The organism is Blautia hansenii (assembly GCF_013304445.1).
Taxonomy (GTDB): Bacteria; Bacillota; Clostridia; order Lachnospirales; family Lachnospiraceae; genus Blautia.
Genome location: NZ_JAAITA010000004.1, coordinates 57,066 through 114,736, shown reverse-complemented (window position 1 = coordinate 114,736; position 57,671 = coordinate 57,066). Strand labels below are relative to the sequence as shown.

The window sequence follows — 57,671 nt, the reverse complement described above, 5'->3', positions numbered from 1 at the left end:
CTTGGCGACCATGACGAACACGTTTCTTTTGAAGAAACCGTAGAAACTCTGGAAAAACTTCATCCGGGAAGAGGAAGAGAGTACGCAGAGAAAATCCGTGATTACACCATTGCTCTTTATAAAAAATGTGCAGAATACGCACTGACAAAAAATATCATTATTGCAGATACAAAATTTGAATTTGGTCTGGACGAAAACGGAGAAGTGGTACTGGGGGATGAAATGCTCACACCGGACAGCTCCAGATTCTGGCCGTTAGAAGGCTACAAACCGGGACAGGGACAGCCATCTTTTGACAAACAGTATGTGCGGGACTGGCTGAAAGCAAATCCTGAAAGCGATTTCCTTCTTCCGGAGGAAGTAGTGAAAAAGACCGTAGACAAATATGTGGAAGCATATGAACTGCTTTCCGGAGAAAAATTCTAAAAAGTTGTATTGCTATTTCTTGCAGGATAAGATAGCTTTTTCAAGGTACAGCCGCTGTTTTGAGTTTGAGATTCAAAACAGCGGCGCCTTGAAAAAGATTATTTTGTTTCTTCTAAGATTTCACGAAATGCTTCTATCAATTCATGATTCTTTTCAGGACTCATGACACAGAATCGGATAAAAGAATTATCTAAAAACGGAAATGTAGAGCAATCCCGAATCATCAATCCCCTTCGGATACAGAAATCAAAAATCATTTCAGAAGTAATATCCTCTTTTAAAATTTTCATAAGCAGAAAATTCGAGCAGGAAGGGTATACCTTTACGCTGTCCCAGGTAGAAAGCAGAGAATAAAGGTGTTCTCTTTCCGCAGTAATCAGGCTTTTGGTTTTCTCGATATATTCCTTGTCGGAAAACATAATGCAGCCTGCGATTTCTGCAAGACTGTTAATGGTCCAGGGATTTTTACGGGTGTTGATGTATTTCAGCAGGTCAGGGTTTCCGGTAACCGCATAACCCAGCCGCAGTCCGGGAGCTGCGAAAAATTTGGAGATTCCCCTTAAAACAATCAGATTGTTGTAATTATTGGTAAGGGGAATTGCGGAAATTTTACTTTTGGGGTCTGTAAACTCCTCATACGTTTCATCTACCATGACGGAAATGCCGTACTGCAGGGCTTTATCCAGGATTTTCCGCATATCTTTTCTGGCAATGGCCGTGGAAGTGGGATTGTTGGGATTGCACAGTACCAGCAAATCCAGACTGTCATTCAGATGTTGGCAGAAATCTGCCACATCCATTTGAAAATCATCCTCTTCTTTCAGCGGATAATAAAGGGTGTGGCCTCCCTCCAGAGCGATTTCCCGTTCATATTCCGAATAGGTAGGTCCCAGAATCAGGGCTTTTTGAGGATGTGTGGTCTGGATAAAGAGAGAAATCAATTCTGTAGAGCCGTTTCCCACAATGATATTTTCAAACTGTGCCCCCGTGTACTGGCAGATACTTTTTCTGAGTCCTGTGTAGTCTCTGTCAGGATAGGAAGTAATAGCGTTTACATGTTTCGCCAGGGTCTCTTTCAGTAAGGGAGAAATCCCAAGAGGGTTGACATTGGCGGAAAAGCTGGTAATGTCTTCTTTCTTTATATGATAGATTTCCTCAATTTTTTCCAGGTCGCTGCCGTGAAAATGATCCTTGTGTTTCAGCATAAAAAACCTCCTTTTGGTAAAAAAATGTTCCAAAACAGGCTGTGTATTGAAGTTGCACAGCAGAAGTTTGTAGTGTATAATTCATAGTAGCAGAATATTGTCAATTATTCAATAATCAGATTTTTATAAATAAAACAGGGCAAAGGTGATATTTTGAAGACACGAATGGAACAACTGATAAACGGAAGATTTGAATATGAAGTACCCGGTCTGGATTTGTCTGCAAGTCATATTTCTTTCAGTACCATGCCGGAAGAAAAGGTAAGAGGAGAACTGCAGTTTGCAGCAAAAGACGGAAGAAAAATCAAGGGAATGGCTTATTCCACACATCGCAGATTTCTTCTGGGTAAGGAAAAGTTTTCAGGAGAAAAGATGATTCTTCCTTATGGTGTGGATACCAAGGGATTGGACAGTACAGATTGCATAGAGGGAGAAATTGTTTTAAGTACCAGTATCGGAACGTACCGGGTGCCTTTTTCTGTTGGAATAAAAAAGTTGGAAGTGCGCACATCTCAGGGAACGGTAGGGACTCTGGAGGAATTTGTCAGTCTGGCAAAGGAAGACTTCAGAGAGGCATACCAGCTTTTTATAGATACTTCCTTTAAAAGGCTGTTAAAAGGCAGAGAAGAACTGCTGCCGTATTATGCCTCCATGGTAAAAACGCCTGTGCCGTATCAGAATCTGGAAGAATTTCTTATAGGCGCGGGGCTGAAGGAACCTGTGCATTTAAGCCTGGAAAAAGAAAATCTGGAACTTTATGAGGTACAGACTTCTTTAAAAGATACGTTGAGAATCCGAAGAAGCGGATGGGGTTTTCTTCGCGCTGAAATTCAGACCGAGGGAGATTTTCTGGAAGTAGAGAAAAAGGTTATCCAAGACGGGCATTTTATCGGCAGTGTCTATGATTTGGAATATATCATACGGAAGGAATGTCTCGGAAAGGGGAAAAATTTCGGAAGAATTCAGATAAAAACGGTGTATGAGACCATTACCTACCAGATTATGGCATCGAAAAACGGCCATATTCAGGTCAATGTCACAGCTTATGAAAAGAAAAAAAGGCTGGAAGCAGCCAGAGATTTCCTGCTTTTGGAGCTTGGAAGAAAGAATACGGAAGCCTGGTGCGCCGAAATGAAAGCACTCTTGGATGAACTGAAGGAAAACGGCTATTATTCCACAGAATGCCAGCTTTTTGAAGCTTATGTACAGGTGCGCGCAGACAGGAAGGAGGAAGCCAGAAGGCTTTTGGATTCCCTGGAAAACAACCAGAAGATTCAGCAGGAGGAAATTCTGGAGGGGGCGTTTTTGTATTTGAATGAGATTTCCGAGAGAAGTACACAGTCCAAAGAAGCTGCGGCTGTGCGGCTCCATCAGCTTTATCAGAGAAGAGTGGACAGTCTGCTGCTTCTTTCTATGATTTTTGAATTGGATGAAGAAAATCTGCGCACCCAGTCCAGGAAAATGTTTCTCTTAGAAGAACAGTACAGAATCGGCTGCAGGAGTCCATTTCTCTATCTGACAGCGTGCAGACTGGCGGCAGCAGATGGTTCCGCATTTCGGAAAATGAATGCTTTTACCATACAGGTGTATCTTTTTGCCAAAAAATACGGGATTCTCACGGAAGAAATGGCTTTTCGTGCCATTGACCTTGCAGGACAGATGAAAGGATTTTCCCAAAAGGTTTACGAAGTCCTGCAGTATGTGTATGAGAAATACCCTTCCGTTCATGCTGTCAGGGGAATTTGTCAGCTGATTATGAAGGGGGAACCCAGAAAGCCGGAGTATTTCCGCTGGTATGAACTGGCGGTGCAGGCAGAACTGAAAATCACAGGGCTGTATGAGTATTACATTGAAACCATGAGCAGAAACTATCAGAAGGTACTGCCAAAAGTCATTCGCCTGTATTTCGGATACAACAATACGTTAAGTGATACGAAGAAGGCGTTTGTCTACAGCAACGTTATTCGGAATAAAGAGATAGATAGAGAAACTTATCAGAGTTATCAGAAAAACATGGAGACCTTTGCAAAAGAAAAAATCAAAGAGGGAAGAATCAATGAAGATTTTGCAGTGGTGTATCAGGAATTCTGTGTGGATTCTCAGGACGAAAATGTCAGGACGGCTCTGGCAAAAGTACTCTTTACTTATCGGCTTTACTGCGATGACCCCAAAATCCGAAAGGTGATTGTGCGCCATGCTTCTATGAAAGAGGAACAGGTGTATCTTTGCACAGATAAGACGACCTATATTTCACTGTATACCAAGGATGCCGCTGTTTTGTTTGAGGACAGCAGTCAGCGTAGATATGTGAATACGGTGGATTACAATGTACACAATCTCCTGGATTTGGAGGAGCTGGCCGGGAAGCTGCGAAAGGACGGAAAGAAATATCCGGGCATGCTGCTGCACACTTGTGGGGAGCTGAAACACGAATCTCCGGTGACTGAAGCCAATGTGGCTTCTTTTGAAGCAGTTTTGAAACAGGAGATTTTCTGTGAGGATTACCGGCAGAATATACGCAAAAAGCTGCTGCTGTATTATGAATCCCAGATGGATAACCGCAATTTGAGAGAGTCGCTGCAGGAAATGGACTTCCGTGCATTTGCCAGGGTAAATAAACGGCTGCTGATTACGATTCTGGTGAAACAGGAGATGTTTGTAGGGGCTTATGACCTGATTTGTGAATACGGATATGAACGGATAGAAATGCCGGTTCTTTTAAGACTGTGCAGCCAGATGATTTTGAAGCTGGAATTTGAATATGAAGAGGAACTTCTCTTGCTGGCAGGGTACATTGTGCACGCCGGTATTTATGATGAAGTGCTCCTGCAGTATCTGGTACAGCATTTTGAAGGCCCTGTGGAGGAAATGGTACAGCTTTGGAACCGTGCTATGGGCTTTGCATTGGACTGCTATCAGCTGGAGGAAAAGATTCTGGTATGCAGCATGTTTTCCAGAGTGTGTCATGAAAAAGGTCTTGCAGTGCTGGAAAATTATATCAGTCAGAGCGGAAAGGAGCAGGTGATTCTCTCTTATCTGACCTTTGAGTGTTATGAATATTTCCTGGGAGAAAAGGAAAAAGACCAATTTCTTTTTGAGGCTTTGGAAAAAGTCATGGAGAGGAAATGGGAATGTGATATCATCTGCAGAATTTCTCTTTTAAAGCATTACGGAGAAACCGGAGTCTGGGATGAAAAGCGAAAGAATATAGCAGAAGAAATCCTGGAGGAATGTGAAAAAGAGCGTCTGCAGTTCGCATTTTTCCGGATGCTGCCCAGAGAACTGCTCTGCACCTGCCAGATGGAGGATAAAATGTTTGTAGAATGTCGGGCAGGCCGTCGTGCAAGAGTAACACTGCATTCCTATATTGAACGGGGAGAAACCTCAGAAGAAAAAAGCGAACCGTTAAAGGAGCGGTATCAGGGGATTTATAACAGAGAATTTGTTTTATTCTACGGAGAAAAACTGCATTATTATTTTGTGATTGAAAAAGACGGGAAGGTGGAAACAACCGGGGAAGAAATTCTGACGGTAGAAGAAAGCAGTATGCAGGGCAGCAGCAAATATCAGATGCTGAACACTATGCTGCAGCTAAGAGAAAAGGGAAAAAAAGAGGAACTGCAGCGTATGGCAGAAGCCTATATGGAACGGGAGCAGCAGGTAAAAGACCTGTTTGCTTTATTGGATTAGGAGGCAGAGAGATGAATGAGACAAGAAATATTATAGTAGGTCTGGAAATCGGAAAAAACCAGTCCCAGATTTGCTATTATGACCGCAGGGAAAAAGAGCCGATTTCTGTTTCCGTAAAAGCAGGCAGCAACCAATATCTTTTTCCTACCCGACTTTCCAAGAAACCGGGAGAAGAAGTGTGGCATTACGGCATGGAGGCAGATTATTTTTCCCGCCAGGAAGGGGAAATTTCCATTACCGGACTTCTGGGGATTTTTGGAAGCGCGGAGGAAGTCATCGTGGACGGAGAAAAAAGAAAGCCTTCTGAACTGTTGGAAAACTATTTAAAGGGCTGTATTTCTCTTCTGGGAACCGCGGAACCCGCAAGACAGATAAAGGCTCTGATGATTACCGTACCCCGGCTTTCCGCAGCTCTGGTGAAAAATTTATATCAGGCAGGAGAAAATCTGGGATTTACCAGAAACCAGATTTACCTGCAGGATTATGACGAAAGTTTTTACTATTATGTGATGAATCACCGCAAGGATAACTGGAATCGGAAAATCGGCTGGTTTTTGTTTGAAGAAAATCAGGTGTCTTTTGCCAGACTGGTTATGGATAATCAGAAACGTCCTATTACAGCGTTTATAGAGCATGGAATTACCGCGGAGCTGCCGCAGGATGCCATAGAAAAAGATGATAATTTTTATCGTCTAATCGAGCGTTCCTGCGGAACAGATACGTATTCCAGTATCTATATTGTGGGGGACGGGTTTGACCAGGAATGGGCAGTGCGTTCGACGCCCCTGCTGTGCAGAAACCAGAGACATGTGTATTATGGAAACAATTTGTATGTGAAAGGTGCCTGCTATGGAGCCAGAGAAAAATGTGAAGACGGAACTTTGAAGGGATATCTCTACCTGAGTCCCTCTCTGGTAAAGCACAATGTATCCATGGAGATGCTGGTGAATGGTTCACCCAAGACGTATGCGCTTATCGAAGCAGGGAAAAACTGGTATGAGATTCACACGGAACTGGAATTGATATTGGACGGAAAAGAGGATTTGGAATTTCTGGTAACCTCTATGGAGGGAACCGGAAAAACCAGGTGCAGTATGAAACTGGAAGGTCTGCCAAAGCGTCCCAATAAAACCACCAGACTGGGTATCCGTATTGTCTATGAATCTCAGGAACTCTGCGTCATTACGGCGGAAGACCTGGGATTTGGAGATTTGTTCCCCTCCGAGGGCAAAGTCTGGACAGAAAAAGTATCATGGTAAAGGAGAAAAGGGAATGAGCGGATATATTTTATGTCAGTTAAAAAGAGCAAAGATGCCTTATTATATTGAGAACATCAGCACAAATATCTATTCCATTGAAGAACTCTGTTATTATTTTTACCATAATATTTATCTTCTGGACGAGACGATTTTAAATGAACATCTCTGTGACTGGCTGAGAAAAGAACTGGGGCTGGAAAAGCTGTACAGGCGGCTTTATAAAATCCTGGAGGATAATCTGGGAACAGCAGAGTTTATTCTGGCCGTGTTTAAAGAAATTAATTATCTGACACACAGTGAATTTAAGGAATTGAATGAGCGGATGAGCCTTCTGAATCAACAGCCGGAGGTGTTGAGAGAAAAGAAAAAGGGAGATTATCTGGTGGAAAACCGGATGTATGTCAATGCGGTGAGGATTTATGAAAATGCATTGCAAAAAGAAGATAAGGAAGGGTTAGGAGAACAGTTTAACGGCGGTATTTACCACAATATGGGCTGCGCGTATTTAAATCTGTTTCAGTTTCAGGAAGCAGCAGACTGTTTTTGGAAAGCCTATGAACTGCTTCATACAAAACAGGTATACAGGCACTACCTTACTGCATCTTATATGAGAAACCCCCAGGAATTTCCTCAAATATGCAGAAAAATGGAAGTAGAGGCAGAGGAACAGGAAGAAATTATCCGGAATCTGGAACAGAGTGCAAAGAAAGCCAGGAAGGTGTCCGGAGAAGATACAGATGGGCTTTTAGAACAATTTATTCGTGACTATCACAGGAGTACGGGATTTTAAACTTGTTTTTTCAGAAGTGTTGCGATATAATCCATGTGTATTAACTGCGTGATATATGAAAGAGAACAGAGAGGTAAATGAATATGAGTACAGACAGATATGTAAGTCCATTATCCGAGCGTTATGCAAGCAGAGAAATGCAGTATATTTTTTCTCCTGATATGAAATTCCGTACCTGGAGAAAGCTGTGGATTGCTCTGGCAGAGACCGAAAAAGAACTGGGACTGCCCATTACACAGGAACAGATTGACGAATTGAAAGCTCATGCAGAGGATATTAACTATGAAGTGGCAAAAGAAAGAGAAAAACAGGTTCGCCACGATGTGATGTCCCATGTATACGCATATGGTGTACAGTGTCCAAAAGCGAAAGGTATCATCCACCTGGGCGCTACCAGCTGCTATGTAGGAGACAATACAGATATTATTGTGATGACAGAAGCGCTGAAGCTGGTGCGCAGGAAATTAGTCAATGTGATTGCGGAACTGGCAAAATTCGCAGATGCGCATAAAGCGCTGCCAACTCTGGCATTTACCCATTTCCAGCCGGCACAGCCCACTACGGTAGGGAAAAGAGCGACCCTTTGGATGCAGGAATTCCTTCTGGACTTGGAAGATTTGGAATTTGTACTCAGCACCATGAAGCTGTTAGGTTCAAAAGGAACGACAGGAACACAGGCAAGTTTTCTGGAGCTTTTTGACGGAGACCAGGAAACCATTGATAAAATTGACCCGATGATTGCAGAAAAAATGGGATTCAAAGAATGTTATCCGGTTTCGGGACAGACTTACTCCAGAAAAGTAGATACAAGAGTTTTAAATGTCCTGGCAGGAATTGCAGCCAGCGCACATAAATTCTCTAATGACATTCGTCTTCTGCAGCATTTGAAAGAAGTAGAAGAGCCTTTTGAAAAGAGCCAGATTGGTTCTTCTGCCATGGCTTATAAGAGAAACCCGATGAGAAGTGAAAGAATTGCCTCTTTGTCACGCTTCGTTATGGTGGATGCTTTAAATCCCGCTATTACTTCCGCAACACAGTGGTTTGAGAGAACTCTGGACGATTCTGCAAACAAACGTCTCTCTGTTCCGGAAGGCTTTCTGGCTATTGACGGTATTCTGGATTTGTGCTTAAACGTCGTAGACGGACTGGTAGTATATCCAAAAGTTATCGAAAAACGTCTGAGAAGCGAACTGCCGTTTATGGCTACAGAAAATATTATGATGGACGCTGTAAAAGCAGGCGGCGACCGTCAGGAACTTCATGAAAGAATCCGTGAACTTTCCATGGAAGCAGGAAGAAACGTGAAGGTGGAAGGAAAGGATAACAATCTTCTGGAACTGATTGCAGCGGATCCTGCATTCAATATGAGCCTGGAAGATCTTCAGAAGACTATGGATCCTGCAAAATATACAGGAAGAGCAGCCGTACAGGTAGACAACTTCCTGAACAAGGTAGTAAATCCCGTACTGGAAGCAAATAAGGAACTTCTTGGAATGACAGCAGAGATTAACGTATAAAGAAACGTATAACGAAGAACACAAGAGAAGAGGTTGCTGCATGAAAATCAGAGCAAAAGGAGTGCGGCAGCCTCTTTTTCTGTTATAGAAAGGAGCATATCATTTTATGAATCAAAAGAAGAACGGAAATGCCCTGGCGCTTTTGCCTATCGGGGTATTTCTGGTGATTTTTATCGGAGCAGGGGTTTTGTCCCGGGATTTTTATACCATGCCGGCCATTGTAGGTTTTCTCATAGCCTTAATGGTAGCGTTTATGCAGAATCGCCGTGTGCGTTTTGCGGACAAAATGACCATTATCTCCAAAGGCATCGGAGAGGAGAATATTGTAACCATGTGCTTGATTTTCCTGGCCGCAGGCGCTTTTTCCGGCACCATTAAGGCTGCAGGAGGAGTGGAGAGCACGGTAAATCTGGGACTGTCCATTATGCCGGCATCCATTGCTGTCATGGGTCTGTTTATTATCGGCTGTTTTATTTCGATTTCCATGGGAACTTCTGTGGGAACCATTACAGCCATGGCTCCCATTGGAGTGGGAATTGCAGAAAAGACGGGAATTTCTCTGCCTGTCTGCATGGGCGCTATTGTGTGCGGCGCCATGTTCGGAGACAATCTTTCCATGATTTCCGATACCACCATTGCGGCTGTGAGAACCCAGGGATGTGAAATGAAGGATAAATTTAAGGAAAATTTTCTGATTGTCCTTCCGGCTGCTGTCATTACTGCAGTGATTTTCTTTTTCCTGGCAGGAGGAAATGCGGGAAATATGGACAAAGATTTGGAATACCAGTTTATTAAAGTGGTTCCGTATCTGGTCGTTCTGATAGGTGCTTTGATTGGAATTAATGTTTTTGTGGTACTGATTGTAGGAACTGTGCTGGCAGCCATTGTAGGAGTAGGAACCGGTGCTTTTGCTCTGGGAGAAATGTTCCAGAAGATGGGCGAAGGCGTTACCAGTATGTATGACATTACCGTAATTTCCATCATTGTAGCAGCCATTGTGGCCCTGGTGAAGGAATATGGCGGTATCGAGTTTATTCTGAATCTGATTAAGAAAAATATCAAAGGGGCAAGAGGCGGAGAATTTGGAATTTCCCTGTTGGTTTTTCTGGTAGACTGCTGTACTGCAAATAATACGGTGGCGATTGTTATGGCAGGACCGATTGCCAAGGAAATCAGTGAGGAATTTGATGTATCACCGAGAAGAAGCGCCTCTCTTTTGGATATTTTTGCCTCTGTGGGACAGGGAATGATTCCTTACGGAGCGCAGCTTCTTACAGCAGCCAGTCTGGCAGGTCTGTCACCGGTGCAGATTATGCCATATCTGTTTTATCCGATTCTTATGGGAATCAGTGCGGTTCTGTTTATTCTTTTCAGAAGAAGATGATTTTTTCAAATTTTACTTTATTTCTGAAAAAAAATGGTGTATGATACTGTAGTAATTGAAATGAGTTCAATCTTACAGGAGGAATAAAAGATGGTAAAAGCAGTAGTAGGGGCAAACTGGGGAGACGAAGGCAAAGGCAAAATTACAGATATGCTGGCGCAGGACGCAGATATTGTTGTGCGGTTTCAGGGTGGTGCCAACGCAGGGCATACCATTGTAAATAACTACGGTAAATTTGCACTTCACACACTTCCTTCCGGTGTTTTTAATGACCATACTACAAGTATTATCGGAAACGGTGTGGCTCTTAATATTCCGGTACTGTTTAAAGAGATACAGTCTATTGTGGAAAAAGGTGTTCCCACTCCGGACATTAAGGTTTCTGACCGTGCACAGATGGTAATGTCTTATCATATTAAATTTGACGAATACGAAGAAGAACGTCTGGCAGGCAAATCCTTTGGTTCTACAAAATCAGGAATTGCCCCGTTCTATTCAGATAAATTTGCAAAAATCGGATTCCAGGTCAGCGAGCTGTTTGAAGACGAAGCGGCACTGAGAGAAAAAGTGCAAAATATCTGTGATAAGAAAAATGTTTTATTAGAGCATTTGTATCACAAACCGCTGTTGACTGCAGATGACATTATGGAAGAATTAATGCAGTATAAAGAGATGATTGCACCTTATGTATGTGACGTTTCGCTGCTCTTGTGGAATGCCTTAAAAGAAGGAAAGGAAATCCTTCTGGAAGGTCAGTTAGGTTCCTTAAAAGATCCTGACCATGGTATTTATCCAATGGTTACCTCTTCTTCTACACTGGCTGCTTACGGTGCAGTAGGAGCAGGAGTTCCGCCATATGAAATCAAAAAAATTATTACGGTTTGCAAAGCATACTCCAGCGCAGTAGGTGCAGGTGCATTTGTATCCGAAATTTTCGGTGAAGATGCAGATGAGTTGAGACGCAGAGGCGGCGACGGCGGAGAGTACGGTGCGACTACAGGACGTCCGAGACGTATGGGATGGTTTGACTGTGTGGCTTCCAAATATGGCTGCCGTATCCAGGGAACTACGGATGTAGCCTTTACCGTGCTGGACGTATTGGGATATTTAGATGAAATTCCGGTATGTGTAGGTTATGAAATTGACGGTGAAGTGACAACAGAATTTCCAACAACACATCTTCTGGAAAAGGCAAAACCGGTACTGGAAGTGCTGCCCGGATGGAAATGTGATATCCGCGGCATTAAGAAGTATGAAGATTTGCCGGAGAATTGCCGCAAATATGTGGAATTTGTGGAAGAAAAACTGGGATTCCCGATTACTATGGTTTCCAATGGACCGGGAAGAGAAGATATTATTTACAGATAAGAATAGAGAAAACGGGCTTCTGTATCAGAGGGAAAAAGATACGGGAGCTCTTTTCTTTTGCGGCAAAAGGTTGCCTGTTTCAGCTGAATATGATATATTGTAGGAACAAATGTTTTGATTTACATATGGAGGAGAACAAACCATGAGTATTTACGATACATTAAATCACGAACAGCAGACTGCTGTTTTTCATACAGAAGGACCGGTTCTGATTCTGGCTGGCGCCGGTTCGGGAAAGACCAGGGTGCTGACCCACAGAATCGCATATTTAATAGAAGAAAAGGGTGTGAATCCCTGGAATATTATGGCCATTACCTTTACCAACAAGGCAGCAGGAGAAATGCGGGAACGTGTGGATAAGATTGTGGGATTTGGCTCTGAAAGCATCTGGGTTTCCACGTTTCACTCCAGTTGTGTGAGAATGCTGCGCCGGTTTATTGACCGTCTGGGATACGACACCAATTTTACGATTTATGATACCGATGACCAGAAAACGCTGATGAAAGATATTTGCAAGCGCCTGGATATTGATACCAAGGTGTACAAGGAAAGAGCAATTCTGGCTGCGATTTCTTCGGCCAAGGACGAGCTCATCAGCCCGGAGGAGTACGAAATCAACGTGATGTCCGATTTTTCCAAGCGGAAGATTGCCCTGGCTTACAAGGAATACCAGAAAGAACTGAAAAAGAACAATGCTCTGGATTTTGATGATTTGATTGTGAAAACAGTGGAGCTTTTCCGCGCCTGCCCGGATGTACTGGAATATTTCCAGGACCGGTTTCAGTATATTATGGTGGATGAGTATCAGGATACCAATACCGCCCAGTTTAAGTTTGTCAGCCTTCTGGCAGATAAATACCGTAATCTCTGCGTGGTGGGAGATGACGACCAGTCTATTTACAAGTTCCGCGGCGCCAACATCGGAAATATTTTGGGATTTGAGAAAGTTTTCCCGGATGCAAAGGTGGTTCGCCTGGAACAGAATTATCGTTCTACCCAGAACATTTTGAATGCAGCGAATCAGGTGATTCAGAATAATATGGAAAGAAAGAGAAAATCTCTCTGGACGGAAAATGCAGAAGGAGAAAAACTGCATTTCCGCCAGTTTATGAACGCTCATGAAGAGGCAGAATACATTGTGGGGGATATCAGCAAAAAAGTGCGTGAGCATGACGGGGAGTACCGGGATTTTGCCATTCTCTACAGAACCAATGCCCAGTCCCGTCTGTTTGAAGAAAAATTCCTTATGGCCAATATTCCTTATAAATTGGTAGGAGGCGTGAACTTCTATGCCAGAAAGGAAATCAAGGACTTGCTGGCCTATTTAAAGACGGTGGATAATGCAAGAGATGATTTGGCGGTACGGAGAATTATTAATGTGCCAAAAAGGGGAATTGGCGCGACCACCCTTGGCCGTGTGCAGGATTATGCCGCAGAGAGGGGCATGAGTTTCTATGATGCTCTGCGGGAAGCAGACCAGATTCCGTCTCTTGGAAGAGCTGCGTCTAAAGTAGAGCCATTTGTCACGTTTATTCAGACACTGAGAAGCAAGCTGGAGTACCTCTCTCCCTCAGAACTTTTGAAAGATATTATTGAAAATACTGGTTATGTGGAAGAACTGCGGGCAGAGGGAACGGAAGAAGCAGAGGCCAGAATTGAAAACATTGACGAGTTGATTACCAAAGTCGTTACATATGAAGAGGAAAACGAAGAGCCTACGCTTTCCGGTTTTCTGGAAGAAGTTGCTCTGGTAGCGGATATTGATTCCGTGGACGGCGATGACAATCAGGTGCTTCTGATGACCCTTCACAGCGCCAAAGGTCTGGAATTTCCTTATGTGTATCTGGCTGGTATGGAGGATGGAATTTTTCCAAGCTATATGACCATTACCGCAGATGATCCTACGGAAATCGAGGAAGAACGACGCCTGTGTTATGTGGGAATTACCAGAGCCATGAAGGATTTGACACTGACCTGCGCCCAACAGCGTATGATTCGTGGAGAAACCCAGTATAATAAGGTATCTCGCTTTATTAAGGAAATCCCCAGAGACCTGGTGGAACTTGGCAGAAATTTTGAGGAGAAAAAATTGAAAGAAATTCCTCTTCCCACCAGTTACCGGCAGATGAAGGAGGCCTTTAAACAGCCGGCTTTTGTGCCGAAACAGTTTGAAGTAAAGAAGGCTTCCGGTCTGGATTACGGCGTAGGTGACACGGTGAAGCACATGAAGTTCGGCGTGGGTGTGGTAACGGCCATTACAGAAGGCGGCCGGGATTACGAAGTTACGGTGAACTTTGACAAAGCGGGAATCAAAAAGATGTTTGCTTCTTTTGCAAAATTAAAAAAAGTGCAGTGATTGTGAAAATATCTTGAAAATTTCAAGAAGGGATAGTAAAATTCAAAGTACGGTGGTATAATATCTACAGAAATAAAGTTCAGAATAATATAATTTCAGAAATGCGTTACAGACAATTTCAGCAGAGAGGAAGGTGCAGACTATGAATCGTATTGAGGATTTAATTACCGCATTGCAGAAAAAAGAGGAAGAAAAAAATAAAAATACCGTATTGTGGGTACTGGCGATTATCGGTGCAGTTGCAGCCGTTGCCGGAATCGCATATGCTGTTTACCGTTTCTTTACTCCGGATTATCTGGAAGATTTTGAAGAGGATTTCGACGATGACTTCGACGACTACTTTGAAGACGAGGACGACGAGGAAAAGTAAAGACTTAAAGGGAATAGGAACTTCGGGGAACCGGAGTTTCTTTTTCTGTAAAGCAGAATAAGAGTGAAAAGGAGAGCAGTGTGAAGAAAGGCGAAATATACGAGGGAATTATCGAGAAAGTGGATTTTCCAAATAAAGGAAGGGTGCAGATAGGGGACAGAACCGTAATTGTCAAAAATGGTATGCCGGGACAGAAGATACGATTTCAGATTAATAAAAAGAAAGGCACCCGCCTGGAGGGAAGGCTCCTGGAAGTACTGGAAAAATCACCTCTGGAAACCAGAGAACCGGTATGCAGTATTTTTCCGGCCTGCGGCGGCTGTATGTATCAGACCATGTCTTATGAGCATCAGCTGCAGATGAAGGCTGAGCAGATAAAAAAACTCATAGATACGGCGGTGATACAGAGCGGACAGGTTGACGAGCACGGAAATGCGGACTATACATTTGAGGGAATCAAGGGAAGTCCCCAGGAATTTGCTTACCGCAATAAAATGGAGTTTTCTTTCGGCGATGAATATAAGGACGGACCGCTTTCTCTGGGACTTCATAAAAAAGGAAGTACTTATGATGTATTAAATGCCTGTGACTGTAAGCTGGTGCATGAGGATATGACAAAAATTCTCACCTGTGTGCTGGAATACTGCAGGGAACAGGGATATGCATATTATCACAAAATGCAGCATACGGGATTCCTGCGGCATTTGCTTTTGAGAAGAGGGAATACCACAGGAGAGATTCTGGTGAATCTGGTGACAACCAGTCAGGAGCAGACAGACTTTGGAGAGCTGAAAGAAAGGCTTTTGAATCTGAAATTGGAAGGCGAAATCGTGGGATTTCTGCATATTGTCAATGATGCTCTCTCCGATGTGGTGAAAAGTGATGAAACCAGGATTCTTTACGGAAAAGATTATTTTTATGAGGAAATTCTGGGACTGAAGTTTAAGATTACGCCGTTTTCTTTTTTCCAGCCCAATTCTTATGGGGCAGAGGTGCTCTATGAGACGGCCAGGGAATACATTGGAAATACAAAGGATATGACGGTGTTTGACCTTTACAGCGGCACGGGAACCATTTCCCAGATTCTGGCTTCTGTGGCAAAGGAAGTCATCGGAGTGGAAATTGTGGAAGAGGCCGTTGTAGCAGCAAAAGAAAATGCAAAGCGAAACGGGATTGAAAACTGCCGGTTTCTTGCAGGGGATGTGCTGAAGGTGCTGGATGAGATAGAAGAGAGACCGGATTTTATTGTACTGGATCCGCCAAGGGACGGGATTCATCCAAAGGCGCTGCCTAAAATTATTGATTATGGGGTGGATAAACTGGTTTATATTTCCTGTAAGCCCACCAGTCTGGCAAGGGACTTGGAGATGTTTCTGGGACGGGGCTACCGGGTGGAGAAGGTGTGCTGTGTGGATCAGTTTTGTCAGACCGTACATGTGGAGACTATTGTGTTGATACAAAAGAAAAACTCGTAGAAATCCTTTATTTTAGGCACTTTGCGAAACATTTCGTGTTCTCTCCAGAGGGTAAAAATAGCCGTAATAAACACCTCAAAAATTATTTTGACGTTTCGGTGGTTGTTGATATCGGGTGTGGGAACACAAACGGAAATTAAAGGGTTTTTAGGTGTCACTTATCTATGTAGTGTACACCCTGTTACTAAAGTGCAGGCGACAGACATTTAGAAATCGAACAGGATAAGCGTATCATTAGAGATAGTGGTACGCTTATTTTTTACCCGATTTTGCATATTTGAGCCGATTGCCGCTTTTTTATATAATGAAAGAAAAAAGGACGGTGGAGATTATAAGGGAGAAACTTAATCATTTGTATGTAGATAGTAAAGAAAAGACAATCCTGCTACTTAGCCTTGTTGAACTGAAAAATCAGCTCATACAGCAAGGCAGATACACCGACCCTGTTGACGAACTTATCTTTAAAATCAGTAACGCCCCAATTAAAAAATTAAAGGTTGTGATAAGCTGTGGGGAGGTTATATGATATGGAGTTTGAGAAGATATTAACATTGGCGTTGGAAAATCTGAAAGAGAACTCTGTATATCAGCTTTTACAGTCAGATATGGATTTTCAGAAAGAAAGTCAAGATGAAAGCTCTGCTGAAGAAAGCTATATCCAACTTGATTTGACAGAAAAGCAACGGCAGGTATGTGACCAACTTTTAGATTGCAGGGATAGCCAGAACATAGATTATTCTAATTGTTCGTATGTAGCGGGATTATATGATGCGTTCCGTATCATGGCAGTCCTGTTCCCTCAAAAATGGAATATGGAACAGATACGGCAAACCTTGTATGAAAATTCTAAAACTAAATAAAGTAACTTTCTACATAGCCGATTGGTGTAACAGCCAGTCGGCTTTTTTGCGTATCACAACGAGCCAAGCGGAAATGCTTGCATTTCCATTTGGCGACTGTCACGGTCAGCGAGATGTTAATCGAGCTGCGTTCTCTGGTACTGTTTTTACATAGCCACCTTGACAAAGTGGCTAAATCTATGCGAAAGGAGGACGCACCTATGTCAAATTGCAAAGTGATTGCTCTGACAAACCAGAAAGGCGGTGTCGGAAAGACGACCACAGCGGTCAATCTAGGTGTTGGTCTGGCGAAGCAAGGCTCTAAGGTATTGTTGATCGATGCCGATGCACAGGCAAATCTCACAATGGCTCTGGGCTATAACCGACCAGATGATATACCCATTACTATCTCTACTGTGATGCAGAACATCATAGACGATAAATCCTTTGATGCTTCTGGCGGGATTATCCACCACAGCGAGGGCGTTGACCTGCTCCCGTCCAATATTGAGCTGTCGGGTCTTGAGGTAAGGCTAATCAATGCCATGAGCCGTGAAAGTGTTTTGAAAGCCTATGTGAATGAGGTCAAAAAGAATTACGATTATGTGCTTATTGACTGTATGCCATCCCTCGGTATGATTACGATTAACGCATTGGCGGCGGCTGACAGCGTGGTTATCCCAACACAGCCCCACTATCTTTCTGCAAAAGGTCTGGAGCTTTTGCTTCGCTCCGTATCAAAGGTCAGGCGGCAGATCAATCCCAAGCTGCGAATTGACGGTATCTTAATGACGATGGTAATGCCCCGCACGAACATCTCTAAGGAGATTACCGCAACGGTAAAGAGTGCATACGGACAGAAAATCAGGGTCTTTGACGCCGAGATACCCCATTCCATCCGTGCGGTGGAAGCTACCGCAGAGGGCAAGAGCATTTTTGCCTATGATAAAAGCGGAAAGGTAGCCGCAGCCTATGACCAGTTCGCAAAGGAGGTGGCAGAGATTGGCGAAAGGCAGAGAAAGCAAAATCGAGCTGACCGCATACGATGACCTGTTTGAAACGGATGAGAGCCGTGCAGAAGCAGCGTTAAGCAAAATAAGGGACATTCCCATTTCAGAGATTGACGAGTTCCCAGACCACCCGTTCAAGGTTTTCATGGACGAAGATATGGAACAACTTGTTGACAGTATCAGAAGAAACGGCGTAATGACCCCTGCGACAGTACGGCTCAAAGAGGACGGGCGGTATGAGCTTATCAGCGGTCACAGACGAAAAAAGGCTTGCGAGCTTGCAGGGCTTGAAACGCTGAAATGCGAGGTTAAGGAGCTGACCCGTGACGAAGCGATTATTGTCATGGTGGAGAGCAACCTGCAACGCTCCGTTATTCTGCCAAGTGAGAAAGCCTTTGCGTATAAGATGCGGCTTGAAGCGATGAAGCGGCAAGCAGGCAGACCCGTCAAAGGTAATTATTCCCCAATGGGAAATAATTTAGAGTTTGCGACTTCAAGTGATGAACTTGCCGAGAAAGTAGGAGAAAGTAAAAATCAAATTTTTCGCTATATCCGTCTAACCGAGCTTGTACCCGAAATTTTGCAGATGGTTGATGACAGGCAGATTGCTTTCCGTCCTGCGGTGGAGATTTCTTATCTCTCCGAGGGACAGCAGTACACCCTGCTTGAAGCCATGAGCTATAACGATGCCACCCCGTCACTTGCACAGGCTATCAAAATGAAGAAGTTTATGCAGGAGGGAAAGCTGACGGACGAGGTTATCAGCTCTATCATGGAGGAGGAAAAGCCCAACCAGAGGGAAAAGCCTGTGTTCCGTGATGAAAGGATAACCAAGCTCATACCAAAGTCAATCCCCAGAGGGCAGGAAACGGATTTTGTTGTAAAGGCGTTGGAGTTTTATAACCGCCATTTACAGCGGAACAAGGCTCACGAAAGGTAAGCCACACACCGAGGGAGAAGTCTGCCCTTTGAAGGATAGCCGTTTTTTTCGGCTCCCCCTCTCCACACCTCTCCCCCTTGATACTGCCAGTAACTATCCGAGAAAAGAAAGTATTTAAGCTGTCCGTAAGGGGCAGCTTTTTTCGGGCAGTAAGGCAATCCAATCACAAATCTAACAGGAGGTAACGATGAAAATTCGTAAATTATTCAAGAAAGCTGCCGCCTTTGCTTTGGCGGCGGTCACGGCATTGTCCGTGATACCTGCGACGACAGCGTTTGCAGCAGGTGATATTGGTACGATTTCCTTTAACTTTGCTTATGACAGCAATGGAAATGCCATCCGATATAATTCAAGCGATACCTTTAACGGCTACACCGCAGGCGGTACAGGACATTATCACTATCGTATGTTTATCGATGGGGAAACAGGGTTCTGTATCCAGCCAGGTGTACCTTTAAAAACAGGAAATACTTTGAAAAAGGCATCTTCCGACACATGGAACGCTCTTTCTGCCAACCAGAAAAAGGCGGTTGGGCTTGCCCTGCTCTATGGGTATCAGGGCAACAAGAGCAACCTGACAGGCAGCGATGATGAGAAGTGGCTTGCCACACAGACCCTTGTATGGGAGTTTGTCACGGGCTGCCGTGAAGCCACAGGTTCATATAAGAAGGTTAGCAATAAGATTTATGATGTAAACTTTGGCTCGAATTATCCTAACAGCGGAGCAAAGGCAGCGTATGACCAGATTGTTTCCATGCTGACAGCCCACAATACCATTCCGAGTTTTATGTCGGGCGGTAAAAAGGACATCACAAAGGAGCTTGCCTATAAAGACGGAAAATACAGCATCACGCTGACAGACAGCAATGGTGTTTTATCGGATTATACCTTTACAAGCTCCGACAGCAGCGTGACGGTATCAAAGTCTGGCAATAAGCTGACCATCACATCCGAAAAAGCAGTCAGCGGCTCCGTCCGTATCACGGCAACAAGGAACAACGTGCCGACAGTCAGCAGCAGCGCAAAGCTGATCGCATACGGCGACCCGAACCTGCAGGACTTGATTACGGGTGTGGAAAACGCTGATACTGTGGCAGCGTATATCAATATCGAAACGCCGACAGGCACGATTGCCCTCAAAAAGACATCCGAGGACGGCGTCGTTGAGGGTATCCAGTTCACGATCAAAGGCGACAACTTCAATAAGACCGTGAAAACTGACGCCAATGGTAACATCTCTGTAGAGGGCTTATTCCCCGGCACTTATACCGTAACGGAGCAGTCCATTGACCGCTATGAGCCGCAGCAGACCCAGACCGTGACGATTATCGGGGGAAAAACCTCTACTGTTACGTTCAGCAATACCTTGAAGCGTGGAAGCCTTGAGGTTGTGAAAACTTCCGAGGACAATCTGGTGGAGGGCGTGAAGTTCCACCTTTACGGCACTTCCCTAAGCGGTTTGGCGGTGGATGAATACGCTGTAACCGATGCAAATGGCGTGGCGAAGTTTGAGAATGTCCTGATTAGCGGCAATGCCCCGTATGTGCTTGAGGAGGTGGATACGGCAGTCCGTTATGTGGTTCCCGACTCCCAGACTGCCCCGATTGAATGGAACAAGGTCACAAGCCGCAGCTTTACCAATATCTTAAAGAAATTCAATGTGACTGTGACTAAGAGCGATGTGGAAACGGGCGGCACACCGCAGGGCGACGCTTCCCTTGCAGGTGCGGTTTACGGCATCTACAAAGGCGAGGAGCTGATCGACACTTATACGACAGATGAAAACGGTCAGTTCACGACCAAGTATTATGTATGCGGCGATGACTGGAGCATCCGTGAAATCAGCCCGTCCGAGGGCTATCTTCTGGATACCGAAAGCCACCATGTTGGCGCAGAGTCGCAGCTTTACACCATAGAGTATAATTCCGCAAAAAATGATGTGAATGAGCAGGTCATCAAGGGCAATATCGCCATTATCAAGCATACCGACAACGGCGATACCCAGATTGAAACGCCCGAAGATGGTGCGGTGTTTGAGGTATTCTTAAAATCCGCAGGCAGCTATGAAAACGCAAAGGAAACCGAGCGTGATATTCTGACCTGCGATGAGAACGGCTTTGCCCAGACAAAGGATATGCCGTATGGCATTTATACTGTCCGCCAGACCTCTGGATGGGAGGGGCGTGAGCTGATGAAGGAATTTGATGTGTTCATCAATTCTGACGGTCAGACCTACCGCTATCTCATCAACAATGCCAACTTTGAGAGCTATATCAAGATTGTTAAGAAAGATGCGGAAACAGGCAATACCATTCCGTATGCAGGGGCGGGCTTCCAGATTTATGACCCAGACGGAAACCTTGTGACCATGACTTTCACTTATCCCGAAGTGACGGCGATTGATACGTTCTATACTACCGCAGAGGGCGAGCTTATCACACCGCAGACCCTTGAATACGGCAAGGGATATTCTCTTGTGGAGGTACAGGCTCCGTATGGCTATGTGTTAAATTCCGAGCCTGTTTATTTTGATGTGGTGCAGGAAAACTCCGAGGAGGAAAGCGGTATCACGGTCATTGAAGTGGTACGCTCCAACATGGCGCAGAAAGGCACGATTACCGTGTCCAAGTCTGGCGAGGTATTCTCTACCGTAGCAGGCGACAAGGGATTATATCAGCCGATTTTTGCGGTCAGCGGTCTTGAGGGTGCGGTCTATGAGATTACCGCAGCCGAGGACATCTATACTCTGGATGGTACGCTCCGCGCTTCTAAGGGCGAGGTTGTGGATACCGTTACCACAGGCGCAGATGGAACAGCGACCTCTAAGGAGCTGTATCTGGGTAAATACGAAGTGAAAGAAATCACAGCCCCGTATGGCATGGTCTTAAATGACGAAGTTCATTCCGTAGAGCTTGTGTATGCAGGACAGGAAATCGAAGTGACGGAAACAGCCACAGGTTTTTACAATGAACGTCAGCGGGTGGAAATCGACCTTGTAAAGAGCCTTGAAACGGACGAAGCCTATGGCGTTGGCATGAATGGCGAAATCTATGATGTGACCTTTGGCTTGTATGCCGCAGAAGAACTCACCGCCGCTGACGGCACAACTATCCCTGCGGACGGTCTGATTGAGGTCATCTTCCTTGACGGGGACGGTCACGGTAAGGCAATCAGCGACCTGCCGATTGGAAATTACTATGTGCAGGAAATCAACACCAATGCTGCTTATATTGGCAGCGACACGAAATATCCTGTGAACTTTGAATATGCGGGACAGGATACCGCCCGTGTAAACATCACAGCCAATGATGGCGAAGCCATTGAAAATGACCTTATTTACGGCTCTGTCAGCGGTATGAAGTATGATGAGGACGGGAACGCCCTCGGCGGTGCGCTCATCGGTATCTTTCAGACTGGCACAACGGAATTTACAGAGGAAAATGCCATTGCGACTGCCACATCAGCAGATGACGGCAGTTTTTCTTTTGCCAAAGTCCCGTATGGCACATGGATCATCCGTGAAATCGAAAGCCCGAAAGGTTATGTACTCTCCGAGGAAGAAATCAATGTGACCATCGGTGCGGTGGATGAAATCGTGGAAATCGAGCTTGTCAATGACTTCATCACAGGCAATATCGGATTGACAAAGGTGGATGAGGATTATCCTGATAATAAGCTCACAGGTGCAGTATTTGAAGTTTATGCGGATACCAATGGAAACGGCGAGTTTGACAAGGATGATGAGCTGCTCGGAGAGATGGGCGAAATTGAAAAGGGCGTTTACCAGATGAGCGACCTCAGATACGGTAAATACTTTGTCCGTGAAAAGACCGCCCCGACAGGCTTTGTGCTTGATGAAAATGTCTATCCCGTATCCATTGAGGAAAACGGCAAGACCTATATGGTGGAGAATGAAGCGAGCGTGGGCTTTATGAACGCCGCACAGAAAGGGTCACTCAAAATCGTCAAGACTTCTTCTGACGGTAAAGTGGAGGGCTTCTCTTTCCGTGTCATTGGGGATAACGGGTACGACCAGACCTTTACTACCGATAAGAACGGCGAAATTCTCATCGGGGGTCTGCGTATTGGCGAATATACCGTATCCGAGATAAACGACAAGGTTTCCTCTGGTTATATCCTGCCTGCCGACCAGAGCGTAACGGTAAGGGTGGATGAAACAGTCACAGTCACGATGCACAATGAGCTGCGTGACACCCCGAAAACAGGCGATGACTTCAATCCCGCCCTCTGGGGAGGAATTGCGGCAGCGTGTGTCATTGGTGCAGGCGTTCTCGGTTTTGTCGGCTTTAAGAGCAGAAAGAAAAAGGAGGATTAAGGAATGGATGCTAAGACCATTATTGCGGTTGTGCTTGTCGTATTCATTGTAGGTGCGGCAGTCTGGCTGAATATCCGCAATCGGAAGAATAAATAACCCATGAGGAGCAGGAACGGGGGCGGCTGAAAAAAGCCGCCCTCTTTCCATTTATGGAGGTATGCAATGAGAAATTTAAAGACCATTGAAAACAAGGTAAAGACCATTCTGAAGAAGAATGAAGATGCCAGAAACGATGACATGGTACTGTATCTTGCCCTTTGCAATCTCTGCCTGAAGGATGCGGGGGCGATACCCCTTGCGGAGATCATGACACAGCACAGATCCCTCGGTCTGCCGAGCTTTGAGAGCGTCAGCAGGACACGGAGGAAGCTGCAGGCGAAGCATCCAGAACTGGCGGGAAGCCGACCCGTGCAGAAGTTACGGACGACTGGCGAAAAGGCATATCGGAAGTATGCCAAAGAATGAGAGGTGCTTATGGAACAGGAAAAACGTATCAATCAGGGCTATGAAATCATAGAGAGCTGTACCATCGGGAGTAAAGAGCTTGTCATCGGTCATAACCCCAAAGCCCCCAACCCTTATGTGTGTTGGTACTGTAAGGGCGGCGATAATTATTACTGGGGCTGCTACTGTAATGAGCTTTCGGCGGCGAGGGAAAGTCTGAGTGAACGGTACAATGAGGAGCGTCGTATGCCCTATAACAATCCCCCTGCCCCGAAGCAGAAAAACGGTGATGACCGTGAGCGATAATAAAAAGAAATACGATTGTACGACCTGCCCTTATCCCCGATATAAGGACAGGTCAGTTATTTTCTGCGACGTCTGCATCCGAAAGATTTTGGACGGGCAGAACGAGAAAAAGCAGGGAAAGGAGCAACCGAATGAGTGAAGAAAAAAGGATATTCTGTGATTACACCATTGAACAGGACATTTTCATCGGCAATAAGGAAGTGCTTTTAGGCGTGGATGAAAAGAGGACGCAGGAACACCGCTTTATGGTATGCTATTGCTCCTATGATAACCCGTTAGGCGTTCCGTGGCCGACGGAAGCCGTCGGCACGGACAGCTATCTGGAAGCCATGCAGGTATTCCTTGACAGGGTGCAGGCACAGGTGGAGCTTGTACGGGGCGAACAGGAAAAATATAAGTTTGATATGACCCCGTTTACCATAGAGGATTGTATCCCCGACGCCAGAAACCAGAGCATTGTTGGCAAGGTTGTCGTAATCAATGCCGAGCCGCAGCGGTATGAATACCAGCACTCCGCCTATCAGCTTGTTTTAGCGGAAAGTGGAAACGGAGCGACAGGCGGCAGAGGGCAGGCGGTATTCGGCACCTGCCTTGCCACAGGAGAACGAGCCAGATGGGAAAGGTACGATGTGCTTGGGGAAATCCGCCCAGAGCGTATGCCTGATTGGGCAAAGACAGCTCTTGAAAAAATCAAGGCACAGGAAAAAGAGAAAAAGCAAAGAAATCGGGAGGGACGCTGATGGAGATACGACCTTTAACGCCCGAAGAACAGAAATACACCTATGCCCAGAGTATGCAGCTTGAGGGGCAGACAGGGTGTATCGGGCATCTACGTGGTGATTTTGCCGACTCTGGATATGGTTTTTACACCACATGGTTTGACCACAGGGCGCAATGGAAAACGGACGAATTTAAGGCGGAGCTTGACACGGTTATCAATGAATTGCGGGAGGACAAAGGGCTTCTGCACAACCGCTATGATATGCGGGCTTTTGCAAGGCGTTATCCCGTAAGTGCTTTTCAGGGGAACTATTGCACAGAGTACGGTTTCCGAGCCGATACGGAGAAACACGCTTTCCTGTTCCGATGCAATCCCACAAGGGACGATTACAACTTTTACTGTTACTGCTATGTGAAGGAATGGCTTGACAGGCATATCGGCAGAACTGAGCAGGGCATCCGCTTTATCGACTCTGGATATAAAGAGTTGTTCCGTATCCCAGACGGCGGCAAAATCATTATCACTTCCGCTTGGGGAGAGAAAACGGAGCTTGCCTGCCGTTATATTGATGAAACCCATACCGAAGTGGGAAACAATCTTTTCCATATCTGTGAATTTGCCGAGCGTATGGAGAGAAACGGTGCGACCTATGAGCCGAAGCCGCCAGAACAGCCGCAGTCACAGAAAACCCCAAAGCATAAGAATTATGAACGATAAGGAGGATTTTTGATATGGCAGTCAACCAGAAAGCGGTCAAGGTCATCAATAAGATTTTGGACACAGGATTTACCGATGAAAAAGCCATCGCTGCTATGACGATGGATGATATTCTCTCCATACAGGGAATTACGGTAGTGGAAATCGGCATCATCAACGACCTGCAAAAGAGCATTAAGGCGAACAAGGTCATTTCTTTTCTGGCGGAGGTACAGCGTGGGCAGGGAGAATAAGATTTGCTTTACGGACAGTCAGGGCGACGCCCTGTTTACCATTCCAGACGGCGGTATGATAAAGCTCGCTTATGGCAATGGCGATGAAAACTATGCTATCTGCCGCTATCTGGACGAAACCCATGCAAAGATTGACGGTGTGGATTATTCCATTCTGGAGTTTGCACAGAGAATGGAGCGAAACGGTATCAGTTATGCTGCCGCATAAAACAGGAAATAAGATTATGAACGATAAGGAGGTGTAAGCCCATTGGCTGCAAAGTATCAGCTAATCACAGAGCTGTATCGGAGGACAGGCGTGGCGGTAGCGAAAAATCCGCAGGCGTGGCAGGGCTTTCTGGCTTCTGCCTGCCGAAATTACAAATGCCGCTTTGATGAGCAGCTTTTGATCTATGCCCAACGCCCCGATGCGGTTGCCGTTGCAGAGCTTAACACATGGAACAGGCTGTTCAAGCGTTGGGTCAACAAGGACAGCAAAGGCATTGCGGTATTTGACCCGAAAGGGCGCAGGAATACCCTCAAATATTATTTTGATGTGTCCGACACCCATGAGGGATATTATGGCAGCCGAGCCGTTCCGATATGGCAGATGGATAGGCGGTACGAGCAGCCTGTCATGGAAAGGCTGTCGGACAGGTTTGGCGGAACGGAAAGCGGCGACCTTGCCGCTGTTTTGATGGAAACGGCAAAGAACGCTGTGGAGGACAATCTGACCGATTACCTCTCTCAGCTTAAAGGCTGTACGAAAGACAGCTTTTTAGAAGGACTGGACGACCTTAATATAGAAGTCATCTACAGGCGGCTGACAGCAAACAGCGTTGCTTTTATGCTGATCAGCCGTTGTGGTCTGGATACGGGCGATTTATTTGAGCCAGAGGATTTTAGGGATATTGTAAATTTCAATACGCCCGAAACGCTGAACGCCATCGGCATTGCCACAAGCGATATTTCCGAAATGGCTCTGCGTGAAATCTCTGCGGCTGTCCGAAATGTGCAAATCGAAGCAAGACGGCAGAACCGCACATTTGCAAGGAATATCACAAGCCAGTATGATAAAGGCAGAAAACAACCCGAAAGGAGTGAAAACCATGAGCGAAATCACCTACACCAAACAGGGGGATTATCTTATTCCCGACCTGACATTACCGACAGAGCCAGAGCTTCCGCTTGGCAGATACGCTTTGATGCACAGGGATTATCTGGAGAAGCACAAGAGAGTGACCTACCTCAACCTGCTGACATCGGGCAGACTGAACGGGTATCTGTACCAGACCGAACAGACAGCACTTTCAAGGTTGGAACTTCTGACGAAGCAGCTCTCAAAGGAGCAGGGCGTGACGGAGGAGCTGAAAGAAAAAGCACCGATGCAGTGGGTAGGTCTGATGAACAACATCCGCAGTCAGGCGGAGGAAGTCATCTTGAGCGAACTGATTTACAACTGACACCCCAAGAGCCAGAGCCTGCCGAGGAGGAGCAGGTCAGCGTTGCCAATGAGGAAGAAGTTACAGCCAATCTCCCTACCGTAGATGAACAGATTGAAAGGATAGCAGAAGCAGAGGACGAAAAATCCTCTGCTTTTTCCGTTTCACAGGAGGATATTGACTCTGTTCTTGTGAGGGGCAGTGGCTTTCAAGATGGGAAATACCGTATTTACCGCCAGTTCCAAAAACGTGAGGACAGCAAAAGTAATATAGCGTTCCTCAAAAAAGAATATGGAACAGGTAACGGCACGTTCTATTTTTCAGACGGTAATGCAGGGCATTGGTGGCATGATGCAAAAGGAATTTCCATAGATAAGCATGGCATTTCTCTGGAGCATGACCTTGTACTCAAATGGTCACAGGTGGAAAAACGCCTGCGTGAGCTTATCAAAGATGACCGCTATCTCAATCCGAAAGAAAAAGACCATTATGCCGATTATCTGGAGAGCGTATCTGCCCCGCAGTATGAAATCGACACCCAGAGGAAACTTTCACGCCAGAGGTTTATCGAAGCACACAGGGAGCTGCCGCCTGCCGACAAAAGGGATACCCTCTCTTTGCGGCTCTCTGATTTTATCCGTGATTTGGACGGTTATGAGAAAGGTCTGCTCTCTGACGTAGACCGTACTGACCTTGCCGATGTGACCGCAGGACAGATGGAGCAGCAGCTTTCCGACCCTGTCGCCGTACAGCAGCTCCTTGATTTCTTTGCTTTGGTGCAGGGCAAGACGAGCAGTGTTTACAGCCGCAGCAATGCCTACCGCTTTTCGCAGGAGTTAAAAGAGCTTCATCCCATGTGTTACCTCTACCGTGAGGGCGATACGGTTTATATCGGAGCGGACAAATATGAGGTCACGACCATTGATGATGAGGGTGTGTATCTGCAAAACGCCCAGTTTCCTATTCTGGGGCAGCATTACAGCCGAGCCGATTTTGAAGAAAAGCTCCGAGAAAACCCTGCAAATGACCATCTGAAAGTAGTTGTGACGGAACGGCAGGAAAAGGAAATACCCACCGAGAAAAAGCCAGACAGTATTGTATTTTCTATTGGCTTTTCGGAACATCCTGCCTTTTATGACAGGGAGCTGAATGACCGATACACCAATTTGAGCTTTGCTCTGGGAAACAGGCTGCTCGGCATTCTGGATGAAAAGCAGCACCGTGAACGGCAGGACGAGAGCAAACAGGTTGGTTGGTATCATAAGACCGATTTTGCAATCAAGGCTGTCATAAACGGCGAGGAATTTAACTATGATGGACGGTTTGACATTGGGGATGGTGGGGGCGATCTGATAGCCCATATCAAAAACTTTTATGAATACTCCCTCTCCCCCAACTGTCCGTTTATCCCAGAATGGAAAAAGCAGGGCGGGGATTACTACCGAGAAAAGATGGAAAGCCTGCGGTGGGGACGGGATGTGTTTCTTCCTTTTCTCACGCAGCACAGTGAGCTGACCCCAGAGGATGAAAAGCTGCTTGCTGAGATAATGGCTACCGAAACCGACTGGAACAGAAAAGCCGAAGAACCCACGCAGGAGGAATTACTGGAACAGGCAAAGGCGTTGATTGACGCTTTCTGCCGTGAGGAATATGAGCAGGAAAACGGCGCAGACTACACCGACCTGTCCAAAGTGGGAATCGCCTATACCACCACCGAGGACGAACAGCACGAAATTCAAGCCGCCGTAAACCTTGTGGACTTCCGTATGGAAACCTATATTGACGGAACGCTTGCAGAGTACACGCAATATGACAGTCTTTCAGAACTGATACAGAATGGTCTTTCCTATCTGGATTTTGACAGTCTGGTATCCGTGACGGAGGAACAGCTTGCCCCATTCCATGAGGAAAAAAACCCACACTACACCGTAGAGCAGACTTCCGATGCTTTTGCCGACCCGACAGCGGCGCAGGATAATACTGACCTTATCGGCAGAGAAATCACGATTGACAACCGCCGTTATCTCATAGAGAGTGTTGGCGAAATCAGCGGCGATGTATCCATGCGTGACATCATGTTTCAGAACAATGTGGGCTTTCCAATAAACCGTGTGGAGAAAATCGGCTATATCCGCAGGCTTTTGGAACAGGCACAGCCAGAATTACCACCCGAAAAAGAAAATGCAAACGCCCCTGCCCCGTCCGATGACCGCAGAAACTTCCGTATTACCGATGACGCTTTAGGTGTTGGCGGCGCAAAAGAAAAGTTTAAACGAAACATGGCAGCAATCCATCTACTGCACGACCTTCAGATAGAAAACCGCCTTGCTACTCCCGAAGAACAGGAAATCCTCTCCCGCTATGTCGGTTGGGGCGGTTTGTCTATGGCGTTTGATGAACACAATGCGGCATGGGCAAATGAGTACAGGGAACTGAAAGCGGCACTTTCCGAAGAAGAATACCGTGCGGCGATGGAGTCAACGCTGACTGCTTTTTATACGCCGCCTGTTGTCATTAAAGCAATGTATGAAGCCCTTGACCGTCTGGGATTTTCACAGGGCAACATTTTAGAGCCGTCCTGCGGCACAGGCAATTTCTTAGGATTACTGCCCGATGGCATGGAAAAATCAAAGCTGCACGGCATTGAAATCGACCCCTTATCGGGCAGGATTGCAAAGCAGCTCTACCAGAAAGCGAATATCGCTATCGAGGGATTTGAGGACACAAAGCTGCCAGACGACCACTTTGATGTGGTACTCGGCAATGTTCCTTTCGGGGAGTTTAAGGTCAATGACAGCCGCTACAATTCCCAGAAATTCCTTATTCACGATTACTTTTTCGCAAAGGCTCTGGATAAAGCCCGTGCCGGCGGCGTTGTCATGTTCATTACCTCAAAAGGAACGATGGATAAGGCAAGCCCAGAAGTGCGGAAATATATCGCCCAGAGAGCCGAGCTGTTAGGGGCAATCCGCCTGCCAGACAATACCTTTAAAGCAAACGCAGGCACAGAGGTCACAAGTGACATTATCATTTTGCAGAAACGTGACCAGATCATCGAAACCGAGCCAGAGTGGGTACACCTTGACACGGATGAGAACGGCATTACAATGAACCGCTATTTTGTATCCCACCCAGAGATGATTTTGGGCGAGATGAAGATGGAAAGCACCCGTTTTGGCATGGATAGTGCCTGCAAAGTCTATGAGGATATACCGCTTTCCGAGCTTCTTTCCGAAGCTGTGCAGCAGATAGACGGGGAAATCCCAGAGTATGAAAGTGAGATTGACCAAATCTCTGATGAACAGGACGAGCCTGTTCCTGCCGACCCGAATGTGCGGAATTTTTCTTTTGCTCTTGTGGACGGAAAAATTTACTTCCGAGAGAATAACCAGATGATGCCCGCAAAGGTGTCCATGACCGCAGAAAACCGCATCCGAGGGCTTGTGGAAATCCGAGACTCAGTCCGCAGGCTCATCCAGTATCAGACCGACGATTATTCAGAGGAAATGATACAGACCGAGCAGGCAAACTTAAACCGCCTGTATGATGCCTATACAGCGAAGTACGGGCTTATTAACAGCCGAGGGAACTATCTTGCCTTTGCGTCGGACGAGAGCTATTTCCTCTTATGCTCCCTTGAAGTGCTTGACGATGAGGGGAAATTCAAACGCAAGGCGGATATGTTCACGAAACGGACGATTAAGCCCCACCGTGAAGTGACCTTTGTGGAAACGGCGAGCGAAGCCCTTGCCTTGTCCATCGGGGAGAAAGCCCGTGTTGATCTGGATTATATGGCACAGCTCACAGGCAAGCCGCAGGAGGAAATCATCAGAGATTTGCAGGGCGTTATCTTCCGTGAGCCAAGCTCCGAGCCTGCAAGGTATGTGACCGCAGACGAATATCTGTCGGGCAATGTCCGTGTAAAGCTCATTATGGCGAAAGCCGCAGCGAAGGACAATCCAGAGTATGCAGTCAACGTATCGGCTCTGGAGCGTGTCATTCCAAAGGATTTGCCCGCAAGTGAAATCGCTGTCCGTCTGGGTACAACATGGATACCGCAGGAGGATATACAGCGGTTTATGGTGGAGCTTTTAACCCCGTCAAGCTATGCGATGGGCAGGTTAAGGGTACGCTACACGCCGATAAATGGCGACTGGTTCATTGAGAATAAGAGTTCCGATGTGGGAAATGTAAAGGCAGACAGCACCTATGGTACGAAAAGGGCGTCTGCCTATCGCATTATTGAGGACACCTTAAATCTGCGTGACACCCGCATTTTTGATTATGTGTACGATGAAAATGGTAAGAAAACAGCGGTACTCAACCATAAGGAAACCACCGCAGCGCAGGCAAAGCAGGAAGCGATCAAGCAGGCGTTTCAGGATTGGATCTGGAAAGACCCAGAGCGCAGAAACCGCCTTGTCCGCTATTATAATGATACGTTTAACAGCGTCCGCCCCCGTGAGTATGACGGGAGCCATATCAAATTTGGCGGTATCAGCCCAGAGATTACGTTAAGACCGCACCAAGTCAACGCCATTGCCCATATCCTTTACGGCGGCAATACGCTCCTTGCCCATAAAGTAGGCGCAGGCAAAACCTTTGAGATGGTTGCCGCCGCACAGGAAAGCAAACGGCTCGGCTTATGCCAGAAATCCATGTTTGTTGTACCAAACCACCTTGTCGGGCAATGGGCGTCGGAGTACCTGCGTCTATATCCAAGTGCGAATATCCTTGTGACGACCAATCGGGATTTTGAAACAGGAAACCGCAAGAAATTCTGCGGCAGGATTGCCACAGGCGACTATGATGCGGTCATCATCGGTCACAGCCAGTTTGAGAAAATCCCCATCAGCGAGGAACGCCAGAGGGAGCAGCTCATGCGTCAGCTTGACGATATTGAGCGTGGCATTGATGACGTACAGGCAAACAAAGGCGAACAGTTCACGGTCAAGCAGCTTATGAAAACCCGAAAGGCGATCAAAGAAAAGCTCGATAAGCTCAACGATACCAAGCGGAAAGACAACGTGATCAACTTTGAGGAATTGGGTGTTGACCGTCTGTTTATTGATGAGAGCCATTTTTACAAGAACCTCTACCTCTATACCAAGATGAGGAACGTGGGCGGCATCGCCCAGACCGAAGCCCAAAAAAGCTCCGACCTCTTTATGAAGTGCCGCTATCTGGATGAAATCACAGGCAACCGAGGGACGGTTTTCGCAACGGGTACGCCTATCAGCAACTCAATGGTAGAGATGTATTCCGTACAGCGGTACTTGCAGTACGATACCCTTGCAGGGAACGGATTGCAGCACTTTGACAGTTGGGCTTCTACCTTTGGCGAAACCATCACGGCTCTGGAATTAGCACCCGAAGGCACGAATTACCGAGCCAAGACGAGGTTTGCGAAGTTCTACAACCTGCCAGAGCTTATGCAGATGTTCCGTGAGATTGCGGATATTCAGACCGCCGATATGTTAAAGCTCCCCGTGCCAGAAGTCATTTACCACAATGTAAAGACGAAGCCGAGCCAGATACAGAAAGAAATGGTGGCGGGTCTTGCCAAGAGAGCCGAGAAAGTCCGTGCAAGGCTTGTGAAGCCGAACATCGACAATATGCTGAAAATCACGAATGACGGGCGCAAACTGGCACTCGACCAGAGGATGATTGACCCGATGCTGCCCGATGACCCAGACAGCAAGGTCAATGCCTGCGTGGACAATGTGTACCGTATCTGGGAGGAACACGCCGACACAAAAGCAGCACAGCTTGTATTCTGCGACCTTTCCACGCCGAAAAATGACGGCAGCTTTAATGTCTATGACGATATGCGGGAGAAGCTCATACAGCGTGGCATCCCTGCGGAGCAGGTGCGTTTTATCCATGAAGCGACCACAGATGCACAGAAAAAAGAGCTGTTTGCAAAGGTGCGAAGCGGCGAGGTGCGTATCCTGTTTGGCTCTACCCCGAAGATGGGGGCAGGTACGAATGTGCAGGACAGGCTCATTGCCATCCATAATTTAGACTGTCCGTGGCGACCCTCTGATTTGGAACAGCGTCAAGGCAGGCTTGAACGCCAAGGCAATATGTTCCCAGAGGTGGAGGTTTACCGTTATGTGACGGAACAGACCTTTGACGCATACCTCTACCAGTTGGTGGAATCAAAGCAGAAATTCATCTCCCAGATAATGACGAGCAAAAGCCCCGTGCGTTCCGCAGAGGATGTGGACGAGGTGGCTCTTTCCTTTGCGGAGGTAAAAATGCTTGCCACAGGCGACGAGCGTTTCAAGGAAAAGATGGATTTGGATATACAGGTTTCCAAGCTGAAAGTGTTGAAGCAGAGCTATCTTTCCGAGCATTACGACCTTGAGGACAGGGTGCTGCAATACTATCCGCAGACCATAAAGAAGTTTGAGGAACGTATCGCCGCCTATGAAAAGGATGCGGCACTTGCCGAACAGCATAAACCGCAGGGCGAGGACAAGTTCTGCCCAATGACCTTAAAGGGCGTGACCTATCAGGAAAAAGCGGACGCAGGCGAGATGCTTCTTGCAACCTGTAAGGAAAATCCGCTGTTAAATCCCGTGGAAATCGGCAGCTACCGAGGTTTCAAGATGGAGGTTTTTTATGATACCGTAAACGCCCATTTCTGTTTAAACCTGTGCGGGGCAGGCAGATATAAGGTAGAGTTAGGCTCTGACGCTCTGGGTAATCTGACCCGAATTGAAAATATGCTTTCAAAGGTTGCGTCCAATCTGGAGGTTGAGAAGCGGCAGAAATCCGAGGTTATCGAACAGCTTTCCAATGCAAAGGCGGAGCTTTTGAAGCCTTTTGCCTACGAGGACGAGCTGAAGGAAAAGACCGACAGGCTCAATGCCCTTAATATCGAGCTTAACCTTGACGAGAAGGACACGCCTGTTCTGGACTCCGAGCCAGAGCAGACCGAGGGACAGCCCGAAAGAAAAAGCACAGACCGAGAGAGATAATCTGATTTGCACATTTGTAATGCTGTTTTTTGGGCAGTATAATAAGGGAAGAATTAGAGAATGTCGGAGGTGTATGAGATGTCTGGAGCGTTCAGATTTGAAACTTTTGTAGATGCCCACAGCAATATTTTTAATGAATATCTCAGCTCTGTTATCGCAAAGCTGCCGAAAGAAAACGAGGAATATAAAGCCGTGCAGGACGAGATTGAGAGCCTGTACGAGAAATATCCGAAGGTTTTAGGCGTATTTGACAGCGAACAGGCGGCGGAGCTTACCAAAGAAGAATGTGCGGCTCTTATCCGAATTATGGAGCTGAAAAACCAGCTTACGGATATGGAGTTGCAGTCAATTTATTTCCGTGGCTGCTATGACAGCGTGGGGTATCTGAAAAAGGCAGGGATTTTATAACGGACTGACCGAGAAAAGGCGGTGTTGGCGTGAAGCTGATGCCGCTTTTTACATAGCCGAGAGGAATTATAATTTCTGTTCGGCAGTTATATGGTAGCTTATCAGAGTTGAAAATTTCATAGTTGGGGAGTATAATAAGAAAAACAAATCTGAATTTGCAAAGGAGGATATTGTATTGCTTAATATAGCAGAAACATTTGAATTATTGTTCGACAAAAATAATAATGTTGCATACAAGGCATTACAGGAATTGCAAAAAGAAAGCATTGAAACAGATTGTGTTTATCCTTATATGGATAGATTAAGCGAAATGCTTGACAGTGATAATTCTTATATCCGCACAAGAGGGCTTACATTGATTGCCTATAATGCAAAATGGGATAAAGATTATAAAATTGATGAAATCATTGATAACTATTTAAAGCACATAACAGATGTTAAACCTATTACAGCAAGACAATGTATTAAACTGTTGCCGATTATTGCAAAGGATAAACCAGAATTGAAGAATGATATTCTTTCCGCACTTCATAAAGCTAATATATGTATTTATGATGATAGTATGCAACCATTAGTTTATAAGGACATCCAAAAAACATTGAAAGAAATAGAAAAAATATAAAAATGCAAATTCCGATTGAGATTTCACCTGTTTTAGGGAATTTAATAACTGTTATATTTTGTTATTAAATTCTCTGCAAACCCTTGAAAACACTGGATTTATCGCAGGTGAGCTTTCCCTTATTGTTTCCCTTGTGTTATATCGTCCCGTCAGCGTTTACGAACTCTGATAAGGGCAAATACAAGGGCAAGAAAAATCTATAAAACAGTATAACACAAAATAAAAGTGACATGGTGAACTGATTGAAATGCTTCTGATTTTTGTAACAAATGACTGATTGAATGATAAGGAGATTCTATACGATGAGAACAATATTTGCAGAATACAATCCACACAGAAACAGCATTGATATTTATACTTCTGCTGGTTATATGCTCCGCATTGACTGTTGGGAAGCCGAAAAGGATTTAAAAACCACACCCGGATCAGACTGTGCATTGAACGCACTTGCCATTGATAAACCGCTTGAATATGCAAAATTATATCTTGATGAAACAATGCAGATATGGGTAGATGCAGAAGATTCATTAGAACTATGGTGATTTTTTCAACAGCACTAAGGTTACTTTTTCCCAATCTCATTTATTGAGAATCGTCTTTTTACCGTGCATATATATTCAATATCTTTTTATCTATTATAATGAAATCAAGGGCTGGTCTAATGCCAGCCCTACAAAAATGAAAATTCACATAGAAAATAAATTTACAATTTTTCCGATATAAACCTGTTATCAACAAATACAAACATAATTTATATTATCGTATCTATTGATATGATATGTATTTCAAAGAGTTACCAGAAGTTTTTGAAAACTTTTCCCTTGTGATATTATCTAAAGCTCCTAATTTTATACTTTTCCCATGATGGAGCAGCTTATTTGACCGTATCTTTAATAGCTGTATTTTTGTAATTAGATGTAACACCACCGGATTTTCATCCGTTGAATCATCCGCATATTTAAGACAATAAGAAAGACCGGTGCCATTACCTCCTGTCCACAACATATTATCTGTTGTGAATATCTGATATACCTTCGGTGTTTCTGCCGTATAAAATGTCTTTTCCCCAGATGCAGGCGTTTTCATATTATTGCCTTTTTGTTGGCGGTACATTGAAGATACCGTATTTAGACCAGAACCAATGTGCATACTTCTGTTCCTCCAATCATTTTATCTGAATTGTAAATGTACTGCTTCTCTGACTGTTTTCAGTGTCCTTGAAATAGTGTCAAAAAGAGGTGCTATGCCTGGCTTAACTACCGTATGTTTTGCACGGTCTTTTACATCATGCACTCCAAATCCGTAACACATATTTCTGCCCTCTGCGGAAAAATTCACGGTATCTCTGTCTTTATGTACATTTGAACTGCTTTTTTCTGCATTTATGTGTTCCCGCATTTCAGAATTTATTTTATATCCATCATACTGAAACGCCTTACTCTGCCTACTGTAAACTTCCAACGACATATCCGTGTCCTCCTCAGATTTTCGTATCTAATGTAGATAATAAATCTACATTATCGTATTCCGCTTGAGTATATGCTCTTACCACTGAACTACTGTTTTCTGACATTTCACTAATATACTCATCTCTATCTTTGCGTTTCTCACGCAATTCTTCCAAATATTCTTCATCTCTTTTTCGTTTCTCACGCATTTTCTCTAAGTATTCTTCTTGCTCACGTTTTTTGTCCCGTCTACTTTTTGCTGCTTTTTGTTGATTTTGTGTACTCAATACATCTGAACTTTTATTTGACGAATTAGCTGTTCTCATACCACCACATGAAGATTGCCGATTTCCATTAGCATCATATGTAACTGTCCTGCCTCCCAACTCTACACCGTCACGCTTTGCAAAAGAATATACTTGTGAATTTGCTGCAACCTCTCCGGATAAATTCCATTCTATTTCTTTTGCGAATTCCGGATCATTAGCCATTTTTTTCAAACAGTCATAAGAAAGATTTACGACCACTTTATTGGAATTGCAAGGCACAACACCGCCGTTGGTATTAAAACTTATTTGCGGAAACTTTTTACATAATTTTTCATAATATTCTTCCACACTATTAGAATTGTGTTTTGTGTCACATAAGGGTGCGGGTAATAAGGCGCACTTGCAGCCTGTTACGCATTTCCTCGTCCACATAGGAATAGGTATTGCCCGCGTCGTCTTTCAGCGTGCGGGTACAAAGTTTCGCTATGTAACCCTCGTAATGCTTCAAGATCGCGCACATGGCGGTTGTGTCGCCGTTTGCCGCTGCGGAAATGACAGGGAACGGCAACAGATTTTCAGATTTCCTAACGGTATTCATCATCTGCTTTTCCCTCCAAATACTGTTTGATTTTCGCAAGCGCGGATTTCCTGTGCCGGAAAACCGTCGTGCGTACAACATTCAGCAGTTCAGCAATTTCCGCGTCGCTCATGTCCAAGAAGTAGGACAAAAGGATAATGTCGCGTTTCCTTTCGGGCAAAGCGTTAAGGGCTTCGGCAAGCAGTTCATTTTTGACGAGTACATCAAAGCCGGACACTTGAAAACGGAAATAATCGCTTTTGTATTCGTCCGTTGTGAAAAGCTGCGCGAGTTCGCTTTCGCTCAAATCCGAAAAAGGTACTTCGCGTGCTGCGCGTTTCGCAAGAGTGCGGCGGTGGCTTTTCGCTTCGCCAACCAAAGTTTTCTTTGCTAATGCGTCGTACTGATGTTGTATTCTTTCCTTGTCGGAAGAAGATAGCTCCATAGAGTTCACCTCCTTCCCGCGTGGAGTAGAGGACGGGAGTTAAGGGCTTGTCCTCTCTGCCCCTTTCGCTCCGTACCCGTTCGGGAGATGGCTCTTGAGTGCGTTTTTCAGAAAAAAGTTGAAAAATCGAGTAGGAGGCGGTGGCTAACCGCCGTCCTCTCACAGCACCGTACGTACCGTTCGGTATACGGCGCTTTCAATAGTTGACGTGCACTGACTGATAGGCTGTGGCTAAATCATAAAAGCCGCTGTTTATCAGTCTTTCTTTTGTCATTGCCATGTTTACTGCAACTGTATGCGTTGCGAACCAATGTCCCCGTCGGGTATTACCCGCTTGCATTGCCAAGTCTTTGGGTACTCCCATCTTGATAAGGTTACGTACCTTCGTCCTTGGTTTCTTCCACTGTTTCCATATGCACATGCGTATTCTGTGATAGAGCCATCCGTTGATGTCATCTATGTTGTTCTTCATGCTTGCAATTCCGTAGTAGTTAAGCCATCCTCTTGCATATACTTTGATTTTCTCAAGGCTTGGCTTGATTGACTGACATCGCTTACGGGAAGATAACTCCTTCAGTCTGGACTTAAACTTCTTCCATGACTTCGGATGAACTCGGACATATATGCCTTTTCCGTTCCTTCCCAATGCAAAGCCAAGGAATTTAAAATTTCGGATTGCAAACACGCTGACTGTACGGCTCTTTTCTCGGTTGACTGTAAGTTTCAGCCTCTCCTCAAGATATTTTGTACTGCTTTCCAAGAGTCTCTCTGATGCTCGCTTGCTCTTTGCAAGAAGCACGATGTCATCTGCATATCTTATGCATGGAACACCTCTTTTCAGGTATTCCTGGTCGAACTCATTGAGGTAGATGTTTGCCAGCAATGGTGATAGATTTCCACCTTGTGGTGAGCCTTCCTCTGTGTCAATTACCACTCCGTTTTCCATTACACCGCTTTTCAGATAGCGCTTTATCAACTGTACTACACGTTCATCTTTTACATTCTTTCGGAGAAGATTGATGAGAATTTCGTGATTAAGAGTATCGAAGTACTTTGACAAGTCAAGGACTACAGCGAATGTATAGCCTTGTTCTGCATACTCCTTAACCTTAAGTATTGCATCTTTTGCACTTCTGTTCGGACGATAGCCATAGCTACCATCTGCAAACAGCGGTTCATAGATTGGCACTAACTGTTGGGTTATTGCCTGTTGAAGTGTACGGTCTATCACTGTTGGTATGCCAAGCTTTCGCACACCACCATCTGGTTTGGGAATTTCAACTCGTCTTACTGGAGACGGAGTATACTTTCCACGATAAATGCGGTCAGTTATCTCTTGTTGATGTTCCTTTAGATATGGAAGAGCCTCTTCAATGGTCATGCCATCAATTCCCGGCGCTCCCTTGTTTGCCTTAACTCTCTTATACGCTCTGTTAAAGTTGTCTTTATACAGTATCGTTTCCAAAAGTCTCGGCTGTGCACTGTCTCTTTCTTTCCATATCCGATTGAATGACCTAGACGCTTTCACATACCCTTCATGTTCCGCATTATCTCTTTGCGAACAGCCATTGTTTTCAATGTTTTCTGCCATAGACGGTCATTCCTCCTTTCTCGGTCATACTCAAGACTCCTACTGATTCGGTCCTTCACCTCTCGGCTACTATGACCTCTGCTGACTTCTGTGCGCTCAGCATTGCTTTATGCAATGGTTACCTCTTTCAAGGCATACCGCACAGACCTCCCTAGGTACCACACGTTTCTTCCTCTCCATCCATCTGCCTCATTTATCATGCATGATTCCGTGTAGTTATCGGGCTTCAACATGGCTTGCTGCCTTACCCACATGCATGACCTCATATGAGATTTCTGTTCGTCAGACCAGAGATTTGCCCGTGAGTTAGTATATTCCTCACATCCAGCTTCCTTCAGATTCCATCTCACGATGGACACCATTGCTTTCGGCTATATCCTTCCCACTACCGGGCGGATTCGGGACTTTAACCCGTTAGAAACGTGCGCCGCTAGGCGCACAAGCAAAATGCGCCCGTCCGCAAGACGCGGACGAGCGCAAAGGAAATGTAAGAAGTATTTAGATGTATTGACAGTTCATACTCATAGCCGGAATATCCCGCTTGCGGAGCATAGCTTTTTTTGACCGCAAAGCATTAGGCGGGTTACAGTAAATAAAAATGGACACGGCGATACCTCCCCGATACCGCCGTATCCTTAAAAAAGGGCGACTTTAATACACTACCCGCAATCCATTCTATAATAGGGAACAGCGGCTTTTGCGCAATATTAAATAAAAAAGCCGATAACACATAGGTTTTTTGACCTAATGCGTTATCGGCTCTGCGTCTATGCGTCTGGCACTTTTAATCATTTTTTTTTGAATTTATTATATGTGTTAGCTAACTGTCCACAAGCCGCGTTAATCTCTCTGCCATGAGAAACTCTCATAGTAACTTCAAGTCCTGCTTGCTCTAATTGATGTTTGAATGCAACTATTTCCCGTTTCTGTGGTGCTTTAATTCTTGAATTGCTTGTTGGGTTGTATTGTAACACGTTAATCATAACTTTTTTGCCCCGAAACCATTTTGCAAGTTGTCTTACATCTGAGGGCCGGTCATTTATACCCGGTAAAAGCAAATACGCAAAGACAATTTTGCGATTATGCCTTTCAGAATAGGATAAGGCTTGCTTAACAACATCTTCAATAGCATATATGCGCATGTGAGGAATAATACGATTTCTTGCAGATTGTGTTGCTGCGTGTAAAGATATTGTCAACTGAATTTTAAGATGTTCCTCGCGCAATTTTTTTAATTGATCGACCGGACCAACTGTTGATATGGTAATGCCGTCGGTTGGAAAGTTGAGCCCATATCTATCTCGGAGAATATGGATTGCTTTTATCAAGTTGTCATAATTGAATAAAGGCTCTCCCATACCCATAAAAACGATACGGTTTACTTTTCGACGCAACAATATAATCTGTTGTACGATTTCTGACGATGTTAGATTACGAACAAAGCCATTTCGCCCGGACTCACAAAAAATACAACCAACAGGACAACCGACTTGTGTGCTCACGCAAACAGTTCCACCATCTCGCCGCTTGATAAAAACCGTTTCAATGTATTTGTTGTCTTTCAGTTCGTAAACATACTTTTCAGTATCACTGCTTTTGCAAATATTTTTTACCAACATTGATAGATTTTTTTTGCGTGGTAATTGCTTATATAATTCTTCATATAAGGCTTTTGCTTCATTCTCGCCAATAACTTCCGACATTTCTTTGTAAGTAAATCCGTATGGATCATTCCGTACTTCCGCAGGCGTATATTTAGGTAAACGTTTCATTTTTATATCCTTTCTTCTAAATAATAAAAGTTTGTTTTTCTGTATTTTTGATTACAATCTCTAATTTTTCTACATCAATGATATGCGTCAATTTGCATTTAGGGCAGAAAAGAGGAAAATCTTTTAATACAGTATTATGAAATACTTGAACTCTCGTCTTTCCGTTACAAATCGGACATTTTATCCAATATTTTTTAAGCATTATATTTCACTCGTCCTTTTTACACAAAAAAATGCAGGTCAATCCTCAACATGAGCATTGACCTGCATTTATAATGCACAGAGCAGTACAACAAAACTAAGGCATAGCTTGCACTATGTCTATACTATATCTATACGTCGTTAGTTTTTTGTATAGCATCCGCAAAATAAGCATGACAAAAAAGCCCATGTTGAAAATGGGAAAATCCTTTTTTTCAATGCTTATCTAATACGCATGCTATGCAACATAAACGCCGCCTCCTTTTACATAAATTTTATTTTATCAGAAAATCAGTCTACTGTCAATACACAACAGGAAGTATTTAACCTAATGATATGAATTGTGTGGACATATCCAAAAAGAAAGGTGAACTGTAAAATGTAACAGGGTGAATGAAAATGGCAAAAAGACCCGTACCATTGTACGACTTTAAGGCTTTCGGGGCAGCTATAAAAGCCGCGAGAAATGAATACGGCGAGAGCCGCAAAAAGGTAAGCGACGAGTTATATATTTCCCCGCGCTACCTTGCGAATATCGAGAACAAGGGACAACAGCCGAGTTTACAGGTATTCTATGACCTTGTAACCCGGTATCATATTTCGGTAGATCAATTTTTCTTCCCGAACAGCAATGCGGAGAAATCCACCGGGCGGCGGCAGCTTGACGCGCTGCTGGACGGTATGAGCGATAAAGGCATACGGATTGTAACCGCAACGGCAAGGGAGATAACAGAAGTCGAACAAGCAGAGGACTAACCTCACAATATGGGAAGCAGGAGATTGCAGCGCATAGGGGCTGCAATCTTTTTTTGCGCCAAATTAGAAAGAGAGTGCAACAAACGCTGCCTTTGAAACGGGATAAGGAGTAGATAGCAAGCACAGCAAACGAGTACCCGTTTGCGAAAAGTGCTTGTTGGGATAATCCCAAACCCTTATACCGAAAGGCGGTGCGGAAATGGAAAACCGAAAGAGAAATATACAGATGAAGTTTTACGTTACGGAAGAAGAAAAGCGGCTGATCGACGAGAAGATGAAGCAGCTTCCCATAAAGCAGTATGGGGCATACTTCCGTAAAATGGCGATAGACGGGTATATTCTTGTCGTTGACCGAAGCGACACAAAAGCATATATCCGGGAACTGCAAGCGGTGAGCCGGAACATCAACCAGATTGCAAAACGCGCCAATGCGACGGGGACGGTTTACAGGCAGGATATAGAGGACATTAAAAAGGCGGTGGACGAGATATGGCGGTTACAAAGACGCACCCTATTAAATCAACCTTAAAGGCTGTTCGCAGTACAAACGGACGAGCCGCACGCAGAACTGCACGCAGCATTATATCCGAGAGGACGCATTAAACCAGTTGGTTTTGAAACAGCTTCAGCATTTCCTGTCCTATTTACAGCAGTTTGAGCGGGTATTTATCCGACGGCAGATAGACACCACCCTTGCGGAACGCCGATACGAACTGTCCGCAAAGCAGAAACAGATAGAAAAAGACGAAAAGCGGATGGATGAGCTTGACCGCCTGTTCCGCAAAATCTACGAGGACAATGTCAGCGGAAAACTGAATGACGAACGCTTTTACAAGCTGTCAGACGGATATGAAGCGGAGCAGGGACAGTTAAAGCGTGAAATCGAAGCGTTGACCGCAGAGGTCAGCCAAGCCGATATGGAAGTGACCAATGTAGCAAAGCTGATAGCCGTCACGAAGAAATATACCCGCATTGACGAACTCACGCCCGAAATCCTAAACGCATTTGTGGATAAAATCGTAATCCATGAGCGTGAGAAAAAGGACGGGAAACGGACACAGCAAATCGACATTTACTATTCCTATGTCGGGATTGTGGATATTCCCACAGACGAGGAAATGCGGGAAATGGAGCGGGAATATATGCGGCGTACTACACGTCAAACCGCCTGAATAAAGGCGAAAGCAGGAGTAAATCTGTACTCCTGCCGATACATATCTATTTTTATCCCTATCTGGTTTAACTCATTTACAAGAAAACTTAGATGTGCCCGCACGAATCCCATATCCTTGAATTCATTTTCCAGTTCATCCAGTTTTTTATAAATCTGAAACGTACCTTTTTCAGTATAAAATACATTTTTGTGAAGTTCTGTTTCTATATAAATGATGTCATCTGCATAGAGTTTTATCGTTCCCTCCACAAAACGAAATTCGAGAATCCTACGGTTTTTATTAATTTCTGCTATCAAATCATCCATACATTCTTCTATAGTATCTGCAAGGTTATCTTTCAGCAGAAAACGGCTTGCTTTCACCTTATATCCATCCAGTGCGTAATTCATGTATGCCGTCACCAGCACAACCGGAAGTTTTGGATATTTTTCTTTAATCCTCATAGCTGTTTTCAGCCCATCCATCCCCTGCATATTGATGTCCAGAAATAATATCTGACACGCTTCCAAAGCTGATTGTTCTTCGCATAACTGTTCTCCAGAATCATATTCTGTAATAGCAAACTCATAATTCTTTTTTTCACCATAGTCTGACAGCAAATCTGATAGATTTTTTCTGTCATCTATCCTGTCATCACAAATAATAATGTTCATATTTTTCATTCCTGTCTTTGATTTCTCTCATACCTGTAAACCATACAAGTCTCACCTAGCACTCTTTATTATATCAAACAAATCTTCCGCTCGATCATTCTCCGCATCAAATGACTATTTTCCGCATAGAACGACTATCTCCTATAGAAACGCAGAAGCATTGTATCTCAAACTCTTTGAAATACAATGCTTCCCTGCATTTTCTATATCGGCATGTTGATATTATTACTTTACTATCCTGCACACTCTCTGAGAGTGACTGTATCTATCAAAAAAGAAGCCAGCAGTTTATTCACGCACTGCTGACTTCTTATAATACTACTCATTTTATTTACTTCGCTGCGTCTCAGACAATTTTTTTATTTTTAAACATAACCTCTGTTTTCCCGCCATCCCTTTACATACCACCTGATTCCAACATATACCAGTTGCACGAATAATAAGAGAAATAGCAGATTGATTGGCAATACTTCCTTTATCCAATCCCCAAAGTAGATAGCTATTGCCATACTTACAAGTATCACCATTATGGTAATCATATCCCAACAGTATTTCTTATATAGCCCTGCAATCTTTATTTCGATGAATGCCAAAAGTATTCCCACACCCACCAGACATCCACCGCAAATCAATATTCTTATCAGCCAGTTTATAATTCCAGCAACGACAGGATTGGATATTCCATCACTAATCTGTGCCACGTTCTTTCCTGCCAGTACAACCCAGCCAGCAATGGTCTGTGTGAAAGTTGCGATTGTATCAAAGAATACCACGCAATCAGAAATAAATATTTTTGACCGTATCATCTGAAAAAGAGTAGTTGATACGGAATACCATATCAGCAGAAACATCAATGCTTCATACATGGCTGTTTTTGTTTTATATCTGCCTGCCAGTTTTTCCCTCTGCATATCATACTTTTCCTTAGCTTTCAGATAAGCTGTCTGTTTACAATTCCCACACTTTTGATAGAGTACCGGCTTTTCAACCGGTATCTCTACTTTTTTCTGATGGGAGAGTGCATAGTCCCGTTCCTGTTCTGCCTGTCTTAGCTTATCGCGACATTCCTCTATCATGTCCCTTGCGGTGAGCGTTTTCTCTTTCTCGCTCTGCAATAATTCTTTTGTTTTCCTCAAGTCGTTCTTTAAGGCTTGAATGTTCCCTGCTCTGTTCTCGCTGTTTAACCTCTCGTTCAAGGTCAGCGATTCGTCGAGCTGCACTTTCAGTTTCCTGATAGTCCGGTCTTTCTGGTCGAGTTCTTCCTGCATCTGCTCCGTCAGCATTAGCAGTTCTTCCAGTTGATCGTCGCTCTTTGAGTTTCTTAATTCGTTCATCAATCAACCTTCCTTTCTCTAATTGCTGTTCAAGTTCAGTAATTCGCTGTTCTGTTTCTGCAATAGCCGGTTCTCGCTGTTCAATTTCTGTGCCAATTCCTGCCATTGCTGATTTTCGTCTGTGAGTTTCTGTATCTGGTCTGTCTTTTCTTCCAGAAGCATCAACAGTTCTTCTGTATCCGGTAAGATTTGTAGCAGCTCTGACAATTCTTTCTCTAATTGCTGCAATCGTTCTTCCTGCTCCTGAAAGCACATCAGCTTCTCGTCCTTTTCCTGTATCTCCTGAAGCATCTCTGCCATGATATTCTGCTGTTCCTCTATCTGTGTAATCATTGCTTCCATCATGGGAATTACTTCTTTGCTTTCTTCTAATGTCATTCAACCACTCCCTCCACATCGACAATGCACCGGATACCTTACCAAAGGTTGCAATTACCTTTTGCAGCAGTGCATTTTGTTTTTTTATCATCTGGTTTTCCTCGACCTTCCATGAACCTTTCCTTATCTGCCCGGTGAGATATTTTTCCTCAATCTTCCTTGCATCTGCACCCTCATGAATCGTAGGGACTTTCAATTTGCCCTGTCTTTCATAAGAGCGGTGGTCAATCAGATTGTCTATGGATAAATGCCGGTTACACATCTTTGCCCATTCGCTTCGCCATAACTCACAATTCTTTGGATTGTTCCAGCCGGTAGCGTCAGTCAGAACCCTTTTCCATTGTTTTCTGTTTCTTGCCCCGACTTTCTGTACTCCGTTTTCATCAAGTACCGGAATACGGATTCCATGACGGTCTGGATTTTTCTTATCCTGCCACCAGTCCGGGTGGGATTCATCAACCACGATATTTCCGTCAGTATCTCTGACAAAATCCCAGTCCTTGACTTCCTTGCTGCCCCATGAGTGGTCTGGATTGAATGGTCGCATGGTTACAAGTAAATGCACATGTGGGTTCCCGTCGCCCTTATCGTGTATGCTCCAGTCGGCACACATTCCCTCGTCCACGAAAGTCTTTTGAATATATTCGGTTGTATAATCAATCTGTTCCTGTCTGCTCCATTCTTTCGGCAGGGAAAATTCAAATGAGCGTCCAAGCTGTGCATCTGCATTTTTTTCTATCTTCAATACCTCATTCCATAGACGCTGTTTCTGAAATGTGATTTTAAACTTTTCCAGTGCGGCATCTTTATCATCCGCTCTTTTATAACGGATAGACTGTTGAAACCTTTTTATATTTTCTTCCGGTACATGCAGCCATTCAGGAGGTGCATTTTCGCACATCATCAGACTGGTGTAGACGACTTCCTTTTTGGAAGTATAGTAACTGATTCTGCCTGTTTCCTCATTCTTCATCACATCTCCATTAAGATATGCCGATGCGGATATGACAGATTTTCCTTTACTGCGCCCGACAATCTTTACTGTAAAGTGAAATATCGCCATGATACGATTCCCCCTTTCTGCCGTATCCGGCATTGATTTCCGACAGCATCTTCTTCTGGTTTGGCAGAAGTGAAGCTGTCGGAACGCCCTCTGCGCAAGAGTGCCCCCTGCGGCATGAGCAGGTCTGGCTGAAAGCCCCGCCGACGGAACGAGCCCGGCAAGCGTAAGCGCAGACCGGTTGCCACTTGTGGCAAACTTATAAGGACGACCTCTGGTTGTCCATAAGTGCGCCCTTCATTCAAAGGCAATGAAGGGAATGGAAAAACCACTCCCTCCGCCATTACACTTCCTCCATATCTGTAAGTGGCTCTTTCTGCATCGCCTTTGAGAAAAACTTTCCGTTTGTTTCCTGCCTTTTTAAGAAGCCTATCAACTTTGGTAAATCTTCCTCCTCAATCGGACAGCCAAGAACCGATTCCACCGCACCGCCAATCTGACAGAGCCTGTGGGTTCGTTTTTTACTTTCCTCGGCTTTCTTTCTCTTTTCCAGTTCCTTTCGCTGTGCAATGAGCTTTTTGGTAGCTTCGATGCTTTCCTGTTCCTTTTTCTCTAATGCACGTATTCTTTCTTCATAAGTCTTTGTTGATTTCGCCATATCGTCTTCATCCTTTCTCTTATAATCAAATCTTGCTCTGCTAAGATTTGGCACACGATTCTGGTCAGCTCTGTTGACATAATTCCAATCAGAATCGTGGTGCATCCTTGCGGAGCATTATCTTGTCGATGTTTTTCCGACAAGATAAACATTAGTTCCCGGTTGCATATCAGGAGAAGCACATGGTATAATCCTCTTGCGTGTAGGTATATCATGGCTTCGGTCTGATAGAACCTTTGGCGGTTTCGTAGGAAGCCGCCTTTTTAAGTTGCCACATTTCTTGTGACAGTTTTTACATTTCCTTTATCCCTCAGATCTCGCCCCTCGTTGGCTTCCATGAACTTTTCTAAAATGTCAGTTTTAATAAGGACTTTTCTTCCGACTTTTAATACCGGAAGCTTCTTCCATTCAACCAGCTTTCTCAAAGTGTTTCTGCCAATTCCTGTATAGTCGGCTGCTTCCTCGATGGATAATGCAATCTTTCTTTCCGTCATCTTGTCACCTCCTTATGAATTGCATTATGCAATTTTTGTTGTGCTGTTAGTATAGCGGTTTTATATTGTGTTGTCAAGCGTTATGAAATTTTAAAAATAATTATTATATTGCATATTGCAATTATGTGAGGTACATGCTATAATTCATACATACCGAAAAAGGAGGCAATCAGCATGAAAGATAAAGAACTACGCAAGCTGATAGGCAGCAGGGCAAAACAGCGTCGTCTGGAATTAAATCTGACACAGCCTTATGTTGCAGAGAAGATGGGAGTTACCGCTTCCACAATCCTGCGTTATGAGAATGGTTCGATTGACAATACCAAAAAGATGGTGCTGGAAGGTCTTTCGGAAGCACTTCATGTATCTATTGAATGGCTCAGAGGGGAAACCGATGAATACGAAACCGATATTACGGATAAGAAAGAATTACAGATTCGTGATGCAATGGGCGATATTCTCAAACAGTTACCTCTCGACCTTAGTAAAAAGGAAGATGCTTTTTCCAAAGATTTACTGCTGTTGATGTTAAAGCAATATAACCTGTTTCTGGAATCATTCCAGTTTGCCTGCAAGAATTACAAGGGCAACACGAATGAAGCTGATATTGCAAAAGTAATGGGGTTTGAATCGAATGATGAATATAACGAGATTATGTTTCTCCGGGAGATCACCCACACTGTTAATGCCTTTAACGACATGGCAGATATCGTAAGGCTTTATTCCAAGAAACCGGAAATGGCAGAACAAAGGCTTGAAAATCTTTTATCAGAAGTTTTGTATGAGGATTCCGATTCGGTATAGAACGACAACCGGAGTTATGATATACTTACACGCAAGAAGCATTTCATCAGTTCCGATTGTCTGATATCGAAAGGAGACACACGATTATGGCAAAAGGATCTGTAAGAAAAAAAGGAAAGAAATGGTACTACCGCTTCTATGTAGAAGATGCAAGCGGCAATCTGGTTCAGAAAGAATACGCTGGAACAGAAAGTAAAAGTGAAACGGAAAAACTGCTCCGTCAGGCAATGGATGATTACGAAAGCAAGAAATTTGTCGCAAAGACAGATAATCTTACTGTAGGAGAACTTCTTGATATGTGGGCGGAAGAAGAACTGAAAGTCGGAACACTCAGCAATGGTACAGTGGAAAATTATCTTGGTGCAATCCGTTGTATCAAGAAACATCCGATTGCAGAACGCAAATTAAAAACCGTTACTGCTGAACATTTACAGGCATTTCTCGATCTGCTTACATTCGGTGGGGAATTTCCAGATGGAAAAGTGAGAAAAGGATACAGTAAAGATTACATCCATTCCTTTTCAGCAGTATTACAACAGGCTTTCCGGTTTGCAGTATTTCCAAAACAGTTGATTACTTTTAATCCTATGCAGTATATTAAGCTGAAAAAACAGGCAGAGGATGTGGATTTATTCTCAGATGATGAGGTAGAAGAAGGCATACAGCCTATTTCCCATGAAGATTATGAGAGACTGATAGAATACCTCAAAGTAAAGAATCCACCTGCAATCCTGCCAATCCAGATCGCATACTATGCGGGACTTCGTATCGGTGAAGTTTGCGGATTGACATGGCAGGACATCAATCTTGAAGAACAATGCCTGACCATTAAAAGAAGTATCCGCTATGATGGCACAAAACATAAAAACATCATCGGACCGACCAAGCGAAAGAAAGTAAGGATTGTTGATTTTGGCGATACTCTGACTGAAATACTGAAAACCGCCAGAAAAAAACAGCTTAAAAGCCGGATGCAGTATGGTGAACTTTACCACCGCAATTTCTACAAGGAAGCACAGGACAAAAACAGAGTGTATTATGAATATTATCATCTGGACGGAACCGAAGAAATCCCGGTAGATTACAAGGAAATCTCCTTTGTCTGCCTGAGACCGGACGGATGTCTGGAACTGCCAAGCACACTCAGCATTGCCTGCCGATCAGTTGCAAAAAGGCTGGACGGATTTGAGAATTTCCATTTCCACCAGTTGCGACACACCTACACAAGCAACCTCCTCTCAAACGGAGCTGCCCCAAAAGATGTGCAGGAACTGTTAGGGCACTCTGATGTCAGTACCACAATGAATGTCTACGCCCACTCTACAAGAAAGGCAAAGCGGAACTCCGCCAGACTTCTTGATAAAGTGGCAGGCAACGACTAAATAAAAAATTCCCTTATTTCCCTTGCTGATTCCGCATAAGGTCAAAAATAAGGGAAAATACATATCATTTCACTATTTAAGGGGCTGGAAAGCCCGTAAAATAAGGAAAGTTCAAGAAATCTCTCCACAAATTCCGATTTATCAATGAGTTGAAATCAAAACTAAATATGATATTTACATAGCCGAGAGGTTTTCTTTCCCGAAAATCCTTCGGCTTTTTCTATTTTCGGAGGTGATTTTATTGAATGCGAAGTAACAGACCCTATGTGCAGATTGACCCTGATGTGTTGGAACGGGCAAGGCAGATAGATTTGCTTTCCTATCTCCGCACCTATGAGCCGAGCAATCTCGTCAAGGTCAAAGGCACGACCAACGTGTACTGCACCGCCGAGCATGACAGCCTGAAGATTTCCAACGGCAAATGGTACTGGTGGTCGAGGGGCTTCGGCGGCTACTCTGCCCTTGATTACCTTATCAAAGTCAAGGAATGTGGCTTTGTGGAAGCCGTGGAAATCCTCACAGGGCAGGCGTTGGCAGACTGGAAACCGCCGCCCCCTGCCACAAAGAAAGACGAGCCGAAGGTGCTGCTTTTGCCGCAGAAGAACGGAAATGCAGACCGAGTGACCGAGTATCTTTTCGGGCGTGGCATCGACTATTCGCTCATACAGGAGTGCATCGCCGAGGGGATTATCTTTGAGGGCAGGAAGTACCACAACGCTGTTTTTGTGGGGAAAGACGCAGGCGGTACGCCAAAGTATGCGGCTTTACGGAGTACGATTGGAAGCTCCTTTAAGGGCGACGCATCGGGAAGCGACAAGCGGTATTCCTTTCGGCTTCTGGCAAAAGAGCCTGCGGATACCGTGCATTTATTTGAAGCCGCCATTGATTTACTGTCCTATGCAACCTATCTCAAGTGCGAGGGAAAGGACTACAAGGCGGAAAACCTGCTCTCCCTTTCGGGCGTGTATCAGCCGAAGAAAGAGATAAAGGACAGCAAAATCCCCATTGCCCTCTCCACATTTTTGGAAGAAAACCCGCATATCAAGACCATTGTTTTGCACTTGGATAATGACAAGGTTGGCAGGCTCTGTACCGCCGCCTTAACGGAATTACTGAAGAAAGACTATAAAATCGTTGACGCACCGCCGCCTGCCGGTAAGGATGTCAACGATTTTTTGATGTCCTATCTGGGGATTGCAAAGCAAAAATCCCGCCGTGAAAGGGGTGATGCCCGTTGATTGTGTGAGGATTTTTCCAGAGAAAGAAGCCAGAAAATGAAGCCTGATTATGAAAAAAGAAAGGAATTTTTGAATGAAAAAATTTGAAGTTACACTCACAGGACACTATGAAAAGACCATTTCCGTCTATGCCGACAGCCCCGAACAGGCGGCGGAGAAAGTCAAAATCATTCTCTTTGACACCGACCTTATCGACTTTTCCGATGAGGATTTTGTCTGCGGCGGAGCCGATATTCAGGATGCTGATGAGGACGGATGTGAAGAACGTGCCGCCGAGGACGGGGATATGGAGGATGATTGCTGTTCGGATTGTCCGTACTTCTGCCCCGTGTGTGGAGAATGTATGTATGAGGACGAGTGCGGCGAGTAATGTCTTACCAAGCACTGAATTTGGTTATCCAGAACAGGTCTGGAAACCAAATTCGCTTGTTAGGGAGTCCCCTAATACCCCGTAAAGAGAAAGGAGTCCAAGAATGAGTGAATTGCTATTCTTTATCATCGGCACAATGCTCGGCGGCGTGGTCGGTGTGGTGTGTATGTGCCTTGTGCAGATAAACAGGCTGTCGAGCCGAGAGGAGGAACAGAGTGCGAAAACGAAATGTGCAGATACTTTTCCGTCTGACCGAGGAAGAAGCTGAATACCTCTATGAGCTTGTGAAAAAGTCTGGGCGTTCCAAAGAAGCCCTGCTGCGTTCAATGGTCAAAGGCTATCGGCTCTGCGAGAAGCCAGACCCAGAGTTTTACCAGATCATGCGTGAGCTGTCTGCTATCGGCAACCGTATCAACCAGCTTGCGGCGAAAGCCAATGCCCTTGACTTTATCGACACGCCGATGCTCCGTGAGGAAGCAAGGAAGTGGCACGACTTTCAGCTCGATGTCCGAAAGAAATACCTGCTCCCGAAACGGGCGGCGGACTGATGGCGGTCTGCGAGATATGGGATGTGCGGGGCAGGCTCGACCACCCAATCGACTATGCCGAAAATCCAGAAAAGACCGCCAATCCCAGATACAGCGATACGGACTTGCAGGCGATGGTGGATGTCATGGAATATGCCACCAATCAGGATAAGACGGAGCAGCGTTTTTTCGTCACGGGTGTAAACTGTGATGTTTCCACCGCAAGGGATGAGATGCTGATAACGAAAGCACAATGGAACGATGAAAGCGAGATTGTCTGCTATCACGGTTTTCAGAGCTTTAAGCACGGCGAGGTCACGCCAGAGATTGCCCATGAGGTAGGCGTGAAGTTGGCGGAGCGGATGTGGGGCGACAGGTTTCAGGTAGTGGTTGCCACCCACTTAAATACCGAGTGCCTGCACAACCACTTTGTTGTCAACTCTGTTTCCTTTGCGGACGGAAAGCACTATCACGATAACAAAGCAAGCCTGCGTCTTTTGCGTCAGCGTTCCGATGAGCTGTGCAGGGAGTATTCCCTGTCCGTCATTGAACACCCAAGCGGAAAGAAAAAGCCCTATGCCCTGTACCAAGCCGAGAAGCAGGGCTTACCCACCAGAGATAACGTGGCACGGCAGGCGGTGGACGAAGCTATCTCCAAATCGTTCACGCTCAAAGACTTTGACAGGCTTATGAATGAAATGGGCTACCGGTGCAGCTTTGACCCCAACCGCAAATACTGGACGATTATCGGGAAAGGTTGGAAACGTCCCAAGCGGCTGTATAAGCTCGGAGAGGATTATACCAACGAGAGGATTTTGGAGCGTATCAGGGAAAATTCCTATGCTGTGAAATTCTCAAAGTTTGCCGAGCCGCAAAAGCAGGTCATGGTCTATCGGCTCAAAGGCTCTTTAAAAGACGCAAAGAAAATCGGCGGCTTGCGAGGGCTGTATCTTCATTACTGTTACAGGCTCGGCATCCTGCCAAAGAACAGGAAACAGAATTACGCAAGGCTTCATTATCTCCTCAAAGACGATTTGATGAAGATGGATGCCATTACAAACGAAACAAGGCTACTCTGCCGCAATCACATTGATACGGTGGAGCAGCTTTTGTCATATAAAGGCTCTCTGGAGAACGAGATGGCGGAGCTGACCGAACAGCGTAAGGGGCTTTATTCCCAGAGCCGCAGGATAAGCGGCGAAGAAAAAGAAGCGGTCAAAGCTCGGCTTTCTGAAATCACGGGGAGGTTAAAGGTTATCCGAAAGGAGGTCAGACTGTGTGAGGGTATTGAAGCCCGCAGCGATACCCTCAAGGAAAAATTACAGGTCATACGGGCAGATGAAAAGGAACAGCAAAGAAAGGAGCTGATGAAGAATGAACACAGGCGGCGAAGCGGCAGAGCAGATCGTGAGAATGAGCTTGGAGGGATTTGAGGTCGCTGCCAAAATCACAGGGGCAGGTGCGAAGAACATTGCCATCCTGCTTTATTCCATTCTGAAAGAAGAAAAGAAAACCAAAGGCAAAGCCAGACTCACCTCAATGCTCCGTTCTGGTAAAGAGCTGAAAGTCTTTACCGTCAAAAACGGGGATTTGAAGAAGTTTACGCAGGAGGCGAAAAGATACGGCGTCCTTTACTGCGTTCTTGCAGACCGTAAGAACAAAGACCCTAATGCGGAGGTGGATGTGATCGCCCGTGCCGAGGACGCATCGAAAATCAGCCGTATCGTGGAACGCTTCAACCTTGCATCGGTGGATACCGCATCTATCGTGACCGAGGTGGAAAAGAGCAGAGACACCAAAGCTGCGGATGGCAAGGATGCGAAAGACGGTCAGCCAGAGCCAGACGTCGGCGTACAGGAAAAAGCGGAGAAAGACAGGCTGCTCGATGCCCTCATGGGCAAGCCCGTCCAGAAAGAGGAAAATGCCCCAAACCCCTCGGTGGCAAAGACAGAAAAATCCCCTCTGTCCGAGCCTACCTCAGAGCAGCCAAAGAAGTCCGCAGAGGGGGCTACTATGACTAAGACGGAAAAGCCGTCGGTCAAAGAAGAACTGCGGAAAATCAAGGAGAGCCGTAAGGAGCAGGAAGCGGATGCGTCCCCCGCACAGGGCAGGGAAAAATCTTCGGACAAGGCAAAGAAACAGCCTGCCAGAAAGACGGAGCATAAGCAGCCCCCGAAACAGAAGAAACCGAAAAAATCGAAAGGAGCAAGATAATGAGTATCTATGATGTTTTTAACGGCGGCGGCAAGCCGTTCAACAAAGAAGAATGGGCGGCGCAGAAGCAGGCGCAAAGACAGGAAGCCTATGAGCTGATTGACGCCACCTGTTCCCAGATGATGTCGGATGGCGGTGCGTTCCAACAGTATCTTGATGTGCAGGGGCGTTTTGACCGTTATTCCGTCAACAATGCCATTCTGGTATCGGCACAGATGCCCGAAGCGACACAGCTTAGGGATTACAGCAGTTGGAAACAGAGCCGTGTCTATGTAAATAAGAACGCCCAGAAAGTCACGATCCTTGAGCCGGGGAAAGAATATGAGCGTGACGATGGCTCAAAGGCTGTCGGCTACAACGTCAAAGTAGTCTATGATATTTCCCAGACCTCGGCAAAGGACAGGCAGCAGGCGCAGGAAGAAAAAACTATGCGTGAGCTTGTGTCGGCAATGATTGACGCAAGCCCCGTTTCCTTTGTGCCTGTGGATGACCTTGAGCTGCCTGCGTTTTACGACAGCGGACAGCAGACGATTTTTATCAGGACGGGCATGACCGAGGAGCAGCTTTTTGTCAGCATGGCAAAGGAAGTGTCGGCGGCAGTCTTTGACTTTAAGCACGGCGAGAGCCGTGACGCTTCTGACTTCAAATCCTTTTGCGTCGCCTATATGGTAAGCTCCCGTTACGGCGTGGATACCAGAGGTTTTAACTTCGGCGGGCTCCCGAAAGAATATGACGGGATGGATACGCAGGCGTTCAAGGGAGAGCTTGGCTCGATGCGTGATGTCCTCGGAGAAATCCAGAGCGATATGTATAAGAGCCTTGAAAAGAACAAGCCCGCCAAATCCAAAGAGCAGGAACGCTAATGGAGGTGCAGCCTATGAAAGAAGAACGATACCATATCGCACTTGACAGGTACGATAAGAATATCGTCATCAATGCCTTAAATACCCTGCGGACACAGCAGATACAGGAGGAACGCCCCACCGACCCTGTGGATGAGCTGATAAGCAAGGTGGCGCACGCCCCGACAAAAAAGGTCAGGGTGCTGCCGTGCAGGTGTAATGAAGAACGATAACAATTTAAAGGCGGGCTTCATCTTCTCGGCTTTCGGCATCATTCCTGTTGTGTGGCTTGCCATGCTGACAGCTCCTTATGTCAGCGGCGGTCTTGTGGAGATAATGAGAAACCTGCCAACGGCAGTAAGCAACCCGTTTCAGATAACGGTATGTGAGGACAGCGTAAAGACTGTCCTTATTTTTTTGCTTGCCTATGGCATGGGAATCGGCATCTGCCTTTCCACACGCAGGAATTACCGCAGAGGAGAAGAACACGGCTCTGCCAAATGGGGCGATGCGAAAGCATTGAATAAGAAATACCGTGACAAAAACCCGTCTGCCAATAAGCTGCTGACCCAGAATGTCCGTATCGGACTGGACGGGAAGAAGCACCGCAGGAACCTGAATGTATTGGTTATCGGCGGCTCTGGCGCAGGTAAGACGAGATTTTACTGTAAGCCCAATGTCATGCAGTGCAATACCTCAATGGTTATTTTAGACCCAAAGGGCGAGATTGTCCGTGACACAGGAGGGATGCTTGAAAAGCAGGGCTATGAGGTGCGAGTCCTTGACCTTATCAATATGCACAAGAGCCATTGCTATAACCCCTTTGTCTATCTCCGTAGCGATAACGATGTGCAACGGTTGGTAACGAATTTATTTAAGGCTACCACGCCGAAAGGCTCACAGTCCCAAGACCCGTTCTGGGACACGGCGGCGAGTATGCTGCTTCTTTCTCTGGTGTTTTATCTGAAATATGAAGCCCCGCCAGACGAGCAGAATTTTCCGATGGTCATGGAGCTTTTACGTGCAGGGGAAGTCCGTGAGGACGATGACAGCTATGTAAGCCCTCTTGACGAGCTGTTTGACCGTCTGGAGATGGATAATCCAGAGCATATCGCACTCAAATACTACCGTGATTACCACAGCGGAAGCGCAAAGACCTTAAAGAGCATCCAGATTACCCTTGCCGCACGGCTTGAAAAATTCAATCTGGACAGTCTTGCGGGATTGACCGCCACCGATGAGCTTGACCTGCCAAGTTTGGGAGAAAAGAAAGTAGCCCTGTTCGCTCTGATACCAGACAACGACACGAGCTTTAACTTTCTTGTCAGTATCCTCTATACGCAGCTATTCCAACAGCTTTTTTATCTGGCAGACCATAAGTACGGCGGGAGCCTGCCCGTGCATTGCCATTTTATCATGGACGAGTTTGCCAATGTTTCCCTGCCCGATGACTTCGACAAGATACTCAGCGTAATGAGGTCAAGAGGTGTGTCGGTCAGCATCATCCTTCAAAATCTGGCGCAGCTTAAAGCCCTTTTTGAGAAACAGTGGGAAAGCATTGTCGGTAACTGCGATGAATTTCTCTATCTGGGCGGCAACGAGCAGAGTACCCATAAATTCGTGAGCGAGCTGCTCGGAAAGTCAACGATAGACACGAACACCTATGGGAAAAGCACAGGACGCAGCGGTAATTATTCCACAAACTATCAGATTTCAGGGCGGGAGCTTCTGGATGCTTCGGAGGTACGGCTGCTTGATAACCAGTATGCCATCCTTTTTATCCGAGGGGAGCGCCCTGTCATGGATTTCAAGCTCGATATACTGAAACACCCGAATGTGAAACTGACAACCGATGGAGGTCAGCCGCCTTATCTTCACGGCGAGCCGACACAGGCTGTCGCAACCCTTGTGTTTGACGGGGATATTCCAGAGAACGCCGTGAGCGTTTCCACTGTCAGCACTTCCTATGAGCTTCTGTCCGAGGAGGACTTAGAAGAAATATTCAACATCTAAAGGAGGATTTATCTATGAGAATTTTCAAGAAGAACGAGAAGAAAGAAACCACGAAACTGCCCATGACAGGAAAAGTCAAAAAGGGCTTCCGCTTCTATTGCGTGATGGTTATGGCAATGGCGATGGTGGCAGGCACTTCCATGACCGCCTTTGCCGCAAGCGACCCGCTGACGGTGGTCAATAACCTCTCTGATTTTATTTTCGGTCTTATCCGTGCGGTTGGTCTGATTTTGCTCGGTTGGGGTATTGTGCAGGTTGGTCTGTCCTTGCAGTCCCATGACCCAAGCCAGAGGTCTAACGGTTTCCTGACCCTTGCAGGCGGCATCGTGATTACCTTTGCAAAGGAGATTTTGACCCTCATCACAGGCTAAGGGCAATACCCGAAAGATAAGCAGAATAGACAGGGCAAACGGGGCAGATCACGGGCGTGGCCTGCCCTGTTTGCCAATTTTAAGAACGGAGGTGGTTACGTTATCGGGAATATAAAAAAATATGGAATTATTTATGCAGACCCGCCGTGGCGGTATAACCAGAAAAATCTGTCGGGGGCTGCGGAACATCATTACCAGACAATGAGTATTGAGGAAATCTGTAATTTAGGCGTTGCAGAAGTGGCAGCGGAGGATTGTGTGCTGTTTTTGTGGACGACATTCCCTCAATTACAGGAAGCATTGCGGGTTATTAAAGCATGGGGCTTTTGTTACAAG

At 45.3% G+C, this 57,671-nt stretch carries 56 protein-coding genes and 1 pseudogene (2 of these 57 cut by a window edge); 42 read left to right on the top strand and 15 right to left on the bottom strand.

Annotation, left to right across the window (positions count from 1 at the left end; all coding sequences use genetic code 11):
- Positions 1-426, top strand: partial view of a phosphoribosylaminoimidazolesuccinocarboxamide synthase gene (locus G5A70_RS05310; protein WP_173748604.1) — the end only. 444 nt of this gene lie to the left of the window's left edge; only the last 426 of its 870 coding nucleotides appear in the window; its start codon lies off the left edge, out of view; its stop codon occupies positions 424-426.
- A gap of 98 nt (positions 427-524) precedes the next feature.
- On the opposite strand, the gene G5A70_RS05305 is transcribed toward G5A70_RS05310, so the two are convergent.
- On the bottom strand, positions 525-1,631 hold the full coding sequence (locus G5A70_RS05305; RefSeq protein WP_173748602.1) for a pyridoxal phosphate-dependent aminotransferase: 1,107 nt from the start codon (positions 1,629-1,631) through the stop codon (positions 525-527).
- 153 nt (positions 1,632-1,784) lie between these two features.
- Here G5A70_RS05305 and G5A70_RS05300 point away from each other — a divergent pair, with 153 nt between their 5' ends.
- The 25 genes from G5A70_RS05300 (at position 1,785) to G5A70_RS05190 (ending at position 35,365) form a co-directional block, all read left to right on the top strand.
- Positions 1,785-5,321, top strand: coding sequence for a DUF5717 family protein (locus G5A70_RS05300; RefSeq protein ID WP_226853523.1), 3,537 nt, complete (start codon positions 1,785-1,787; stop codon positions 5,319-5,321).
- 11 nt (positions 5,322-5,332) lie between these two features.
- Positions 5,333-6,580, top strand: a complete 1,248-nt coding sequence (locus G5A70_RS05295; RefSeq protein ID WP_173748600.1) for a DUF5716 family protein — start codon at positions 5,333-5,335, stop codon at positions 6,578-6,580.
- Positions 6,581-6,593: 13 nt separating this feature from the next.
- Positions 6,594-7,370: a hypothetical protein gene (locus tag G5A70_RS05290; RefSeq protein ID WP_173748598.1), complete on the top strand. Its 777-nt coding sequence runs from the start codon at positions 6,594-6,596 to the stop codon at positions 7,368-7,370.
- A gap of 83 nt (positions 7,371-7,453) precedes the next feature.
- Positions 7,454-8,887, top strand: coding sequence for an adenylosuccinate lyase (gene purB, locus G5A70_RS05285; RefSeq protein ID WP_173748596.1), 1,434 nt, complete (start codon positions 7,454-7,456; stop codon positions 8,885-8,887).
- 106 nt (positions 8,888-8,993) lie between these two features.
- The gene (locus G5A70_RS05280; protein ID WP_173748594.1) at positions 8,994-10,271 is read left to right on the top strand and encodes a Na+/H+ antiporter NhaC family protein; all 1,278 of its coding nucleotides are present in this window, start codon (positions 8,994-8,996) and stop codon (positions 10,269-10,271) included.
- 90 nt (positions 10,272-10,361) lie between these two features.
- Positions 10,362-11,639: an adenylosuccinate synthase gene (locus tag G5A70_RS05275; RefSeq protein ID WP_173748592.1), complete on the top strand. Its 1,278-nt coding sequence runs from the start codon at positions 10,362-10,364 to the stop codon at positions 11,637-11,639.
- A 142-nt stretch (positions 11,640-11,781) separates the two neighbouring features.
- Positions 11,782-13,995 (top strand): DNA helicase PcrA, encoded by a 2,214-nt coding sequence (pcrA, locus tag G5A70_RS05270; protein WP_173748590.1) that lies wholly within the window; start codon positions 11,782-11,784, stop codon positions 13,993-13,995.
- 142 nt (positions 13,996-14,137) lie between these two features.
- Entirely contained in the window at positions 14,138-14,365 is a 228-nt protein-coding gene (locus tag G5A70_RS05265; RefSeq protein ID WP_173748588.1) for a hypothetical protein, read from the top strand.
- A gap of 80 nt (positions 14,366-14,445) precedes the next feature.
- The gene (gene rlmD / locus G5A70_RS05260; RefSeq protein WP_173748586.1) at positions 14,446-15,840 is read left to right on the top strand and encodes a 23S rRNA (uracil(1939)-C(5))-methyltransferase RlmD; all 1,395 of its coding nucleotides are present in this window, start codon (positions 14,446-14,448) and stop codon (positions 15,838-15,840) included.
- Between the two features lie 331 nt (positions 15,841-16,171).
- A complete protein-coding gene (locus G5A70_RS15665; protein ID WP_173699015.1) occupies positions 16,172-16,366 on the top strand; it encodes a hypothetical protein in 195 nt (64 codons plus the stop codon).
- 1 nt (position 16,367) lies between these two features.
- Complete coding sequence (locus G5A70_RS05255; RefSeq protein ID WP_173699017.1) at positions 16,368-16,700, top strand: hypothetical protein; 333 nt, start codon at positions 16,368-16,370, stop codon at positions 16,698-16,700.
- A 200-nt stretch (positions 16,701-16,900) separates the two neighbouring features.
- Positions 16,901-17,728, top strand: coding sequence for a ParA family protein (locus G5A70_RS05250; RefSeq protein ID WP_173699019.1), 828 nt, complete (start codon positions 16,901-16,903; stop codon positions 17,726-17,728).
- Positions 17,682-18,629 (top strand): ParB/RepB/Spo0J family partition protein, encoded by a 948-nt coding sequence (locus G5A70_RS05245; protein WP_173748583.1) that lies wholly within the window; start codon positions 17,682-17,684, stop codon positions 18,627-18,629. Before G5A70_RS05250 ends, G5A70_RS05245 begins: the two co-directional genes overlap by 47 nt.
- A gap of 187 nt (positions 18,630-18,816) precedes the next feature.
- Positions 18,817-22,965 (top strand): SpaA isopeptide-forming pilin-related protein, encoded by a 4,149-nt coding sequence (locus G5A70_RS05240; protein ID WP_173748581.1) that lies wholly within the window; start codon positions 18,817-18,819, stop codon positions 22,963-22,965.
- 162 nt (positions 22,966-23,127) lie between these two features.
- A complete protein-coding gene (locus G5A70_RS05235) occupies positions 23,128-23,430 on the top strand; it encodes a hypothetical protein (protein WP_173699025.1) in 303 nt (100 codons plus the stop codon).
- Between the two features lie 9 nt (positions 23,431-23,439).
- Positions 23,440-23,715, top strand: a complete 276-nt coding sequence (locus G5A70_RS05230; protein ID WP_173699027.1) for a hypothetical protein — start codon at positions 23,440-23,442, stop codon at positions 23,713-23,715.
- Between the two features lie 131 nt (positions 23,716-23,846).
- Positions 23,847-24,455: a hypothetical protein gene (locus G5A70_RS05225; RefSeq protein ID WP_173748579.1), complete on the top strand. Its 609-nt coding sequence runs from the start codon at positions 23,847-23,849 to the stop codon at positions 24,453-24,455.
- Complete coding sequence (locus tag G5A70_RS05220) at positions 24,455-25,153, top strand: hypothetical protein (RefSeq protein ID WP_173748577.1); 699 nt, start codon at positions 24,455-24,457, stop codon at positions 25,151-25,153. The genes G5A70_RS05225 and G5A70_RS05220 overlap by 1 nt, the downstream gene beginning before the upstream one ends.
- Positions 25,154-25,167: 14 nt before the next feature.
- The gene (locus tag G5A70_RS05215) at positions 25,168-25,386 is read left to right on the top strand and encodes a hypothetical protein (RefSeq protein ID WP_173748575.1); all 219 of its coding nucleotides are present in this window, start codon (positions 25,168-25,170) and stop codon (positions 25,384-25,386) included.
- Positions 25,370-25,594, top strand: a complete 225-nt coding sequence (locus tag G5A70_RS05210) for a hypothetical protein (protein WP_173748573.1) — start codon at positions 25,370-25,372, stop codon at positions 25,592-25,594. The genes G5A70_RS05215 and G5A70_RS05210 overlap by 17 nt, the downstream gene beginning before the upstream one ends.
- 781 nt (positions 25,595-26,375) lie before the next feature.
- A complete protein-coding gene (locus G5A70_RS15660) occupies positions 26,376-26,828 on the top strand; it encodes a TnpV protein (protein WP_319017068.1) in 453 nt (150 codons plus the stop codon).
- 695 nt (positions 26,829-27,523) lie between these two features.
- On the top strand, positions 27,524-33,793 hold the full coding sequence (locus tag G5A70_RS05205) for an LPD25 domain-containing protein (protein ID WP_319017069.1): 6,270 nt from the start codon (positions 27,524-27,526) through the stop codon (positions 33,791-33,793).
- 78 nt (positions 33,794-33,871) lie between these two features.
- Positions 33,872-34,201, top strand: a complete 330-nt coding sequence (locus tag G5A70_RS05200; protein WP_173748569.1) for a DUF6664 family protein — start codon at positions 33,872-33,874, stop codon at positions 34,199-34,201.
- Between the two features lie 175 nt (positions 34,202-34,376).
- A complete protein-coding gene (locus G5A70_RS05195; protein WP_173699041.1) occupies positions 34,377-34,823 on the top strand; it encodes a SufBD protein in 447 nt (148 codons plus the stop codon).
- Positions 34,824-35,125: 302 nt separating this feature from the next.
- Positions 35,126-35,365, top strand: coding sequence for a DUF6061 family protein (locus tag G5A70_RS05190; protein WP_008115692.1), 240 nt, complete (start codon positions 35,126-35,128; stop codon positions 35,363-35,365).
- A 376-nt stretch (positions 35,366-35,741) separates the two neighbouring features.
- Here the strand turns inward: G5A70_RS05190 and G5A70_RS16105 are convergent.
- The 8 genes and pseudogenes from G5A70_RS16105 to G5A70_RS05150 all read right to left on the bottom strand — a co-directional run.
- A pseudogene (locus G5A70_RS16105) lies at positions 35,742-35,972 on the bottom strand (hypothetical protein); the annotation flags it as partial.
- A gap of 21 nt (positions 35,973-35,993) precedes the next feature.
- A complete protein-coding gene (locus G5A70_RS05180) occupies positions 35,994-36,290 on the bottom strand; it encodes a hypothetical protein (RefSeq protein WP_022154349.1) in 297 nt (98 codons plus the stop codon).
- 13 nt (positions 36,291-36,303) lie between these two features.
- Complete coding sequence (locus G5A70_RS05175) at positions 36,304-36,888, bottom strand: DUF6033 family protein (RefSeq protein WP_022154350.1); 585 nt, start codon at positions 36,886-36,888, stop codon at positions 36,304-36,306.
- 22 nt (positions 36,889-36,910) lie between these two features.
- Complete coding sequence (locus G5A70_RS05170; protein WP_117494835.1) at positions 36,911-37,141, bottom strand: helix-turn-helix domain-containing protein; 231 nt, start codon at positions 37,139-37,141, stop codon at positions 36,911-36,913.
- Entirely contained in the window at positions 37,125-37,562 is a 438-nt protein-coding gene (locus G5A70_RS05165) for a sigma-70 family RNA polymerase sigma factor (RefSeq protein WP_003502131.1), read from the bottom strand. Before G5A70_RS05165 ends, G5A70_RS05170 begins: the two co-directional genes overlap by 17 nt.
- A gap of 196 nt (positions 37,563-37,758) precedes the next feature.
- Entirely contained in the window at positions 37,759-39,153 is a 1,395-nt protein-coding gene (gene ltrA / locus G5A70_RS05160; RefSeq protein ID WP_012743282.1) for a group II intron reverse transcriptase/maturase, read from the bottom strand.
- Positions 39,154-39,941: 788 nt separating this feature from the next.
- Positions 39,942-40,925, bottom strand: coding sequence for a 23S rRNA (adenine(2503)-C(2))-methyltransferase RlmN (rlmN, locus tag G5A70_RS05155; RefSeq protein WP_002584956.1), 984 nt, complete (start codon positions 40,923-40,925; stop codon positions 39,942-39,944).
- 16 nt (positions 40,926-40,941) lie between these two features.
- Positions 40,942-41,127, bottom strand: coding sequence for a cysteine-rich KTR domain-containing protein (locus G5A70_RS05150; protein WP_003431289.1), 186 nt, complete (start codon positions 41,125-41,127; stop codon positions 40,942-40,944).
- Between the two features lie 398 nt (positions 41,128-41,525).
- Here G5A70_RS05150 and G5A70_RS05145 point away from each other — a divergent pair, with 398 nt between their 5' ends.
- From G5A70_RS05145 to G5A70_RS05135, 3 genes are all read left to right on the top strand, one after another.
- Positions 41,526-41,882, top strand: a complete 357-nt coding sequence (locus G5A70_RS05145; protein WP_044942672.1) for a helix-turn-helix transcriptional regulator — start codon at positions 41,526-41,528, stop codon at positions 41,880-41,882.
- A 199-nt stretch (positions 41,883-42,081) separates the two neighbouring features.
- A complete protein-coding gene (locus G5A70_RS05140; protein ID WP_002584958.1) occupies positions 42,082-42,411 on the top strand; it encodes a plasmid mobilization protein in 330 nt (109 codons plus the stop codon).
- Positions 42,412-42,490: 79 nt separating this feature from the next.
- Positions 42,491-43,054, top strand: coding sequence for a DUF4368 domain-containing protein (locus G5A70_RS05135; RefSeq protein ID WP_055222182.1), 564 nt, complete (start codon positions 42,491-42,493; stop codon positions 43,052-43,054).
- On the opposite strand, the gene G5A70_RS05130 is transcribed toward G5A70_RS05135, so the two are convergent.
- The 6 genes from G5A70_RS05130 to G5A70_RS05105 form a co-directional block, all read right to left on the bottom strand.
- The gene (locus G5A70_RS05130; RefSeq protein ID WP_204987873.1) at positions 43,042-43,710 is read right to left on the bottom strand and encodes a LytR/AlgR family response regulator transcription factor; all 669 of its coding nucleotides are present in this window, start codon (positions 43,708-43,710) and stop codon (positions 43,042-43,044) included. The two genes, G5A70_RS05135 and G5A70_RS05130, sit on opposite strands and share 13 nt — an antisense overlap.
- 365 nt (positions 43,711-44,075) lie before the next feature.
- Positions 44,076-44,786, bottom strand: a complete 711-nt coding sequence (locus tag G5A70_RS05125) for a DUF6040 family protein (protein ID WP_173748567.1) — start codon at positions 44,784-44,786, stop codon at positions 44,076-44,078.
- Positions 44,764-46,485 (bottom strand): MobA/MobL family protein, encoded by a 1,722-nt coding sequence (locus G5A70_RS05120; RefSeq protein WP_173748565.1) that lies wholly within the window; start codon positions 46,483-46,485, stop codon positions 44,764-44,766. The genes G5A70_RS05125 and G5A70_RS05120 overlap by 23 nt, the downstream gene beginning before the upstream one ends.
- A complete protein-coding gene (locus G5A70_RS05115; RefSeq protein WP_005345966.1) occupies positions 46,461-46,766 on the bottom strand; it encodes a hypothetical protein in 306 nt (101 codons plus the stop codon). Before G5A70_RS05115 ends, G5A70_RS05120 begins: the two co-directional genes overlap by 25 nt.
- Positions 46,766-47,080, bottom strand: a complete 315-nt coding sequence (locus G5A70_RS05110) for a hypothetical protein (protein WP_014080633.1) — start codon at positions 47,078-47,080, stop codon at positions 46,766-46,768. The genes G5A70_RS05115 and G5A70_RS05110 overlap by 1 nt, the downstream gene beginning before the upstream one ends.
- 263 nt (positions 47,081-47,343) lie before the next feature.
- The gene (locus G5A70_RS05105) at positions 47,344-47,574 is read right to left on the bottom strand and encodes a helix-turn-helix domain-containing protein (RefSeq protein ID WP_008115699.1); all 231 of its coding nucleotides are present in this window, start codon (positions 47,572-47,574) and stop codon (positions 47,344-47,346) included.
- 174 nt (positions 47,575-47,748) lie between these two features.
- Between G5A70_RS05105 and G5A70_RS05100 the strand changes: the two genes are divergently transcribed.
- The 13 genes from G5A70_RS05100 to G5A70_RS05040 form a co-directional block, all read left to right on the top strand.
- Positions 47,749-48,378 (top strand): helix-turn-helix domain-containing protein, encoded by a 630-nt coding sequence (locus G5A70_RS05100; RefSeq protein ID WP_003505395.1) that lies wholly within the window; start codon positions 47,749-47,751, stop codon positions 48,376-48,378.
- A gap of 86 nt (positions 48,379-48,464) precedes the next feature.
- Positions 48,465-49,760: a tyrosine-type recombinase/integrase gene (locus G5A70_RS05095; RefSeq protein ID WP_014080634.1), complete on the top strand. Its 1,296-nt coding sequence runs from the start codon at positions 48,465-48,467 to the stop codon at positions 49,758-49,760.
- A 245-nt stretch (positions 49,761-50,005) separates the two neighbouring features.
- Positions 50,006-50,998: a DUF3991 and TOPRIM domain-containing protein gene (locus tag G5A70_RS05090; protein ID WP_173748563.1), complete on the top strand. Its 993-nt coding sequence runs from the start codon at positions 50,006-50,008 to the stop codon at positions 50,996-50,998.
- Between the two features lie 73 nt (positions 50,999-51,071).
- Positions 51,072-51,368, top strand: a complete 297-nt coding sequence (locus tag G5A70_RS05085; protein ID WP_173748561.1) for a hypothetical protein — start codon at positions 51,072-51,074, stop codon at positions 51,366-51,368.
- Between the two features lie 103 nt (positions 51,369-51,471).
- Entirely contained in the window at positions 51,472-51,636 is a 165-nt protein-coding gene (locus G5A70_RS05080; RefSeq protein WP_173748559.1) for a DUF3789 domain-containing protein, read from the top strand.
- Complete coding sequence (locus G5A70_RS05075; protein WP_173748558.1) at positions 51,584-51,916, top strand: plasmid mobilization protein; 333 nt, start codon at positions 51,584-51,586, stop codon at positions 51,914-51,916. Before G5A70_RS05080 ends, G5A70_RS05075 begins: the two co-directional genes overlap by 53 nt.
- Positions 51,916-53,328, top strand: coding sequence for a relaxase/mobilization nuclease domain-containing protein (locus tag G5A70_RS05070; protein WP_173748733.1), 1,413 nt, complete (start codon positions 51,916-51,918; stop codon positions 53,326-53,328). The genes G5A70_RS05075 and G5A70_RS05070 overlap by 1 nt, the downstream gene beginning before the upstream one ends.
- A complete protein-coding gene (locus tag G5A70_RS05065; protein ID WP_173748557.1) occupies positions 53,270-54,109 on the top strand; it encodes a PcfB family protein in 840 nt (279 codons plus the stop codon). Before G5A70_RS05070 ends, G5A70_RS05065 begins: the two co-directional genes overlap by 59 nt.
- Positions 54,109-54,972, top strand: a complete 864-nt coding sequence (locus tag G5A70_RS05060) for a hypothetical protein (protein WP_173748556.1) — start codon at positions 54,109-54,111, stop codon at positions 54,970-54,972. The genes G5A70_RS05065 and G5A70_RS05060 overlap by 1 nt, the downstream gene beginning before the upstream one ends.
- Before the next feature lie 14 nt (positions 54,973-54,986).
- Complete coding sequence (locus G5A70_RS05055) at positions 54,987-55,184, top strand: hypothetical protein (RefSeq protein WP_173748555.1); 198 nt, start codon at positions 54,987-54,989, stop codon at positions 55,182-55,184.
- A complete protein-coding gene (locus tag G5A70_RS05050) occupies positions 55,171-56,964 on the top strand; it encodes a VirD4-like conjugal transfer protein, CD1115 family (RefSeq protein WP_173748554.1) in 1,794 nt (597 codons plus the stop codon). Before G5A70_RS05055 ends, G5A70_RS05050 begins: the two co-directional genes overlap by 14 nt.
- A gap of 14 nt (positions 56,965-56,978) precedes the next feature.
- The gene (locus G5A70_RS05045) at positions 56,979-57,335 is read left to right on the top strand and encodes a glutamyl-tRNA amidotransferase (RefSeq protein WP_173699057.1); all 357 of its coding nucleotides are present in this window, start codon (positions 56,979-56,981) and stop codon (positions 57,333-57,335) included.
- Between the two features lie 111 nt (positions 57,336-57,446).
- On the top strand, positions 57,447-57,671 hold the 5' portion of the coding sequence (locus G5A70_RS05040; RefSeq protein WP_173748732.1) for an MT-A70 family methyltransferase. 348 nt of this gene lie beyond the right edge of the window; 225 of the gene's 573 nt are visible here — the first part of the coding sequence; it begins with the start codon at positions 57,447-57,449; its stop codon lies beyond the right edge, outside the window.

Bases quoted from the DNA above. Each gene is read 5' to 3' on its own strand.
- G5A70_RS05120 (WP_173748565.1), bottom strand. From the start codon at position 46,485: ATGGCGATATTTCACTTTACAGTAAAGATTGTCGGGCGCAGTAAAGGA.
- G5A70_RS05205 (WP_319017069.1), top strand. From the start codon at position 27,524: ATGGAGCAGCAGCTTTCCGACCCTGTCGCCGTACAGCAGCTCCTTGAT.
- G5A70_RS05295 (WP_173748600.1), top strand. From the start codon at position 5,333: ATGAATGAGACAAGAAATATTATAGTAGGTCTGGAAATCGGAAAAAAC.
- G5A70_RS05145 (WP_044942672.1), top strand. From the start codon at position 41,526: ATGGCAAAAAGACCCGTACCATTGTACGACTTTAAGGCTTTCGGGGCA.
- G5A70_RS05220 (WP_173748577.1), top strand. From the start codon at position 24,455: ATGGAGATACGACCTTTAACGCCCGAAGAACAGAAATACACCTATGCC.
- G5A70_RS05100 (WP_003505395.1), top strand. From the start codon at position 47,749: ATGAAAGATAAAGAACTACGCAAGCTGATAGGCAGCAGGGCAAAACAG.
- G5A70_RS05215 (WP_173748575.1), top strand. From the start codon at position 25,168: ATGGCAGTCAACCAGAAAGCGGTCAAGGTCATCAATAAGATTTTGGAC.
- G5A70_RS05240 (WP_173748581.1), top strand. From the start codon at position 18,817: ATGAAAATTCGTAAATTATTCAAGAAAGCTGCCGCCTTTGCTTTGGCG.
- G5A70_RS05165 (WP_003502131.1), bottom strand. From the start codon at position 37,562: ATGGAGCTATCTTCTTCCGACAAGGAAAGAATACAACATCAGTACGAC.
- G5A70_RS05130 (WP_204987873.1), bottom strand. From the start codon at position 43,710: ATGAACATTATTATTTGTGATGACAGGATAGATGACAGAAAAAATCTA.
- G5A70_RS05150 (WP_003431289.1), bottom strand. From the start codon at position 41,127: ATGCTTAAAAAATATTGGATAAAATGTCCGATTTGTAACGGAAAGACG.
- G5A70_RS05265 (WP_173748588.1), top strand. From the start codon at position 14,138: ATGAATCGTATTGAGGATTTAATTACCGCATTGCAGAAAAAAGAGGAA.
- G5A70_RS05110 (WP_014080633.1), bottom strand. From the start codon at position 47,080: ATGGCGAAATCAACAAAGACTTATGAAGAAAGAATACGTGCATTAGAG.
- G5A70_RS05050 (WP_173748554.1), top strand. From the start codon at position 55,171: ATGAAGAACGATAACAATTTAAAGGCGGGCTTCATCTTCTCGGCTTTC.
- G5A70_RS05230 (WP_173699027.1), top strand. From the start codon at position 23,440: ATGGAACAGGAAAAACGTATCAATCAGGGCTATGAAATCATAGAGAGC.
- G5A70_RS15660 (WP_319017068.1), top strand. From the start codon at position 26,376: ATGTGCAAATCGAAGCAAGACGGCAGAACCGCACATTTGCAAGGAATA.
- ltrA (WP_012743282.1), bottom strand. From the start codon at position 39,153: ATGGCAGAAAACATTGAAAACAATGGCTGTTCGCAAAGAGATAATGCG.
- G5A70_RS05045 (WP_173699057.1), top strand. From the start codon at position 56,979: ATGAGAATTTTCAAGAAGAACGAGAAGAAAGAAACCACGAAACTGCCC.
- G5A70_RS05095 (WP_014080634.1), top strand. From the start codon at position 48,465: ATGGCAAAAGGATCTGTAAGAAAAAAAGGAAAGAAATGGTACTACCGC.
- G5A70_RS05190 (WP_008115692.1), top strand. From the start codon at position 35,126: ATGAGAACAATATTTGCAGAATACAATCCACACAGAAACAGCATTGAT.
- G5A70_RS05225 (WP_173748579.1), top strand. From the start codon at position 23,847: ATGAGTGAAGAAAAAAGGATATTCTGTGATTACACCATTGAACAGGAC.
- G5A70_RS05235 (WP_173699025.1), top strand. From the start codon at position 23,128: ATGAGAAATTTAAAGACCATTGAAAACAAGGTAAAGACCATTCTGAAG.
- G5A70_RS05115 (WP_005345966.1), bottom strand. From the start codon at position 46,766: ATGGCGGAGGGAGTGGTTTTTCCATTCCCTTCATTGCCTTTGAATGAA.
- G5A70_RS05275 (WP_173748592.1), top strand. From the start codon at position 10,362: ATGGTAAAAGCAGTAGTAGGGGCAAACTGGGGAGACGAAGGCAAAGGC.
- G5A70_RS05255 (WP_173699017.1), top strand. From the start codon at position 16,368: ATGGAGTTTGAGAAGATATTAACATTGGCGTTGGAAAATCTGAAAGAG.
- G5A70_RS05070 (WP_173748733.1), top strand. From the start codon at position 51,916: ATGGCGGTCTGCGAGATATGGGATGTGCGGGGCAGGCTCGACCACCCA.
- G5A70_RS05290 (WP_173748598.1), top strand. From the start codon at position 6,594: ATGAGCGGATATATTTTATGTCAGTTAAAAAGAGCAAAGATGCCTTAT.
- G5A70_RS05065 (WP_173748557.1), top strand. From the start codon at position 53,270: ATGAACACAGGCGGCGAAGCGGCAGAGCAGATCGTGAGAATGAGCTTG.
- rlmN (WP_002584956.1), bottom strand. From the start codon at position 40,925: ATGAAACGTTTACCTAAATATACGCCTGCGGAAGTACGGAATGATCCA.
- G5A70_RS05170 (WP_117494835.1), bottom strand. From the start codon at position 37,141: ATGATGAATACCGTTAGGAAATCTGAAAATCTGTTGCCGTTCCCTGTC.
- G5A70_RS05090 (WP_173748563.1), top strand. From the start codon at position 50,006: ATGCGAAGTAACAGACCCTATGTGCAGATTGACCCTGATGTGTTGGAA.
- G5A70_RS05250 (WP_173699019.1), top strand. From the start codon at position 16,901: ATGTCAAATTGCAAAGTGATTGCTCTGACAAACCAGAAAGGCGGTGTC.
- G5A70_RS05280 (WP_173748594.1), top strand. From the start codon at position 8,994: ATGAATCAAAAGAAGAACGGAAATGCCCTGGCGCTTTTGCCTATCGGG.
- G5A70_RS05125 (WP_173748567.1), bottom strand. From the start codon at position 44,786: ATGATAGAGGAATGTCGCGATAAGCTAAGACAGGCAGAACAGGAACGG.
- G5A70_RS05105 (WP_008115699.1), bottom strand. From the start codon at position 47,574: ATGACGGAAAGAAAGATTGCATTATCCATCGAGGAAGCAGCCGACTAT.
- purB (WP_173748596.1), top strand. From the start codon at position 7,454: ATGAGTACAGACAGATATGTAAGTCCATTATCCGAGCGTTATGCAAGC.
- G5A70_RS05055 (WP_173748555.1), top strand. From the start codon at position 54,987: ATGAAAGAAGAACGATACCATATCGCACTTGACAGGTACGATAAGAAT.
- G5A70_RS05180 (WP_022154349.1), bottom strand. From the start codon at position 36,290: ATGTCGTTGGAAGTTTACAGTAGGCAGAGTAAGGCGTTTCAGTATGAT.
- G5A70_RS05200 (WP_173748569.1), top strand. From the start codon at position 33,872: ATGTCTGGAGCGTTCAGATTTGAAACTTTTGTAGATGCCCACAGCAAT.
- pcrA (WP_173748590.1), top strand. From the start codon at position 11,782: ATGAGTATTTACGATACATTAAATCACGAACAGCAGACTGCTGTTTTT.
- G5A70_RS05060 (WP_173748556.1), top strand. From the start codon at position 54,109: ATGAGTATCTATGATGTTTTTAACGGCGGCGGCAAGCCGTTCAACAAA.
- G5A70_RS05080 (WP_173748559.1), top strand. From the start codon at position 51,472: ATGAGTGAATTGCTATTCTTTATCATCGGCACAATGCTCGGCGGCGTG.
- G5A70_RS05140 (WP_002584958.1), top strand. From the start codon at position 42,082: ATGGAAAACCGAAAGAGAAATATACAGATGAAGTTTTACGTTACGGAA.
- G5A70_RS05305 (WP_173748602.1), bottom strand. From the start codon at position 1,631: ATGCTGAAACACAAGGATCATTTTCACGGCAGCGACCTGGAAAAAATT.
- G5A70_RS05085 (WP_173748561.1), top strand. From the start codon at position 51,072: ATGAAAAAATTTGAAGTTACACTCACAGGACACTATGAAAAGACCATT.